Origin of the sequence: Sphaerisporangium flaviroseum, assembly GCF_039537005.1 — a bacterium.
Taxonomy (GTDB): Bacteria; Actinomycetota; Actinomycetes; order Streptosporangiales; family Streptosporangiaceae; genus Sphaerisporangium; species Sphaerisporangium flaviroseum.
On sequence record NZ_BAAAZR010000063.1, the window covers coordinates 1 to 56,157 of the forward strand.

General features: G+C 68.8%; 55 protein-coding genes and 4 pseudogenes (1 of these 59 only partly in view). 25 read left to right on the forward strand and 34 right to left on the reverse strand.

The annotated features are described in order from the left end of the window. Window positions 1–53: 53 nt before the first annotated feature. A complete protein-coding gene (locus tag ABD810_RS39195; RefSeq protein ID WP_344953772.1) occupies window positions 54–959 on the reverse strand; it encodes an MFS transporter in 906 nt (301 codons plus the stop codon). 26 nt (window positions 960–985) lie between these two features. Further along, window positions 986–1,567, reverse strand: a complete 582-nt coding sequence (locus ABD810_RS39200) for an ArsR/SmtB family transcription factor (protein ID WP_344953060.1) — start codon at window positions 1,565–1,567, stop codon at window positions 986–988. Between the two features lie 516 nt (window positions 1,568–2,083). On the opposite strand from ABD810_RS39200, the gene ABD810_RS39205 reads away from it, so the two are divergent. Together ABD810_RS39205 and ABD810_RS41245 are read left to right on the forward strand one after the other, a co-directional pair. Then, a complete protein-coding gene (locus ABD810_RS39205; protein ID WP_344953775.1) occupies window positions 2,084–2,713 on the forward strand; it encodes a nitroreductase in 630 nt (209 codons plus the stop codon). A 346-nt stretch (window positions 2,714–3,059) separates the two neighbouring features. Then, window positions 3,060–3,311: pseudogene (locus ABD810_RS41245) on the forward strand (alpha/beta hydrolase domain-containing protein); the annotation flags it as partial. Window positions 3,312–3,381: 70 nt separating this feature from the next. On the opposite strand, the gene ABD810_RS39210 reads toward ABD810_RS41245, so the two are convergent. Both ABD810_RS39210 and ABD810_RS39215 read right to left on the reverse strand, forming a co-directional pair. Further along, window positions 3,382–5,007, reverse strand: coding sequence for an FAD-dependent monooxygenase (locus ABD810_RS39210; RefSeq protein WP_344953063.1), 1,626 nt, complete (start codon window positions 5,005–5,007; stop codon window positions 3,382–3,384). 421 nt (window positions 5,008–5,428) lie between these two features. Further along, window positions 5,429–6,073: a TetR/AcrR family transcriptional regulator gene (locus ABD810_RS39215; protein ID WP_344953064.1), complete on the reverse strand. Its 645-nt coding sequence runs from the start codon at window positions 6,071–6,073 to the stop codon at window positions 5,429–5,431. A gap of 87 nt (window positions 6,074–6,160) precedes the next feature. Between ABD810_RS39215 and ABD810_RS39220 the strand changes: the two genes are divergently transcribed. From ABD810_RS39220 to rox, 5 genes are all read left to right on the forward strand, one after another. Beyond that, the gene (locus ABD810_RS39220) at window positions 6,161–6,430 is read left to right on the forward strand and encodes a LysR substrate-binding domain-containing protein (RefSeq protein ID WP_344953065.1); all 270 of its coding nucleotides are present in this window, start codon (window positions 6,161–6,163) and stop codon (window positions 6,428–6,430) included. 37 nt (window positions 6,431–6,467) lie between these two features. Beyond that, window positions 6,468–7,673, forward strand: a complete 1,206-nt coding sequence (gene trpB, locus ABD810_RS39225) for a tryptophan synthase subunit beta (RefSeq protein WP_344953067.1) — start codon at window positions 6,468–6,470, stop codon at window positions 7,671–7,673. Further along, the gene (gene trpA / locus ABD810_RS39230) at window positions 7,670–8,485 is read left to right on the forward strand and encodes a tryptophan synthase subunit alpha (RefSeq protein ID WP_344953069.1); all 816 of its coding nucleotides are present in this window, start codon (window positions 7,670–7,672) and stop codon (window positions 8,483–8,485) included. Before trpB ends, trpA begins: the two co-directional genes overlap by 4 nt. Beyond that, complete coding sequence (locus ABD810_RS39235) at window positions 8,482–9,237, forward strand: GntR family transcriptional regulator (protein WP_344953071.1); 756 nt, start codon at window positions 8,482–8,484, stop codon at window positions 9,235–9,237. Before trpA ends, ABD810_RS39235 begins: the two co-directional genes overlap by 4 nt. A 616-nt stretch (window positions 9,238–9,853) precedes the next feature. Further along, entirely contained in the window at window positions 9,854–11,278 is a 1,425-nt protein-coding gene (gene rox / locus ABD810_RS39240; RefSeq protein WP_344953778.1) for a rifampin monooxygenase, read from the forward strand. Window positions 11,279–11,653: 375 nt separating this feature from the next. Here rox and ABD810_RS39245 read toward each other — a convergent pair whose 3' ends face one another. The 4 genes and pseudogenes from ABD810_RS39245 to ABD810_RS39260 form a co-directional block, all read right to left on the reverse strand. Next, the gene (locus ABD810_RS39245; protein WP_344953073.1) at window positions 11,654–12,412 is read right to left on the reverse strand and encodes a hypothetical protein; all 759 of its coding nucleotides are present in this window, start codon (window positions 12,410–12,412) and stop codon (window positions 11,654–11,656) included. 330 nt (window positions 12,413–12,742) lie between these two features. After that, window positions 12,743–13,477 carry an ABC transporter permease gene (locus ABD810_RS39250; RefSeq protein ID WP_344953781.1) on the reverse strand — a complete coding sequence of 245 codons (735 nt, stop codon included), beginning with the start codon at window positions 13,475–13,477 and terminating at the stop codon, window positions 12,743–12,745. A 23-nt stretch (window positions 13,478–13,500) separates the two neighbouring features. Beyond that, a pseudogene (locus ABD810_RS39255) lies at window positions 13,501–14,459 on the reverse strand (ATP-binding cassette domain-containing protein). Between the two features lie 5 nt (window positions 14,460–14,464). Beyond that, the gene (locus tag ABD810_RS39260) at window positions 14,465–15,673 is read right to left on the reverse strand and encodes a cytochrome P450 (protein WP_425567049.1); all 1,209 of its coding nucleotides are present in this window, start codon (window positions 15,671–15,673) and stop codon (window positions 14,465–14,467) included. Between the two features lie 162 nt (window positions 15,674–15,835). Here ABD810_RS39260 and ABD810_RS39265 point away from each other — a divergent pair, with 162 nt between their 5' ends. Next, complete coding sequence (locus tag ABD810_RS39265) at window positions 15,836–16,498, forward strand: GbsR/MarR family transcriptional regulator (RefSeq protein WP_344953075.1); 663 nt, start codon at window positions 15,836–15,838, stop codon at window positions 16,496–16,498. A gap of 383 nt (window positions 16,499–16,881) precedes the next feature. On the opposite strand, the pseudogene ABD810_RS41250 reads toward ABD810_RS39265, so the two are convergent. Continuing rightward, window positions 16,882–17,232 (reverse strand): annotated as a pseudogene (locus tag ABD810_RS41250) (DUF4158 domain-containing protein); the annotation flags it as partial. Window positions 17,233–17,714: 482 nt separating this feature from the next. Between ABD810_RS41250 and ABD810_RS39270 the strand changes: the two are divergent. Continuing rightward, entirely contained in the window at window positions 17,715–18,512 is a 798-nt protein-coding gene (locus ABD810_RS39270; RefSeq protein ID WP_344953077.1) for an Ig domain-containing protein, read from the forward strand. A gap of 577 nt (window positions 18,513–19,089) precedes the next feature. Beyond that, complete coding sequence (locus ABD810_RS39275; RefSeq protein ID WP_344953079.1) at window positions 19,090–19,470, forward strand: hypothetical protein; 381 nt, start codon at window positions 19,090–19,092, stop codon at window positions 19,468–19,470. Between the two features lie 595 nt (window positions 19,471–20,065). On the opposite strand, the gene ABD810_RS39280 is transcribed toward ABD810_RS39275, so the two are convergent. Continuing rightward, window positions 20,066–20,392, reverse strand: coding sequence for a hypothetical protein (locus tag ABD810_RS39280; protein ID WP_344953081.1), 327 nt, complete (start codon window positions 20,390–20,392; stop codon window positions 20,066–20,068). 520 nt (window positions 20,393–20,912) lie between these two features. On the opposite strand from ABD810_RS39280, the gene ABD810_RS39285 reads away from it, so the two are divergent. The 3 genes from ABD810_RS39285 to ABD810_RS39295 all read left to right on the forward strand — a co-directional run bounded on the left by ABD810_RS39285 (window position 20,913) and on the right by ABD810_RS39295 (window position 23,412). Next, complete coding sequence (locus ABD810_RS39285; protein WP_344953083.1) at window positions 20,913–21,503, forward strand: recombinase family protein; 591 nt, start codon at window positions 20,913–20,915, stop codon at window positions 21,501–21,503. A gap of 10 nt (window positions 21,504–21,513) precedes the next feature. Then, the gene (locus ABD810_RS39290; RefSeq protein ID WP_344953085.1) at window positions 21,514–22,032 is read left to right on the forward strand and encodes a hypothetical protein; all 519 of its coding nucleotides are present in this window, start codon (window positions 21,514–21,516) and stop codon (window positions 22,030–22,032) included. Window positions 22,033–22,872: 840 nt separating this feature from the next. After that, window positions 22,873–23,412, forward strand: a complete 540-nt coding sequence (locus tag ABD810_RS39295; RefSeq protein ID WP_344953087.1) for a hypothetical protein — start codon at window positions 22,873–22,875, stop codon at window positions 23,410–23,412. A 326-nt stretch (window positions 23,413–23,738) separates the two neighbouring features. On the opposite strand, the gene ABD810_RS39300 is transcribed toward ABD810_RS39295, so the two are convergent. Next, window positions 23,739–24,326, reverse strand: a complete 588-nt coding sequence (locus ABD810_RS39300) for a recombinase family protein (protein ID WP_344953089.1) — start codon at window positions 24,324–24,326, stop codon at window positions 23,739–23,741. A 313-nt stretch (window positions 24,327–24,639) separates the two neighbouring features. On the opposite strand from ABD810_RS39300, the gene ABD810_RS39305 reads away from it, so the two are divergent. Together ABD810_RS39305 and ABD810_RS39310 are read left to right on the forward strand one after the other, a co-directional pair. Next, entirely contained in the window at window positions 24,640–26,205 is a 1,566-nt protein-coding gene (locus tag ABD810_RS39305) for a serine hydrolase domain-containing protein (RefSeq protein WP_344953091.1), read from the forward strand. Window positions 26,206–26,358: 153 nt separating this feature from the next. After that, window positions 26,359–27,141, forward strand: coding sequence for a MerR family transcriptional regulator (locus ABD810_RS39310; protein WP_103964820.1), 783 nt, complete (start codon window positions 26,359–26,361; stop codon window positions 27,139–27,141). A gap of 164 nt (window positions 27,142–27,305) precedes the next feature. Here the strand turns inward: ABD810_RS39310 and ABD810_RS39315 are convergent, their stop codons facing one another. The 3 genes from ABD810_RS39315 to ABD810_RS39325 are packed head-to-tail and all read right to left on the reverse strand — an operon-like array spanning window position 27,306 to window position 30,378. Then, entirely contained in the window at window positions 27,306–28,649 is a 1,344-nt protein-coding gene (locus tag ABD810_RS39315; protein WP_344953094.1) for a Tn3 family transposase, read from the reverse strand. 5 nt (window positions 28,650–28,654) lie between these two features. Further along, entirely contained in the window at window positions 28,655–29,131 is a 477-nt protein-coding gene (locus ABD810_RS39320) for a hypothetical protein (RefSeq protein ID WP_344953096.1), read from the reverse strand. 14 nt (window positions 29,132–29,145) lie between these two features. Further along, window positions 29,146–30,378: a DUF4158 domain-containing protein gene (locus tag ABD810_RS39325; protein WP_344953787.1), complete on the reverse strand. Its 1,233-nt coding sequence runs from the start codon at window positions 30,376–30,378 to the stop codon at window positions 29,146–29,148. Window positions 30,379–30,683: 305 nt separating this feature from the next. On the opposite strand from ABD810_RS39325, the gene ABD810_RS39330 reads away from it, so the two are divergent. Both ABD810_RS39330 and ABD810_RS39335 read left to right on the forward strand, forming a co-directional pair. Continuing rightward, entirely contained in the window at window positions 30,684–30,887 is a 204-nt protein-coding gene (locus ABD810_RS39330) for a Tn3 family transposase (RefSeq protein WP_344953098.1), read from the forward strand. A gap of 259 nt (window positions 30,888–31,146) precedes the next feature. Beyond that, the gene (locus ABD810_RS39335) at window positions 31,147–32,154 is read left to right on the forward strand and encodes an RNA polymerase subunit sigma-70 (protein WP_344953100.1); all 1,008 of its coding nucleotides are present in this window, start codon (window positions 31,147–31,149) and stop codon (window positions 32,152–32,154) included. A gap of 197 nt (window positions 32,155–32,351) precedes the next feature. On the opposite strand, the gene ABD810_RS39340 is transcribed toward ABD810_RS39335, so the two are convergent. Together ABD810_RS39340 and ABD810_RS39345 are read right to left on the reverse strand one after the other, a co-directional pair. Then, window positions 32,352–32,915: a dihydrofolate reductase family protein gene (locus ABD810_RS39340; RefSeq protein ID WP_344953102.1), complete on the reverse strand. Its 564-nt coding sequence runs from the start codon at window positions 32,913–32,915 to the stop codon at window positions 32,352–32,354. A gap of 543 nt (window positions 32,916–33,458) precedes the next feature. Then, the gene (locus ABD810_RS39345) at window positions 33,459–34,712 is read right to left on the reverse strand and encodes an aspartyl protease family protein (protein ID WP_344953104.1); all 1,254 of its coding nucleotides are present in this window, start codon (window positions 34,710–34,712) and stop codon (window positions 33,459–33,461) included. Between the two features lie 933 nt (window positions 34,713–35,645). On the opposite strand from ABD810_RS39345, the gene ABD810_RS39350 reads away from it, so the two are divergent. Further along, window positions 35,646–36,398: a class I SAM-dependent methyltransferase gene (locus ABD810_RS39350; protein ID WP_344953105.1), complete on the forward strand. Its 753-nt coding sequence runs from the start codon at window positions 35,646–35,648 to the stop codon at window positions 36,396–36,398. A gap of 636 nt (window positions 36,399–37,034) precedes the next feature. Here ABD810_RS39350 and ABD810_RS39355 read toward each other — a convergent pair. Next, on the reverse strand, window positions 37,035–37,532 hold the full coding sequence (locus ABD810_RS39355; protein WP_344953107.1) for a winged helix-turn-helix transcriptional regulator: 498 nt from the start codon (window positions 37,530–37,532) through the stop codon (window positions 37,035–37,037). Window positions 37,533–37,608: 76 nt separating this feature from the next. Between ABD810_RS39355 and ABD810_RS39360 the strand changes: the two genes are divergently transcribed. Further along, window positions 37,609–38,445, forward strand: a complete 837-nt coding sequence (locus ABD810_RS39360; RefSeq protein ID WP_344953109.1) for an MBL fold metallo-hydrolase — start codon at window positions 37,609–37,611, stop codon at window positions 38,443–38,445. Between the two features lie 541 nt (window positions 38,446–38,986). Here the strand turns inward: ABD810_RS39360 and ABD810_RS39365 are convergent. The 3 genes and pseudogenes from ABD810_RS39365 to ABD810_RS39370 all read right to left on the reverse strand — a co-directional run bounded on the left by ABD810_RS39365 (window position 38,987) and on the right by ABD810_RS39370 (window position 40,397). Then, window positions 38,987–39,229 (reverse strand): hypothetical protein, encoded by a 243-nt coding sequence (locus ABD810_RS39365; protein ID WP_344953111.1) that lies wholly within the window; start codon window positions 39,227–39,229, stop codon window positions 38,987–38,989. A 48-nt stretch (window positions 39,230–39,277) separates the two neighbouring features. Continuing rightward, a pseudogene (locus ABD810_RS41255) lies at window positions 39,278–39,841 on the reverse strand (RCC1 domain-containing protein); the annotation flags it as partial. A 178-nt stretch (window positions 39,842–40,019) separates the two neighbouring features. Beyond that, the gene (locus tag ABD810_RS39370; RefSeq protein WP_344953113.1) at window positions 40,020–40,397 is read right to left on the reverse strand and encodes a Tn3 family transposase; all 378 of its coding nucleotides are present in this window, start codon (window positions 40,395–40,397) and stop codon (window positions 40,020–40,022) included. A gap of 23 nt (window positions 40,398–40,420) precedes the next feature. Between ABD810_RS39370 and pafA the strand changes: the two genes are divergently transcribed. Next, complete coding sequence (pafA, locus tag ABD810_RS39375; protein WP_344953115.1) at window positions 40,421–41,779, forward strand: Pup--protein ligase; 1,359 nt, start codon at window positions 40,421–40,423, stop codon at window positions 41,777–41,779. Window positions 41,780–42,110: 331 nt separating this feature from the next. On the opposite strand, the gene ABD810_RS39380 is transcribed toward pafA, so the two are convergent. Next, on the reverse strand, window positions 42,111–43,781 hold the full coding sequence (locus ABD810_RS39380; protein WP_344953117.1) for an FAD-dependent oxidoreductase: 1,671 nt from the start codon (window positions 43,779–43,781) through the stop codon (window positions 42,111–42,113). Beyond that, window positions 43,765–44,208: a thioredoxin gene (gene trxA / locus ABD810_RS39385; protein WP_344953119.1), complete on the reverse strand. Its 444-nt coding sequence runs from the start codon at window positions 44,206–44,208 to the stop codon at window positions 43,765–43,767. Before trxA ends, ABD810_RS39380 begins: the two co-directional genes overlap by 17 nt. A 267-nt stretch (window positions 44,209–44,475) precedes the next feature. Between trxA and ABD810_RS39390 the strand changes: the two genes are divergently transcribed. Beyond that, the gene (locus ABD810_RS39390) at window positions 44,476–44,847 is read left to right on the forward strand and encodes a hypothetical protein (protein ID WP_344953121.1); all 372 of its coding nucleotides are present in this window, start codon (window positions 44,476–44,478) and stop codon (window positions 44,845–44,847) included. A gap of 49 nt (window positions 44,848–44,896) precedes the next feature. On the opposite strand, the gene ABD810_RS39395 is transcribed toward ABD810_RS39390, so the two are convergent. The 7 genes from ABD810_RS39395 to ABD810_RS39425 all read right to left on the reverse strand — a co-directional run bounded on the left by ABD810_RS39395 (window position 44,897) and on the right by ABD810_RS39425 (window position 48,807). Beyond that, window positions 44,897–45,304, reverse strand: a complete 408-nt coding sequence (locus tag ABD810_RS39395) for a hypothetical protein (protein ID WP_344953123.1) — start codon at window positions 45,302–45,304, stop codon at window positions 44,897–44,899. A gap of 2 nt (window positions 45,305–45,306) precedes the next feature. Then, window positions 45,307–45,852, reverse strand: a complete 546-nt coding sequence (locus tag ABD810_RS39400) for a hypothetical protein (RefSeq protein ID WP_344953125.1) — start codon at window positions 45,850–45,852, stop codon at window positions 45,307–45,309. A gap of 139 nt (window positions 45,853–45,991) precedes the next feature. Next, window positions 45,992–46,186, reverse strand: a complete 195-nt coding sequence (locus ABD810_RS39405) for a hypothetical protein (protein ID WP_344953127.1) — start codon at window positions 46,184–46,186, stop codon at window positions 45,992–45,994. 293 nt (window positions 46,187–46,479) lie between these two features. Then, complete coding sequence (locus tag ABD810_RS39410; RefSeq protein WP_344953129.1) at window positions 46,480–46,632, reverse strand: hypothetical protein; 153 nt, start codon at window positions 46,630–46,632, stop codon at window positions 46,480–46,482. Window positions 46,633–46,688: 56 nt separating this feature from the next. Continuing rightward, window positions 46,689–47,195: an HIT family protein gene (locus ABD810_RS39415; RefSeq protein ID WP_344953131.1), complete on the reverse strand. Its 507-nt coding sequence runs from the start codon at window positions 47,193–47,195 to the stop codon at window positions 46,689–46,691. 926 nt (window positions 47,196–48,121) lie between these two features. Then, window positions 48,122–48,649, reverse strand: coding sequence for a DUF4158 domain-containing protein (locus tag ABD810_RS39420; protein ID WP_344953133.1), 528 nt, complete (start codon window positions 48,647–48,649; stop codon window positions 48,122–48,124). Continuing rightward, complete coding sequence (locus ABD810_RS39425; protein WP_344953135.1) at window positions 48,640–48,807, reverse strand: hypothetical protein; 168 nt, start codon at window positions 48,805–48,807, stop codon at window positions 48,640–48,642. Before ABD810_RS39425 ends, ABD810_RS39420 begins: the two co-directional genes overlap by 10 nt. Window positions 48,808–49,063: 256 nt before the next feature. Here ABD810_RS39425 and ABD810_RS39430 point away from each other — a divergent pair, with 256 nt between their 5' ends. Further along, window positions 49,064–49,216 carry a hypothetical protein gene (locus ABD810_RS39430; RefSeq protein WP_344953137.1) on the forward strand — a complete coding sequence of 51 codons (153 nt, stop codon included), beginning with the start codon at window positions 49,064–49,066 and terminating at the stop codon, window positions 49,214–49,216. A gap of 92 nt (window positions 49,217–49,308) precedes the next feature. On the opposite strand, the gene ABD810_RS39435 is transcribed toward ABD810_RS39430, so the two are convergent. The 3 genes from ABD810_RS39435 to ABD810_RS39445 are packed head-to-tail and all read right to left on the reverse strand — an operon-like array spanning window position 49,309 to window position 53,002. Continuing rightward, complete coding sequence (locus ABD810_RS39435) at window positions 49,309–51,807, reverse strand: FtsX-like permease family protein (RefSeq protein WP_344953139.1); 2,499 nt, start codon at window positions 51,805–51,807, stop codon at window positions 49,309–49,311. After that, on the reverse strand, window positions 51,804–52,496 hold the full coding sequence (locus ABD810_RS39440) for an ABC transporter ATP-binding protein (RefSeq protein WP_344953141.1): 693 nt from the start codon (window positions 52,494–52,496) through the stop codon (window positions 51,804–51,806). Before ABD810_RS39440 ends, ABD810_RS39435 begins: the two co-directional genes overlap by 4 nt. After that, complete coding sequence (locus ABD810_RS39445; protein WP_344953143.1) at window positions 52,493–53,002, reverse strand: PadR family transcriptional regulator; 510 nt, start codon at window positions 53,000–53,002, stop codon at window positions 52,493–52,495. Before ABD810_RS39445 ends, ABD810_RS39440 begins: the two co-directional genes overlap by 4 nt. A 368-nt stretch (window positions 53,003–53,370) precedes the next feature. Here ABD810_RS39445 and ABD810_RS41260 point away from each other — a divergent pair, with 368 nt between their 5' ends. Both ABD810_RS41260 and ABD810_RS39450 read left to right on the forward strand, forming a co-directional pair. Next, a complete protein-coding gene (locus ABD810_RS41260) occupies window positions 53,371–53,610 on the forward strand; it encodes a zinc finger domain-containing protein (protein ID WP_425567050.1) in 240 nt (79 codons plus the stop codon). A 25-nt stretch (window positions 53,611–53,635) separates the two neighbouring features. Continuing rightward, window positions 53,636–54,433, forward strand: a complete 798-nt coding sequence (locus ABD810_RS39450; protein ID WP_425567056.1) for a recombinase family protein — start codon at window positions 53,636–53,638, stop codon at window positions 54,431–54,433. A gap of 18 nt (window positions 54,434–54,451) precedes the next feature. Here ABD810_RS39450 and ABD810_RS41265 read toward each other — a convergent pair whose 3' ends face one another. Further along, window positions 54,452–54,769 (reverse strand): hypothetical protein, encoded by a 318-nt coding sequence (locus ABD810_RS41265; RefSeq protein WP_425567051.1) that lies wholly within the window; start codon window positions 54,767–54,769, stop codon window positions 54,452–54,454. Between the two features lie 243 nt (window positions 54,770–55,012). On the opposite strand from ABD810_RS41265, the gene ABD810_RS39460 reads away from it, so the two are divergent. Continuing rightward, window positions 55,013–55,297 carry a tyrosine-type recombinase/integrase gene (locus ABD810_RS39460; RefSeq protein WP_344953147.1) on the forward strand — a complete coding sequence of 95 codons (285 nt, stop codon included), beginning with the start codon at window positions 55,013–55,015 and terminating at the stop codon, window positions 55,295–55,297. A 116-nt stretch (window positions 55,298–55,413) separates the two neighbouring features. Here the strand turns inward: ABD810_RS39460 and ABD810_RS39465 are convergent, their stop codons facing one another. Beyond that, window positions 55,414–56,157: the 3' portion of an alpha/beta fold hydrolase gene (locus ABD810_RS39465; RefSeq protein ID WP_344953149.1), read on the reverse strand. The gene runs 12 nt beyond the window's last position; the window shows 744 of its 756 coding nt (coding positions 13–756); its start codon lies beyond the right edge, outside the window; it ends in the stop codon at window positions 55,414–55,416.

The window sequence follows — 56,157 nt, forward strand, 5'->3', positions numbered from 1 at the left end:
AGTGAGCATGCAGGGTGAGGAGGATTCGGCGCCCTCAACTCAAGAACTGTTGCTTACCCGTCCACCGCCAGGATGAGGAACCGCGACGGCCCCGCGAGCAGGAACGCCACGAAGAACACCAGCCTGCGCCGCATGCGGTGCGCCACGGCGGCCGCGACCAGGCTGCCGACGACGGCCGTCAACCCCATCACGGTGCTGTTCAGACCGACCATGGCGGGGCCGTAGCCGGACTCCTTGGCCCACACAGGCGCGAGCACCTGGCTGAAGGCCGCGTCGAGCAGGTTGGTGACGCCGACCATGACGATCACAGAAAGCAGCAGCGGTTCGCCGCGCAGGAACGCGAAACCCTGGCCGAACCTGCGCCAGTACCCCTCGTGCACCTCCTGCGCCGGCGCGCGGTGCCCCATGCCGCGGGGCAACGCCCACGCCACGACCACCGAGCCGAGCGCGAAGCAGGTGACGCTGATGCCCAGGCTGGCCAGCGGCCCGAGTAGTGCCACCACCGCGCCCCCCGCAGCGGGTCCCACCGTCTGGGCCAGCCGCTCGGTCACGCCCATCAGCCCGGTGGCCCGCTCCAGCGGCACCCGCCCCCGTTCGGCCGCCTCGGGAACCATGATCTCCTTGGCCAGGTCTCCTGGGCCGCGGGCCGCGCCGACCACCGCGACCAGGGCGATCAGCGCGCCCAGCGGCAGCAGGCCCAGCGCGTGCAGGAGGATCACCGCCCCGGCCGCCGCGGCGCTCACCATGTCGCCGACCCAGGAGATCCGGCGCGGCCCGACCCGATCGACCAGCGGCCCGGTCAGCGCCTTGACCAGTACGTACGGGGTCATCTCCGCGAACGCCACCACCCCCATCTGCGCCGTGCTCCCGGTCGTCGTCAGGACGAACCAGGGCAGCGCGATGGCCGACACCCGGGTGCCGGTCAACGACACCGTCATGGCCGCGAGCAGGCCGGCCATCGGACGCAAGGACCGGCGCGCCTCCCTCACGTGCTCTCCGGCATCTCGGGCAGGAGCTGCGTGATCAGCGAGACCCTCGCGGCCCCCTCGGGCGCCGTCTCGCCGGGCAGGTCGCGGCGGTACCGGGAGATGACCTCTTCCAGGTCCTCGCGCAGTCGCTGCCCCTCCTGCGGGGTGAGGCGCAACGCGAAGGAGCTGAGGTCGACCACGCGACGCCACTCTTCTGGCATGGTCTGCAGTTCGTTCAGCGTCCGCTGGGTGCGCAGGCTGTACAGCGCGGCCAAGGACTGCAGGTAGGCCAGCACCGCCTCAGGCTCCCGCTCCACCAGTTCCTCATCGCTGAGATGGGTGATGAGGTGGACCGAGCGCCACCAGCGCTCGCGGGCGTTGCCGCGTTCGGTGTCCTCCTCCACGAATCCGGCGGCGCCGAGCCTGCGCAGGTGGTAGCTGGCCGTGCCCGAATTCACCCCCAGGTGCTCGGCCAGGCGGGTGGCGGTGGATGGGCCGTGTCTGCGCAGCAGGTCGACGAGCTGCACCCGCACCGGGTGGGCCAGTGCCCGCAGGCCTTTGGCGTCAAGGACGACCACGCTCTCACTGGGTTCGGTCATACCTCTAAGGTAAACCGCAAACACTCATTCGCAAACATTCATTCGCGAAGAACTGTTGGCGATTCTCGGATCGATCGATCGTGTCGACGACCCGAGGGGGCTCGTGAATGCACGTGTCGTGCCGCGTATGGCCGACCCAGGAGGAACAGCGGTCACGACCGGTCCCGTTGCTGTTCGCCGAGATGAAAATGCACCTCACGGCCGAACGTGCCGCCCCACGCCCGCGCCGGCGAGGCCAAGGGCCGGCAGATCGGCCGCCCCCTCACGCAGCCGGAAGGCAAGATCGAATACCCTCGGCTGCTCAGAGCGCAGGGCGACTCCCTCGGCGTCATCGCATACCGAAGACTTCGCTGCATCGGCACGCTGGCTGTCGTCGGGGCGGCGAGATGAGCCCGGGCCTGTAGTCCAGCCGTTGGAAGCGGGAGAGGCCGCTCCACCGTGGTGAGCGGTGGCTGCCGTCAGGTGAGAGGACGAGAAAACGTGGACGTGTATGAGGCCGTAGACACTCGCCGGGCGGTGCGGGCGTTCAGCGATAAGCCGGTCCCCACGGAGGTACTCGAACGAGTGCTGGCCGCAGCGACGCGGGCTCCGTCGAGTGGGAACCTCCAGCCCTGGCATGTGTACGTCGTGACCGGCGAGCCTTTGGCCGAACTGAAGAGGCGAGCGACGGCCCGGGCGCTGGCGGGAGACCCGGGTGATGAGCGGGAGTATCCGATGTACCCGGCCGAACTGACCCCGCCGTATCTGGACCGTTTCTCCGCCGCGGCCGCCCAGCGGTACAAGGCGCTGGGGATCGAGCGCGACGACCCGGACAGGCCTAAGAAGATCGCCGCCTTGAACTCGGAGGGGTTCGGGGCGCCTGTCGTGCTGTTCTGCTACCTCGACCAGATGATGGGCCCCGGGCAGTGGGGCGACGCGGGGATGTACCTGCAGACGGTCATGCTGCTGCTGAGGGCGGAAGGGTTGCATAGCTGCCCCCAGGTGATGTGGACGATGTATCGCAAGACTGTCAGCCAGATGGTGGGGGCCGATGATGGGCTCGTGCTGTTCTGCGGTGTATCGGTGGGATTTGAAAAGGAAGGCGTGCCACCGCTGCGCACCGGGCGGGCGGACATGACAGAAACAGTGAGCTTCATCGGAGTGTGACCGCTAAGCGGTCAAGATCCACGGGGCAGCCCTACGAGCTCATCTGAGTTGAGATTCCAACGCTCACTGACGCCGGGGCCGTGGTGCGCGGGGGGCTCCGGGCGTCGCACGTCCAAGGCGTCATCGACCGAGGCGGTCTCCAGATGCCGGACCGTGGCCGGCAACGTGGCCGCCTGCCGGTCATCGCCCAGATCCCGCAGCATGGGCGCCTTGGACGCCACCCCATACCGGGCCAGCGCCGCGAGCTTCACCGCCGGCGTAGAACTGCTTCAGCTCCGCTACCGAGGGCTCCTGCGGGAACGGACCGTACCGGGCGACCTGCTCCTCAGAGAGAAATTCGAAGGGCATGGCCCAGGAACGTAAGCCCCCCAACCAGGCCGAATCCGGCCCGTCTCCGAACCGAAACCAAGATCAAGTTCTTACGCTAATTCCCGCACCCAGCCTTCTCGAAGGCCACTACGTCGCCAACGCCGCCATCCACCACCTCGCCCGCTGGGCACACGACGACGCGCCCCCGCCGCACGCCCCCCGCCTGGACATCCGGCCCGGACCGCCGCCCGCGCTCCGCCGCGACGACCTGGGAAACGCGCTCGGCGGCATCCGCACCCCCCGTGGTGGTGGGGCCGCCTGTCCTGGCGACTGTGGCGGCGCTGATCACCAAGACGGTGTCAGCGGGGGGCGCCGAACCAGCGTGACAGGGCCGCCCGCAGCCCCGCCCGGTCGTGATCTCCAGGGTGAAGGGTTGCGGTGGCCCAGGCCACGTAACAGTCCGGCCGCAGCAGCAACGCGGTGACCGGCGCCGTGTGCCCGGTGCCCCCCGTACCGGCCAGGCGGGCGGCAACGACGTCCACCCGGTCCCGCCAGGCGGACGACTCGGCCGCCGGCCATCCGTCCGCGGTCAGGTCCAGCAGCAGCGGCCGGGCGCCTCTGGTCAGCTCGGCGAGCCGGACGCGGCCGTCGTCGGTGTCCAGCGTCAGGTCGGGGGCCCACCCGCCGATGAGCGCACGGCCGCCACCCGCCGCGTCGCCGGGATCTCCCTCGTCGCCCATCTCGTAGCGAACGTCCGCGCCCATCTCATAGCGAACGTCCGCGCCCGCCATCATGGCCGCGATGTGCCGGACGTTGTCCGGGTGCGCGAGCAACTCGGCGAACAGTTCCCGCAGCGCGGTGACCTCCCCGCCCGGGGCGATCAGCGCCGACTGCACCTTGGTGTGCATGACCACGCGCTCGGCCGCCGGGCGCCGTTCGGCCTCGTAGCCGTCCAGCAACCCGGGCGGCGCCCAGCCCTGGATCTCGGCGGCGAGCTTCCACCCCAGGTTGACCGCGTCCTGCAGGCCCAGGTTCAGGCCTGGCCCGCCGATCGCGCTGTGCACGTGCGCGGCGTCGCCGACCAGCAGCACCCGGCGGTCGCGGAACCGCTCGGCCACGCGCGTGCTCCCACCGGCCAGCCGCCGCAAAAGATGCGGCCCCTCGCCGTCCGGCGGGCCCAGCGGAACGTCCGCGCCGAGCACGCGCCGGACGCTGTCGCGCAGCTCCGCGAGGGTCAGCGCGGGCGCGTCGCCACCGCTGGAATCCGGCTCCCACTCGGTGGTGCTCACCAGCGTCCCGGTGGGGAAGGGCGCGTACACGAACAGGCCGCGCTCGGTGCGGTGGTGCATGAACGGCGGGACGGCGCCGTGGCCGGGCACGTCCAGCCCACCGGTCGCCGGGTCGACCAGTTCGGGCGGCACGCTCACATGGGCGGACCGGGAGACCATGTCGTCACGGGTGACGCCGGGGAAGGCGATACCGGACAGCTTGCGCACCACGCTGCGCCCGCCGTCCGCCCCCACCAGGTAGCAGGCGCGCAGACGATAGAGGCCGGTGGGTCCGGTCACCTCGACGGTGACCCCGTCGCCTTCCTGGGACAGGCCGGTCAGCTCGTGCCCCCGGCGGATCTCCACGCCGAGCTCGGTGGCGCGTTCCTCCAGCACCTGCTCGACACGGCGCTGCGGGACCTGCAGCGCGTACAGCGGATTGTCCGCCTCCTCCAGCAGGCTCAGGTTCAGCAGCAGCGCGCCGAACACGAAGGCCGGCTGCGGCCTGGGCGGCGAGGACCCGCCGCCCAGGCGCTCGAACAGGCCGCGACGATCGAGCATGCGCACCACCTGGCCCACCAGGCCGTTGGCACGGTTCTCGCGGGTGCGACCGGGCAGCCGCTCGATCACCAGCGGCCGCAGGCCGGCCAGGCTCAGCTCGCAGGCCAGCATGAGCCCATTGGGCCCGGCTCCGGCGATGACGACGTCGTTGGACATGGGTCCTCCTTGCGGGACGGGGGGAAGCGTGACGGCACGCCGGGAAATGGCATGACGGAATCGACCGGCGGCCGTGAAGGTCTGGACCGGCCGGCGCACGGTGGCCGGGAACACCGGCCGTTAAGGGTGGTCGGGAAGCCCGGCTCGCCTGATAGGACGGCGAACGGGGCCCCCGGCGGATCAGGGAGACCGGGTGGTCCGAGCGGAGTTGGGGGACCGGACAGGCCCGGGCGGGATCAGGAGAGCGGGCGGACCAGGCGGCGATCGGAGGGCGGACGAGTCACACGGGGACCGGGCGGGGTTCGAGGGGCGGGAAGGCCCGGAGATCGGTGGATAGGGCGTGGAGGGCGGAAGGGGCACACGGGGATCGGGGGCGGGAAGGTCGGAGACCGGTGGACCAGGGGGTTCGGGGGCGGGAAGGTCAGGAGGGCGGGGGAGTGGGGGGCGGGAGGCCTGCGGCGATCTGGCGCAGGGCGTCGCGCAGCAGCGGCATCACCGGGACGGGCGGATCGGCCCGCATCCAGTGGTCGATCACCACCGTGGTGGCGGCCCCGGCCGCGCCCGCCACCAGCCGCGGGTACAGGTCGCGCTCGGGGTCGGTGCCGGTGCGCTCGGCGATCGCCGCCGCCAGCTCGGCCTCGGCCGCCGCCCCGGCCCGCAGGAACTCGCCCTGCACTACGGGCTCGGCGAGCATGAGCCGCAGCCCGGCGACCCACTGCTCGTGGTTCGCGTCGTGCCCGCCGGTCTCCTGGCCGAGGGCGAAGCGGGCCGTCACGGCGTTCGCGATCGCCTCCCACAGCGGCTCGGACGCCGGCCGGGCGCGCAGTTCCGCCGCGATCAGCCGGGCCCGGTCGAGGTGCCGGGAGACGATGGCCTCGGCCTTGCTGGAGAAGTAGTTGTTGAACGTCCGCGGCGAGACCCCGACCTCGGCGGCGATGTCCTCAACCCGCACGTTCTCCAGCCCTCGCTCCACCGAGAGCCTGATCGCCGCCCAGCTCAGCTCGATGCGCGTGCGCTGCTTCTTGCGCTCGCGCAGCCCCGCGCGCTCGTCCTGTCCGTTGTCCACACACCAACCGTAGCGAATATTGCGCGCCCAGAAAAGATGCGCGCTCCGCAAATTTTGGGCGAAAGCTCGATGTACTGCTCCCGGTAGGTGGTCGGCGGCGACGTCACCGACCAGCCCGACGACTGGCTCAGCGCGATCGCCAACGGCTACGGCATCGCCCTGGCCCCCGAGTCCTCCGCCCGTTTCTACGCGCGCCCCGGCGTCACCTACCGGCCCGTCAGCGGCGTCAGCCCCAGTCAGGTCGGCGTCGCCTGGGCACCCGCCGACGACACCAACCCCGTCATCCAGGACTTCGTCCGCTGCTGCCTGGCCGGCAGTGGCGCGTCCACGCCGCCCGTGCCACACTCACTGTTATAGAACTCATTAAAGAGTTATAGAACGATCGGAGCGTGGCATGCGAGACGTGTCGCCCTGGCGTGAGCCGGTCCCGCTGGACGGGGCCATGGGCGAGCCCCGAGCGCGGGGCCGATTCGGCGAGTACGGCGGACGGTACGCGCCGGAGTCCCTGGTGGAGGCGTGCCGCGAGGTGGACGAGGCGTTCCGGGAGGCCTGGGCGGATCCGGGGTTCCGCGGCACGCTGGCGCGGCTGCTCGCCGTGCACGCCGGGCGGCCGACCCCGCTCACACCGGCCCGCCGGCTGTCGGAGGCGCTGGGCGTGCAGCTGTACCTCAAACGCGAGGATCTCACCCACACCGGATCCCACAAGATCAACAACGTGCTGGGCCAGGCCCTGCTGGCCACCCGGATGGGACGGCGCAGGCTGATCGCCGAGACGGGAGCGGGCCAGCACGGGGTGGCCACCGCGACCGCCGCCGCGCTGCTCGGGCTGGAGGCCACGGTGTTCATGGGCGAGCGCGACATCGAGCGGCAGGCACTGAACGTCTTCCGGATGCGCATGCTGGGCGCCGAGGTGATCCCGGTGACCACGGGCAGCCGTACCCTCAAGGACGCGACCAGCGAGGCCATGCGGCACTGGGTGGGCGCGACCGGCGACTCCCACTACTGCATCGGCTCGGTCGTCGGGCCCGATCCGTACCCATGGATGGTCAGGGAGTTCCAGCGGATCATCGGCGACGAGGCCCGCGTGCAGTGCGCCGCCGAGCTGCGGACCGGCGTCCCGGACTACGTGGTCGCCTGCGTCGGCGGCGGCTCCAACGCGGCCGGCACGTTCGCCGGATTCGCCGACACCCCGGCGCGCCTGTTCGGTGTCGAGGCGGAGGGCGGCGCCGGGGTGGCCCGGGGCCGGCTCGGCGTCCTGCACGGCTGCCGCTCGCTGTTCCTGCAGGACGACGACGGGCAGATCACCCAGGCACACTCCATCGCCGCCGGGCTCGACTACCCGGGAGTCGGCCCGGAGCACGCCCACCTGCGCGACCTGGGCCGGGCCCGCTACGTCACGGTGACCGACGCCGAGGCGGTCGCCGCGGCGGTACGGCTGGCGCGTACCGAAGGCATCGTCCCGGCGCTCGAATCGGCGCACGCCCTCGCCTGGGTGATCCGCGCGGCGGGCGGCGGCGAGCTGCCCGCAGGATCGACGGTGATGATGACGTTGTCCGGCCGGGGCGACAAGGACGTCTCAACCCTGAAGGAGCTGCTGTGACCAACTCCACCCTGGCCGCGGGCGCGGTCGAACGCCACCTGCGTGCCCGCCGGGACACCGGCCGCGGCTTGCTCATGCCGTACGTCACCGGGGGGATCACGCCCGGCTGGACCGACTACCTGCGGGCGTTCGCCGCCGCCGGGGCGGACGCGATCGAGGTCGGCCTGCCCTTCTCCGACCCCACCTTGGACGGCGTCACCATCCAGCAGGCCAGCGTCACGGCACTGGCCCTGGGGGCGAGCACCCGCCGGATCCTCGCCGACCTGTCCGGCATGCCGGACCTGGGCGTGCCGCTGGTCGCCAGCACCTACTACAACCTGGTGCTGCACGACGGCCCCGAAGCGTTCTGCGCCGCGCTGCGCCGGGCCGGCGTCGGCGGCCTGATCGTGCCCGACCTGCCGGTGCACGAGGCGGTCGAGCTGACGGACATGGCCGCCGCCGCCGGGATCGAGCTGGTACTGCTGGCGTCGCCGGCGACGCCACAGCCGCGGCTGGCGGAGATCTCGTGCCGCAGCCGCGGATTCGTCTACGCGGTGTCGCTGATGGGCACCACCGGTGAGCGGGCCGCCCTCGCCGTTTCGGCGGCGGAGCTCACCGAGCGGATCAGGCACGTCACCGACCGGCCGGTCTTGCTAGGCTTTGGCATTTCCACCCCGGACCAGGCACGCGAAGCCCGCCGGCACGCCGACGGCGTGGTGGTCGGCGCCGCGGTCATGCGGCGGGTGCTCGACGGGGCCGGGCCGGACGACCTGCGGACCTTCCTCGCGACCCTGCGGCAAGCCCTCGACCAGGAGTGTGACCGACCACGATGACCCCCGACGCCGGGCACGAGGCGAGATACCGCGCCATCGCCGCCGACCTCGCCGCGAAGATCCGGTCAGGACACTACGCCCCCGGTGAGGCCCTGCCGCCGCAACGGGAGCTGAGCGCCTCCTACGGGGTGACCCTCATGACGCTGCGCCAGGCGTTGCGGGAGCTCAGCGACCAGCGGCTGATCGTGCAGCAGCCCGGCAGGGGCACGTTCGTCGCCCCGCCCCACCTGGCCTACCAGCTCGACTCGCTCCGCAGCCTGGTCGACGACCTGCGCAAACAGGGCCACGACGTGCGCACCGCGGTGGCCGGGCGGGCGGTGCGCCGGGCCCCCGCCCGCATCGCCGCGGAGCTGCGGTTGCGTCCCGGCGACACCGCCCTGCGGCTGGAGCGGGTCCGCGAGTTCGCGGGACGTCCCGCCGTACACCAGGTGTCCTGGGTCCGCCGGCCGATGGCCGACCAGATCCGCGACCACGACTTCACCGCCGTCTCCCTCTACACGGCCCTGGCCGACGCGGGAGTGACGGTCGCCCGGGCGTCCGAGGTGGTCCGGCCCGGTTTGCTCGACCCTGCCGTCGCCCGCCACCTCCACGAGCCACAGGGCAGCCCGGTGCTCGTCAGCACCCGCATCACCTACACGCTCGACGCCACGCCGGTGGTGTCCGACCATGCCACCATCCTCGGCAGCATGATGGAGATCCGCACCGAACGCGCCGCCACCGGCCTCTCTCTCACCTGGGGCGCCACCAGCTGAGACCTGTACGGCGGCATGGTCGCAGAGCCACACGCCGTCGACGACCGGTCACCTGCTGGGCTTCATGCGCGTCCGCCACGGCCACGCCGACCCCCAGGATCTGCTGGCGGTCCAAGACCGCTTCGACACCCACTTCGTCGACAGCAACCCTGGCGCCGGACTCGCGCAGCCGCCTGACCGCACCCCACCCTTACCGGCACCTAGCCGCACACACTTCCAGGAGCCGACCATCGACCGTGGCCGGGACCAAGCGGATCGCCATGCCGGATTCGCCCGGCAACCGCTCGGCCCGTTTGGAGTCGTGATCACGCGGCTGGAAAAGGGTTGGACGGTGTGATGCTCGGGCTTGTAGCTTGCAGCTGACTGTGACACCGCCTGAGGAGGTGAGACCCATGAACGCTGTATCGATGTGGGTGCTCCCCCTTACCGTCACGGTCGGGCGATTGACGTAGGTGTCGCCGGGAGCGCCTCGACAACAAGGCACTCCCGAAAGGCAACACCTATGCACTCTCAGCAGGTCACCGCCGAGCCGCCGTCGAACGGGCGTGACTCCACGGTGGGCGACGTCCCCGGAGTTCTCTGGTCGCCGGCCTCCGGCGCCGATCGCGCGCCCCTCATCTTCGATGTGATCATCGCCGGGTGCGGGCCGACCGGTGCGACGCTGGCCGCCGAACTGCGGCTGCACGATGTGCGGGTACTCGTTGTGGAGAAGGAAACCGAGCCCGCGTCGTTCGTCCGCATCGTCGGTCTGCATATTCGCAGTCTGGAGCTGATGGCGATGCGCGGACTGCTGGATCGCATTCTCCAGCATGGAAGACGGCGTCCGGCCGGCGGTTTCTTCGCCGCCATCCCCAAACCCGCGCCCAAGGGCCTGGACTCCGCGTACGCCTATCTGCTGGGCATCCCGCAGCCGGTCATCGAACGTCTGCTCGAGGAACATGCGATCGAACTGGGCGCGCAGGTCCGGCACGGTTGCGCGGTCGCCGGTTTCGAGCAGGACGACGAGGGGGTCACCGTCGAGCTGTCCGACGGGGGACGGCTGCGTGCGCGCTACCTCATCGGCTGTGACGGCGCGCGCAGTACGGTGCGCAAACTGCTCGGCGTCGGCTTCCCCGGCGAGCCCTCACGGACCGACACGCTCATGGGCGAGATGAAAGTGGGCGTACCGCAGGAGGAGATCGCCGCCAAGGTGGCCGAAATCAGCGAGACCCATCAGCGATTCTGGCTCCGGCCCTTCGGCGAAGGGGTCTATAGCGTCCTGGTCCCCGCCGCGGGAGTCAGCGACCGCGCGGAACCGCCCACCCTCGAAGACTTCGAACAGCAGTTGCGCACCATCGCCGGAACCGATTTCGGCGTGCACTCCCCGCGCTGGTTGTCCCGCTTCGGGGATGCCACCCGGCTGGCCGAACGTTATCGCGTCGGGCGGGTGCTCCTGGCCGGCGATGCGGCGCACATCCATCCACCCATCGGCGGTCAGGGCCTCAACCTGGGCGTTCAGGACGCGTTCAACCTCGGCTGGAAACTGGCCGCACAGATCCGCGGCTGGGCGCCGGAAACACTGCTGGACACCTACCAGGCCGAACGTCATCCGGTCGCCGAGGACGTGCTGGACAACACCCGCGCCCAGATGGAACTGACGTCCACCGAACCGGGCCCGCGGGCCGTGCGCAGGCTGCTCACCGAACTGATGGACTTCGAGGAGGTGAACCGCCATCTGATCGAGAAGATCACCGCGATCGGCATCCGCTACGACTTCGGCGAAGGCCCCGACCTGCTCGGCCGCCGCCTGCCCGACATCGACGTGAAACAGGGCCGCCTCTACGGTCTGCTGCATCGCGGCCGCGGTCTGCTGCTGGACCGCACCGAACGCCTGACCGCCGGCGGCTGGTCAGATCGGGTCGATCACCTCGCGGATCCCACGGCGGAGCTGGATGTCCCGTGCGTCCTGCTACGCCCGGATGGCCACGTCGCCTGGATCGGCGACGACCAGCAGGACCTGGACGACCACCTCTCCCGCTGGTTCGGCAAGCCCGCCAACTGATCTCGCCTGAGCAACCGAAAAGGCCCGTGAGGATGATCGGAACGGCCAGTAGCGACCGACCATGGGGGACGGCCGCAAAACGGCGGAAGACACCGCGGGGTGGATCGGCGTAGGCCTCCGGGCGTTCGTCTGACGACCGTTTGACGAACCGTTTGATGAACGCCCGCCAGGTGCGCGTGGGGGATGCCTTCGTGTCCGGTGCGGGGGTTCATCTTCCACGCGCACCACCTTTGATGAACAGAAGGCGGCCCGCTGTTGAGGACCGGACCTCCGCTCTGGTGCTCGCGCAGACCGGCTGAGTGCGGCGCAGGTAGGACCAGGCGACCGCGCCCAGTGCGATGCCGTACGCGGCGAAGGGGCCCAGCCCGAACCAGGTCACCAGCAGGCTTCACCCGAGGTGGGGAAGTCCCCCCGGGAGACGGTCACCACACCTACCGTGCCGAGCGTGGCATAGACCGTTCCGACCACTCCGTAGGGTGCGAGCGTGGCGGCACCGATCAGCGCGGGGGTGAGCGGCAGCCAACGAGGCACCCGCCTGCCGCGCAAGGCGAGCGTCCATCGAGGGAATACCTGCCCCCACGGCCGTACCAGACCGAGGATGAGAAACACTCCGAGCGCGGCCAGCAGCACCGTAGCGTCGATGCCCCAATGTGCCAGGGTGAGCCACACCCCCGAGGCGCCGTTGCGCTCGCTGATCGCCAGCGTCTGTGCTCCGCTGACACCTGCGAAGGTCCCGCCCAGCGCCCACGTCATCTTCATGGCCGCGTACGGCAGGAACGCCACGGCGCCGACATAGGCCAGCACGCGGACGCGCCGTGGAGCAGGTGTGGGCTCCGGCCTGCTCCGTGCGGTGAAGGAGGTGTGCACGGCGCCGCACCGCAGACAGGTGCCGTACACGGACGAACGGTAGGAGCGGGCCGTGGCGATGAGCAGCACCACGCCGACCGCGGCGAGCGCCCGGTTGGCGGTCGCTGTCCAACTGTCGACGGTCTGGTTGAAGACGAGTGTGATCAGGTCCATCAGCAGGCCGAATGCGGCTGCGCCGCTCAATATGCACAGCCCGGCCAACATGACGGGAACGACCGGCCGGGCGATCCACCGGCTCCAAGGCCGTACGGCGGCCAAGGTCGCCATCGCCGCACAGGACGGCCACGGCCACAACGGCCCAGTTGAGGCCGACCGGCAGCGGCTCCGCGGCGCGGTAGAACACCGCGGTTCCGGTCAGTGCGGAGACCAGGCCGAATCCTCCGTACACCGCCGCCCAGCCGAAGGCCGCGTACCCGGTCCACGATGACCGCCGAGGCCACCGGCCACGTGCCGACGCATCCGCCGTACGTGCGATCTCAGTCATGATCCAACCACCGGAACGGTTCTGTGACACGCGATGCGTGCGTCATATTCCGCAATTTATGTGGGGGATCCTGTGGCGAAGCTGAGATGGGCTGAGAGGGCTCACAGGGGCCTTCACCACCGGTTGTAGAGCCTGCGTGCCCACAGATAACCGACCAGGGCGATGCCCGCGCTCCACACGGCCGCCTCCAGGAAGCCGGACCCGGCCGGACGCCCGGCCAGCAGCGCGCGCAGCGTCTCGATGACAGGGGTGGCCGGCTGGTGCTCGGCGAACCAGCGCAAACCGGCCGGCATCGACTCGGTCGGGACGAAGCCGCTGCCGAGGAACGGCAGCAGCATCAGCGGCATCGGCAGGTTGCTGGCCGTGGCCACGCTCTTGGTGACCATGGCCAGCGCGACCGACAGCCAGGTGATGGCGAAGGTGAACATGGCCAGCACACCGACCACGCCGAGCCAGTCCAGCATCGAGGCGGACGGGCGGAACCCGATCAGCAATGCCACCACGGTGACCATGGCAATCGCGAGGAACGTCTGCACCATCGCCCCGAGTACGTGCCCGGTGAGCACCGAGACGCGGGCGATGGCCATGGTCTTGAACCTGGCGATGATGCCCTCGGTCATGTCGGTCGCCACCGAGATCGCGGTCCCCTGCGCGGCCCCGACGATCGTCGTGATCAAGATGCCGGGGGTGAGGTAACCGACGTAGGCGGCGCGGTCGGCGCCGATGCCCGCGCCCATGGTGCCGCCGAAGACGTAGACGAACAGCAGCAGGAACACCACGGGCACGGCCGCGAACGTGAGGATCAGCGTGGGGTAGCGCCAGATGTGTTTGACCTGGCGCCGCAGCATCGTCGCCGAGTCGGTGATCGCTCTCACCGGGAGGGCTCCTTGGCCGAGGGCTCCTGGGTCAGGGTGAGGAAGACGTCGTCCAGGTCGGGGGTGCGCACCGACAGCTCGGCGACGTCGATGGCATGCGTGTCCAGCCACTCCAGGAGCTTTTCAGCGTCCTGACTCCGCCGGAGTCGGGGATCTGGACGGTGAGCGCCGCGTCGTTGCTCAAGGTGGCGCCGACGTGGCCGGCCGCCCTGCGGTACCCGTCGGGGTCGGCGAAACGCACGACGATGTGGCCGCCGGGGACCATTCTCTTCAGCTCCTCAGGGGTGCCCTCGGCCACCAGCCGGCCCTGGCTGAGCAGCGCGATGCGGTCGGCGAGTTCGTCGGCCTCCTCTTCGTCGGCCTCCTCCAGGTATTGGGTGGTCAGGAAGATGGTCACGCCGTCCTGCTGGACGAGGTCCCGGACGATCTGCCACATGGTGCGGCGGCTGCGCGGGTCCAGGCCCGTGGTCGGTTCGTCGAGGAAGATGAGCTTGGGCGTGCCGACCATGGTCATGGCGAGGTCGAGCCGGCGGCGCATGCCGCCCGAGTAGGTGACCGCGGGCTTGCGCGCGGCGTCGGTGAGGTCGAAGCGCTCCAGCAGTTCGCGGACGCGCCTGCGGCCCTTGGTGCGGCCGAGGTGGAACAGGTCGGCCATGAGCCGCAGGTTCTCCTCGCCGGTGAGGAAGCTGTCGACCGCGGAGAACTGGCCGGTGACGCCGATCGCGGCACGCACCTTGCCGGGTTCCTTGGCCAGGTCGTGCCCGGCCACCCAGATCTCGCCCGCGTCGGCTTTGATCAGGGTGGACAGGATCTGCACTGTGGTGGTCTTGCCCGCGCCGTTGGGGCCGAGCAGCGAGAAGACGGTGCCCTGCGGGATGGTGAGGTCGATGCCGTCCAGGACGCGGTGGGCGCCATAGGACTTACGCAGCCCCGTCACCGAGACGAAGGTTCGCATCGCGTTCACCCCCGATCCCAGGTGATGGGCAGGCTGTGCACGCCGTACACCTGCGAGGGGTCGGTGCGCAGCGACAGCTCTTCAGCCGGTACGGCGAGCCGCAGCGTCGGGAAGCGGATGAGCAGCGCGGGAAACGCGACGCGCATCTCGATGCGGGCAAGCTGCTGTCCGAGGCACTGATGGACGCCGTGGCCGAAGGCCAGATGCCCGGCGGCCGAGCGGCGCAGATCGAGCACGTCGGGGTCGGAGAACCTGGCCGGGTCCCTGTTGGCGGCGTTGATCGCGATGACGACCGTGTCGCCCGCCTTGAGCTGCCTGCCGCCGAGTTCCACGTCCTCCAGCACGCCGCGCATACCGGTGGCGGCGACGGACAGGTAACGCAGCAGCTCCTCCACGGCGCCGACGGCCAGGCCGGGGTCGCCGCGCAGGGCAGTGAGCTGGGCCGGGTTGCGCAGCAGGGCGAAGGTGCCGAGCGCGAGCATGTTGGCGGTGGTGTCGAGCCCGGCGCCGAGCAGGAACGCGGCCACGCCGCCGAGCTCCTCGTCGGTCAGGTCGCCGCCGGTGGCCAGGTCGCTGAGCAGGTCGTCGGTCGGCCTGGCCCGCTTGGCGAGCGCGAGCTCCCGCAGGTAGGTGCCGAGCTCGACGAAGGCGGCGTACTGCGCCTCGGCGGTCCCGGCGTCCGGCAGGGCCCGGGTGGAGCTCTGGAACCGGTCGCGGTCCTCGTACGGCACGCCGAGCAGCTCACAGATCATCAGCGCTGGAACCGGCTGCGTGAAGAACTCGACGAGGTCGGCGGGCGGCCCCTGCCGCTCCATCGCGTCGAGCCGCTCACGGGTGATCTCGGTGACCCGCTCGGTGAGCAGGTTCATCCTGCGGACGGTGAACTTGCCCGCCAGCAGCTTGCGGAAGCGGGTGTGCTGGGGTGCGTCCATGCCGGTCAGGTCGCCGACAGGGGCGGGCGGCAGGTGCCCGCCCGCCAGGGGGTGGTAGTGGGTTTCGTAGCGGGAGCTGAACCGCGGGTCGGCGAGGATCTGGCGGACCAGGTCGTATCCGGTGATCATCCAGACGCCGGGGGCGCCCTCGGGCGCGGCCACGCGGGCGATTGGCTGCTCCGCGCACAGGGCGGTGAGTGAAGGGGCGGGATCGAAGGGACAGGCGGGTGCGCGGTCGAGGGACGGAGTGACCGGCTCGTCGCGATAGTACGTGTTTATCACAATTGAAAGCTACGTTGCTTTCAGAAATTGTGTCAACTAATCGATATGTATATACGCAGGTCAAAACCGATAGATTGATGCGTTGAGGCTGAAGCTGAATGCAATGAAACATTGCATTGGTATGGTGCCGAACGCAATAGTGGTGTCATGTCAGAAGGAAGGTTGACCCTGCAGGACCGCCGGCGCATCGCGACCGGCCTCGCCGAAGGCCGCTCCTACGCCGAGATCGCCAGGCGGCTGGGCCGGCCGACCTCGACGATCAGCCGTGAGGTCGGCCGCAACGGCGGCCCCAGCGACTACCGCCCCGAGCGGGCGCACCAGGCGACAGCGCGGCGGGCGCGGCGCGGCACCCCGGCACGTTCGGCCGAACCCCAGGACCGCAAGGTCTTCGAGGTGGAAGAGGGAGCCGTCGAGATGGCGATCGGGATGGGCCTGCCGAAAATGATGGCGCGCGTGCTCATCGGCCTGTGGCTGAGCGAGGACGGCAGGCTCACTGCGGCCGAGCTGTCGCGCGGGCTGAAGGTCAGTCCCGCCTCGATCTCCATGGCGGTGGGCTACCTGACCCAGCAGGGGCTGATCAGGCGCGAACGTGATCCGCAGCTGCGGCGCGACATCTACGTGGTCGACGACGACGCCTGGTACCACTCGACGGTGATCAGCTCGCGGCAGACGCTCGCGGCGGCGGAGATGGCGAAGGCCGCGGGGCAGACGCTCGGGCTCGACACGCCCGTGGGACGCCGCCTGGCCAGGGGCGGTGCGTTCCTGGAGCGGCTCAGCCTGGACGCTCTGGCGTCGGCGGAAAGCTGGCACGACCTCCCGCCATGATTCAGACCGCAGGGATAGTGCCCCGGATTCCAAGTGCTGTCGTCCAATCGCCCCCTCAACGCCCACGAGACCCTGGCCTGCCAGTAGGAGTGGAACGGCGAACCGGGTTTAGTGTCACATCTGTTGACGCTGTGCGGGATGATGATCGGCGACGGCCCCCGTCGTGATCTCTGACGGGAGTCACTGACCCGCGCCAGCGATGACGTCGGAGCGGCGTGCGAAGGCGTTGGCGAAGGCAGCCGAGGTGCGTACGGCACGTCGTGCGCTGTTGGCGGAGGTGGCCTCCGGCGCGGTGAGTGTGTCGGAGGTGTTCGAGTGCAACGGGCAGGATCGGGTCGGCAGGACACGGGTGGTTCAGGTTCTGCGGGACGTCGCTCGGCGTTCGCGACATTATCGGCAAGCCATCCTGTCACCTTCGCGGCGTCCGCGGTCGTACAGATGCGGAAGCCGAGGTGCGTGCGGATCTGATTGCGGTGGTACTCGATCGTGGAGCCGGACCATTCGTAGAAGCCGAGCTCCGAGGCAGGCACCTGGACCTGCTTGGCGACGTGCTCGACGACCTGGTCGGGCAGCTCCGAGCGGCCGGGGAAACGTCCGTACTGCGTGTAGAACTTCAGCAAGATCGCGAAAGCGAGGCGGGTAGCGCCGCGCTTGCCCGCGACGAGATCGCGCTCGTCGTCCAGGATCGTCCAGTGCTCGACCAGCTCGTCGATGTGCATCGGGGGGTGCGCCATGTCCGCCCAGCATTGACCAGGCACGTCACAACAAGATCAACGCCGTTTGGGGCTCATGACGCGATTCTTACCGGCACCCCTACTTCGTCACACGCTGGGGACAAAGCTGCGCCACGAGGGCGTGGACATCGTCGTCATCGCCGAGTTGCTCGGCCACAGCGTCGAGGTGGCCCGGCGATACGCCCTGCCGACCGAGGAGGAACGGCGGGCGGCGATCGAAAGGCTCACCACCGACGAATAGGGAGTGTCATCCATGGCCGACCTCTTTGACCCCAACGCCCTGGCCCGTTTAGTCGCGATCGATGACGAGAACCCCAGTAAAAGTTCTTCGACCGAGTGATCACCATCGCGGACATGCACGCGGCGGAGGGAGTCCGCAACTACCGTGCCGGCCAGCCGTTGCCGACTCCGACGTCTCCATGCGAGCATAGATCATGTATGTCAAACTCTTGCGTCGCAGCAGATCCCGATTACTGATGACCGTGGCAGCGGTTGCCATGGTCATCGCGTCCCTGGGCCTCGCCACACCGGCGTCCGCCGCGGTTCCCGACGGCCACAACTCCCTGGGCCTCGCCAAACCGGCGTCCGCCGCGGTTCCCGACGGCCACAACTGTTGGTGGATCCGGCCGGACAACCCACCGTACAAGCTTGACGCCAAGACCGTCCACTACGGCGTAAGTGTCCAGTGCGACGGTCCAGTGCGTAGCGTCGACTTCACCGTGGAGTTGCTCTACCACGGGCTGGTCGGCGGCCCCGGCCAAACAGTGAACGGCCGTACAGAGGTTTTCCGGGACATGCCCGCAAACATAATCCTGTTCGGTCTTGGCGTCACCAACCCGGGCACGCTCTGCGAGTCGGGCTACTACTCGGGTCGCGCGACCGCCACAGTCCACTACCTTTCGGGGACTCCGGAGTACATCACCAGAGAGACAGGGTCTCAGCCGGTATCGCTGAGCTGCCCGCCACCGGATATTCCTATTCCTATTCCCACACCCTCGCCGAGTGCGTCGGTGACGGTCACCAACCCGGGCGCCCAGAGCAACCTCAAGCTGGACGCCGTGGCGCTGCAGATGCAGGCCACCGGCGGGAGCGGGTCGTACACCTGGTCGGCGACCGGCTTGCCTCCTGGACTGGCCATCGACCCCTCGAGCGGCTGGATCACCGGCACACTCAGCAACATAGGAAGCTACACCGTCACGGTCACGGCCGTCGGAGGCGGACAGGGAAGTACCACCTTCACTTGGAGCGTCAGAAAAGAATCGTCCTGCCAGCGCTGCTGATCAACTGCCCTACGGGAAGCTCTGGTAGAAAGGAGACGGCGCGCATCGTCTGCGGTCCCGGGCCAGTCCTCTTCTCCAACCCCGCTCGCTGAGGGTTGGAGAGGAGCAACCCCGCAGCCGAGGACGGCCGCACGGCCCAGTTCGTCGCGCTCGGCAACCACATCCGCTTGGTCGCCACGCCTATTCCACGGGCCCAGGATCGCGGCACTGCCGGCCGGACATGGGATGCCCTTGATCTGTCCTATGAGGTCGTAGCAGAGCGGGAGCAGTGGCTCACGACCAAGAAGCTGCTCCCGTAACCTGCGGACATAGCGAACGCCCCCGCCCCTCACCCTGCCGAAGCGGAGGAGGGAGCGGGGGCGTTTGCCTCGCTGGGAGTACCCGGGAGCTACATCCGGCGGCCCAGGGACAGCGGCCGGTCGGCCGTCATCGCCATGCCTGCGCCCGGCTCGACGTTGCCGCGCACGAACGCGGCGGTGAGCACGGCCAGGAAGCTCATGATGGCGGTGGAGCCCTTGGGTCGATGTTCAGGCCGAAGGTGAGGCCGACGGTGAGCAGGGCTCGGGCGAAGCCGAGGATGGCTGCGCCGGGTCGATGGCGGGGGTGGTGGGCCGGGCCTGGCGCCACGTCCCGGATCATCGAGGCCGCCACGGGCGCCCTGCCGATGGAGTCGGTGGCCTACACCCCCGACGGCAGCGCGCTGATCTACGCGACCGGGCACACCATCGAACGCATCCCTCTGGCGGGCGGCCCGGCGCAGGTCCTGGCCCGGCCGGAGCTGCCGCCCGACGCCTCACTGAGCCTGCGCTTCAGCGTGGACGGGAGGGGCGGGCACCTCCTGTACGTGCACCGGTGGCGCGCCTACCATGCCGACCTGGCCGACGGCACGGTCACCTCGGTGCCGATCACGGTCGACGAGCGTCCGGGTGAGGGCAACTCGCCGCGCGCAACCTGGTGACCACCGGCTAAGCGGTCGCCCGGCTCCGCGAGCTCCGGTGTACGCCGAAGTCGTCGAGCACAGCGTCTACATCCACCCCGGCTGCCAGGCTCACGGGATCGACCGGGCCCTGCCGGCGGCGTTCATCACCGCCACCCAGGACGCTGGGACCTGGACGATTCAAGCCAGGATCTTCCCGCAGACCGCCGCCAGCCTCTCCCTGCACCCAGGCGCTCGGCTTTCGCGTGGTCGGCACCCGCGAGCGCCTCGGCCGCCACCACGGCACCTGGCGCGATATGATCATGATGGAGCAGCGCAGCACGGTCGCCGAGCGATGACCTCACGGGCCGGCAGAACAAGGGGCAAGGTGCGGGGACATCCGGCGACCGGCGGTGGTTGTACACCTCGTGGCCGGTGTGCCCAGTGTCCCCGGGCCTCACCTATCGCCTTCGCGGAATACCGTTCGGCTGGAGCCGCGTTGCGCATCTCGCCGAGAGGCGACCTGCACACCGGTACGCACACGTTGAACCGAAGGCCCCGCCCTGAGTCAGGGCGGGGCCTTCGGTGTGTCCAAGTGCTATTGACGAGGGCCACCGGCTTCGAGGCGCGGGGAGGTTCATCCTCCTGCGGGGGTGTGGCGGGCCAGCTTGATCGCCGAGATCAGCAGGATGGCGAGGCGGGGAAATGGCGAGGCGGGGAAGAGGATCAGGTCGGGGATGGCGCCGAGCAGCAGGCCGCCCAGGAGCGCGCCGGTGACCGAGCCAGCGAGCATGACCGCGATGAAGCGCAGGTTGGCGCCCAGGACGGCGAAGCTGCCGTCGCGGCTGTAGCGGGTGAAGGCGACCAGCAGGCGGCGCGTAGGCGAGGCACCATATGAGGCCCCCCACTCGGGTCCATGCGACCGGCCCCAAAGCAGCTCTCTGTAATGGCTCAGGATCGTCACGTAGCGGTCACAGATGAGCGGTACCGGACCGTAGCGACATCCGTGCGGAGCAGGGTGCTCGCGCATCTTCAGTGCGATCGGGGGAAAGGGTCCCTGCCGATGCGCAGAGAGTGGGAGCTGGAAGACCTCATCGAGTGCTGGACATTGGATGAGGCCGAGGTCGAGTTACTGGCGAACAAGAGCGGTGCCACCCGTCTCGGGTTCGCGCTGATACTGAAATTCTTACGTCGCGCTGGACACCAGCGATGACGAGTCCGGCCAGGTGGCAGGTCGGGCCGCGCTGGACGCCGCCCGACAGATCCGGGCGCGGTGGATCCCAAACGCAGACGACCTTCCGTAGCCGTGTCCGGCGCGTTCATCTAACGAACGTTTGACGAACGCAACCAAGACACCCGGCCGAACGGGGACCTCCGTGCGCCGTGTCCGGTTCGGATGTTCATTTTGACGTTCATCTTCGATCGTCCTCCGCTACCGATCAGGTACCTCGCGCGTGACGTTTGATGAACGGAGGTGCTTCGCCGTGGCGCTCATCGGACTGGTCCGGGTCAGCACCGACAAGCAGAAGACTCAGCGGCAGCATGACGCCCTCGATCCGATCTGCCCGAAGGTCATCGAGGAGAAGGCCAGCGGCAAGCTCGCCACCAGTGACCGGCCCGACCTCCTCATTGCGCTGTCCTACATCCGCGAAGGCGACCTTCTGACCGTCCAGGAAGTCGACCGGCTTGGCCGCAACCTACTGGAAGGACTGATCGTCCTCAACGACCTGTTCCAGCAAGGCGTCGGCGTCAAGGTGCTGGAGGGCATCGCCGCCGGCGAGCACACCGAACGCTCCTTCATCCTCGACCTGGCCCTCGCCCTGGCCGAGGACCGCCGCCGCGACATCGTCCGCAAGACCAAGAACGGCCTGGAGACCGCCCGAAAGCAAGGCAAGGTCGGCGGCCGCCGCCCCGTGGTCGACGACGACAAACGCGCCGCGATCTTTGACCGTCGCCGGCGCGGGGAATCCATCCGCACCATCGCCGCCGGGGTGAAGGTCTCCGTCGGCGTCGTCCACAAAACCCTCGCAGCCGCTGCCGAGGGCAACCCCACTGACCAGCCCCCGACTCCCTGAGGAGCACGCCGTGCCACTGCCGCAGATCCCGCTCGACGACCCGCGCGTGCTGGCCCTGGCCAAGGCCCGCCAGCAGTTCGCCCACGACTGCACCTACCTCCCCACGTGGGAGGAGCTGACCGACAAGGAACGCGGGGGCTCCCTGCCCGACGCCCGCAACTACCTGGAATCGGCGATCAATGCCGGACTCGTCCCGGCCGTGGAGCTCATCGACAGCGGATGGCGCGCGAGCCTGACCAATATCAACGACGAGATCGAGCGGCAGGCCACCGCCATGGCCACCGCGGCCGCCGACCTCCCGCTGCTGCTCTACCGGTTCCGCACCACCCCCACCGGCGGAATGAGCGTCGGGACCGTGCTGAACAAGCTGGCCGAGACCGCCGAGCACGTCGGCGAGTTCGCCCGCGAGTTCGGCGAACAGAACTGGGTCGACATGGACGAAGACGAGACCGCGGACTGGCGCAAGGTCCTCGCGGACCTGGAAGCCGCCGCCGCGACCTTCCGCCGCACCATAAACCTCATCAGCTGAGCCGAAGCCCCGTAGGCCCCCACGCACGCCATGGGGCGGCTCGTGCTCGTCAAGAAGGCCGTTTGAACGTGCCCTGCTACGTTGCCGCAGCTGAGCTCCCGTAGGGATCTGACGCCGCACCCAAAACACGCGTTCTCGCGCAGAAACAGGCCTTGGCTGCCGCCGGGATGACCTCCAAGCGATGACGCCCCCTGCCCCTGCGGCGATGGACTCCGGGCTTCGAGGCGGTCGGCGATATCTTCGGCCTGCTGCGCGTTGCGCCGTCGACGCTGTTCGTCGGCTCCCCCGGCGCCGAGCCCGCGGTCGGGGCCCATCGTCGGCAGGTGAGGGCGCTGTTCTACGTCCCGGTGGCCAGTCAGGTGGTCCAGGCGCGCTCGTTGGCACGCCGCGGCACACCGTCGCGAGGGCTTTCCGGCGCCTGCCTGGTCCTATCGCGGGGGTGGTGCCGGGCGCAAGGCCAAGCCGCTTCGCGGTCGCCTTCGGCGAGCCCTGCGCCCGGCACCACCCCCGCGATCCCAAGCGACTCAGGCACCGGAACAAAACACCCTGCACCAGTGACGATCCCCGAACCCGAAGGAGTAGCAGCCGTGGAGCCTTGCCTTCCGTATGTCGTACCCGACAAGGCTTACCCGGGAAGTCCCTGCATGATCGAGGAGGAGACGGACGAGAAGTTGCGCCAGAAGTGGACCGAGATTTGCCTGACCTGCGGGCGAACCGATCGAAGCCAGCCGCTCCCCGGTCGATGGTGGGAGAGGTACTGGCGGTACCCGCTGGCCATCGTGTCGTCCCGAAGCGACGAAAGCTGATTGGGGAGTCAAGCGTGACGGGGAGGCAGCTCCAGTGCCGACGAGAAGCCCCGTCACCGGGTTGTCGGTCCAGCGGTCGCCCTCCTCCAGGAACCCAGCAGCGCGCGGAGCCGTCGGCCCATCCGCCGTGGCGGCCGATGCGCTCCAGCCTCTTGCCGTCGCGGCGGGCGGCGGTGGCGAATCCGCGGCGCAGCGAGTGGCCGGTCCAGCGGCCCTCGAGTTCGGCGGCCGCCACGATGCGGGCCACGCCGTCGGCGACGGCCTCGGCGGTCATCCGGCCGTCCGGGTCACCGATCGGGCGCCCGCCCCGAGTGAGCGGCGGGGCCATACGGCCGTGCCTGTCGATGCGCACCAGCAGCGGCCCGGCGCTGCGACCGGCCTGCTCCATGGCGGCCCGCAGGTCGCGCACCGCGCGCACCGGGCAGGTGGCCGGGACGCGGCCGTAGGGGACGGCGACCTCGGTGAACTTCTTGATCTTCCGCCGGTACACGGTGACCAGCAGACCGTCCGGGGGTCGGCGACGTGGCCGATGTCGAGCGCGGCCAGCTCGCTCACCCGGGCGGCGCAGGCGTAGCCCAGCAGCAGCACGACGGCGTCGCGCTTGCCAGCCAGCGTGGTGCGGTCGACGGCGGCGAGCATGACGCGCAGCGTGTCGGGGACGGCCGGGTCGGCCTTGCGAGGCCGGACGGGTCCTTGGCCAGGGCCAGTCGCGGCCCTTGAGCAGCAACCAATCGGCCAGTGGCGTTAGCGAGCCCGTGGGGGCTCGGGCTATCGCCACTGGTCGTTTGGATGCGACCGCTCATGGGCGCGGGTCACAGGCCCCATTCGGATGATCCTGCCCAGGGAGGCCTGGAGTTCCTATGGCTACGGCGTGTAGCGAGGTGGGCGTAGATCCGCTTTCTAACTGGGGGTTTCTGGAGCTCCGTGGATGATGCGGTGGATGGTGGACCGGCCGACGCTGTATTCAGCGGCCAGGTCGGCCAGGGAGACCTCGCCTTCGGCGTAGCGGCGGCGGATGGAACGCCGTACCGGTTCGGGCAGCTTGGGCTGCTTGCCCTTGAGCTTGCCCCTTCTCTTGGCCAACGCCATGCCCTCGCGGGTGCGCTGGTGCCCGATGTTTGCTTCGAACTCGGCGACCATGGCGAGGGTCTGCAGGAACAGGCGCCCGAACGGGTCGTTCCAGTCGTAGACGGAGGCGCTCAACCCGAACAGCACCCCGCGGTCGGACAGGTCGGTGAGGATGTCGTTGGCTTCGGCCATGTTGCGGGCAAAGCGGTCGAATTTTGTGACGGTGAACACGGTGCCGTCCCAGACGGCTGCGAGGGCCTGGTCGAGGCCGTTCCGGTTGCGACGGGTGGTGCCGGAGAAGCCGCGATCGATGTAGATGCGGTCCTCGGGGACGCCGAGCGCGAGAAGCTGCTCGGTCTGGATGATGACGTCTTGTTCGTCGGTGCTGCAGCGGGCGTAGCCGACACGTGCTCCGTTCACGCTCTGAAGTGTTCCGGATAGGGAGCCTTCACCGGAACAGTTCGCGGAACACCTATACGGGACACCCCGACCTGGGGTGCTGTCTCGGCCAGCGGGTGTTCCGGTGGGGGATCGGCTTTCGGAACACCGCCGGACCGCCGGGCGAGATACGACTGTCACCTGACGGGGACGGCGTCCTGCTCCCGAAGCTGTCTCAACCCCCATAGCAGCTGTGAGCTAGATCACGGTTGAGGTTGACCTAGGGGCAGGGTGGAAGCTCGGCGCAGCGGCGCGACGCCGACCGGACATAACAGATTCAAAGGATCAAACAACCGTGACGATCACCCTTTCCGACCAGGACAAGAGCACCCTGCGGATCGCCGCGTACGGCGCCGTGACGCTGATGACCGCCGCCGGTGCCGCCGGCAAGCCCCGTGAGATCGCCACCCACGGCAGTATCGCGCTGGGCTCGGCCACCGGCCTGATCGGGCACGTGCTCGCCGACTACCCCAAGGTCAAGGACCTGGTGGGCAAGTCCGTGGCCGAGATCGCCGGCCGCGTGCTGCCGGCCCTGACTGCGGCCATGAACCTGCTGAAGCAGCAGGATCCGGCCGAGGCCGGCAACTTCCGCAGCGCCGTTCTCATCGCTGTCGAGACCGCCCAGATGCAGCAGGGCCGGCCGAGCCCCGCCACGGCCGAGATGGTCCGCAAGATCACCGAAGCCCTCGACGCCGCTGGGGCAGCCGCTGCGGACAGCGGGGCCGTGCCGGAGACGGCGGCCGGGCAGGATCGGCCGGAGCTGCAGAAGGCGATCGAGGAGATCGTCGATTCCGGTTTTGTCGGGGTGTCGCTGCGCGTGCACGATGAGCGGGGAGAGTGGGTCCGCAGCGCCGGGGTGGCCGAGCTGAGCGGGACCGCGAAGCCGCCGGTCAACGGGCATGCCCGGATCGGCAGCAACACCAAGACCTTCACCGCGACCCTGGTGCTGCAGCTGGTGGCCGAGGGCAAGATCGGGCTGGACACCCCGGCGGCGCACTACCTGCCCGAGTTCGGGCTGGACGAGCGGATCACGGTGCGGATGCTGCTGCAGCACACCAGCGGAGTGTTCAACTTCACCGGGGAGGTCAACGCCGACGGGACGATCGCGCCAGGGATCCCCATCCCCTACAGCACCACGGGCAAAGAGTGGGTGGACAATCGGTTCAAGACCTACCGGCCGCAGGAACTGGTGGAGCTGGCGTTGTCCAAGCCGGCGCGGTTCGAGCCGGGGACGGGCTGGAGCTATTCCAACACCAACTACGTGCTGGCCCGGCTGCTGATCGAGAGGGTGACCGGCCGTTCGGTTGCCGAGGAGATGCAGCGGCTGATCCTGGGGCCGCTCGGCCTGTCGGGCACTGTGGTGCCGGACGCCTCGCCGGAGATCCCCGAGCCGTACGCCCACGCCTACTACCGCTACGAGGACGCCGGCGAGCAGAAGACAGTCGACATCACCCGCCAGAACCCCTCCTGGGTCTCCAGCGGCGGCGACATGATCTCCACCACCCAGGACCTGCACACGTTCATCTCTGCGCTGCTGGGCGGCAAGCTCATGCCGGCCGGGCTGCTGGCCGAGATGTGCACGCCGCACCCGACGGGCATCCCGAACATGGACTACGGCCTGGGAGTGTTCGTGCTGACCACGGACGACGGCGGCACCGTCATCTCCCACAACGGCGCCGCCGTGGGCCACGCGGCGCTGATGTACGCCACCCCTGACGGCAGCAAGACCCTGACCGCCGCGCTGAACTGCGTGGACGACGCCGACCTGTCCATCGCAACAGCATTCCAGACCGCCCAGCGAAGGCTCCTCAACGAGGTGTTTGGCGGTGGGCAGGTCGATCCGGCTCAGCCGACGGGCTGAGAGCGCCTGTGACCCGTACGCCTCAAGGGGCCGCCCTTCCGGTCGTACACCAGGAAGAACCCGAACGGGCCACGCCGAACTCGGCGTGGCCCGTCCACATGCTCGGCTGGTCCGCTTGGTCGCCGAGCTCGAGCACAGGGCAGGATTTTGCAGATGAACGGAGTCACGATCGGGCAGGCGGCGGCATTCGTCGGCGTCACGGTGAAGACGGTGCGGCACTACCACAAGCTCGGCCTGGTCAAGGAGCCGGAACGCGACAGCTCCGGCTACCGGCGGTACGGATCGGCCGAGCTGCTGCGGCTGGTGCAGGCCCGGACGCTGGCCGCCGCCGGGGTGCCCCTGGCCGAGATCGGGTCCCTGCTCGACGCCGACCCCGCGCTGTTCGCCGCCGCGCTCGCCGACGTCGAGCGGCAGTTCACCGAACGCATCGAGGAGTTGATCGCGCGACGTGACACGCTGCACCGGCTCGCCGACGGCGACCGGGCTCTACTGCCTGACCGTGCCGTGGCGCTGCTGGAGCGGATGTCCGGCCTCGGCTTCCCCGCAGAGGAGGTGGCGGCCGCCAGGGAGGGCTGGGTCCTGGCCAGGGCACTGGTCCCCGAGAGCTTCGACGACTACCTCACCCATATCGAGCACGCCCTCGAAGACACCCGGTTCGTCGCCCTGATCAAGCGCGCAACCGAAGCCGCGACCTGGGAACCGGACGACCCGCGCATCGCCGAGCTCGCCACCGCCATGGCCGACCACCTCCTCGCCAACCCCGCACACCTGAAAATCGTGACCGGCCTGCAAGCCCGTACCGACGCTGCGACCCGCTACAAGCTGATCGCCCTCCACGGCGAAGAGCAGGGATCGGCCGCGGCCCGAGGAGTCGCGCTCGTCGAGACCAAACTCCGCGCCGCCGGCATCCACATCCCCAGACCAGACACCCACTGACCAAGCCGGTCCCCGCCGCAGGACCCGGGGACCGCGGGATCTGCTGGCAGACACCGCTGGAGCGGCTCGTCTCACGCTGGATACATCGCCTCAGCCATCCACGAACACGACATGTGAGGAGGGGCCCGGCCGGGTACTCGAAGCCCGCCCGCCGAGGTGAGGGGTCAGATCTCTTCGTCGTCGGCGTCGAGTGCGTGGGGGTCGCGCAGAGCGCGTATCGCCCCTGGCGCCAAGTCGGGAAGTATGAAGGTGTAGGCGCCGTGCACGCCCAATTGGGTGTTGACGAAGGGCGAGAGCCGGGCCATGTCCTCATCTCGGACGGGGTTGCCCTGCGCCTTCAGCTGCCGGACTGCCGCGTCCAGGTAGACAGTCGTCCACAAAACGACGCAATTGAGAACAAGCCCGAGGACGCCGAGCTGATTCTCCAGCCCGCGTTCGTAGCGGTGGTAGAGCTCGCCCTTCTTGCCGTGGCAGATCTTCCGGGCCAGGGCGTGACGGCCCTCCTGCAGGTTGCGGATGTGCTTGATGTCGCGCCGGTAGGTCTCGTCCACGTCGATGTAGGCGAGGATGTGCAGGGACTTGAAGATCCGGCCGTAGGTGGCGATCGCCTCGCCCAGCGCGGTGGGGTGACCCTCGCGCTGCAGCATGGTCACTACGTCGTAGGCGCGGACGGTGCCGGTGTAGATGGAGGCGATCACGCGCAGGATGTCCGGCCACATCCGCTGCACCTTGCGCAGGTCGATCCTGCCGCGGGCGAAGGTGTTCAGCGGCCCGTAGTCGGCGCCGGGGTCGATGCGCCAGCCCTTCTGGTCGGGCAGATCCGCCAGCGCGGGCCGGTAGGAGATGTTCAGCAGTTCCAGCAGGCCGAAGGTCAGGTCGCTGTAGGAGCCGGTGTCGGAAACGACGATCTCCGGCAACTCCCCGCCGTCCAGCCCGAAGATGACGTCGACCATGTGCAGGGAGTCGCGGACCGTGCCGGACACGATCTTCGCGCCTCGCCCGATTCCTTGATCATTTATTGCGTTGAGCCAGGTCATACCGCGCTTGGAGCCGAAGAATTTGCGGTTGGGGCGAGCGAAGGCCGCCGGGACCGGGACCACGAACCGCATGCCGTCGACCGCGGCGACCATGCCGCCTCCCCACGCCTGGGCGAGCGGCAGCCCGGCCTGCCAGGCGACCAGCGGCGCGTTGGCCAGGCTGAGCGTCTCAGGCCGGAAGTAGTTCTGGAACACGTGCGAGAGCCGCGAGCGCTCCAGCGCGGGAACGCCGGTCTTGGCGATCGGCCGGTAGCCGACGTTCATGGAGTGCGCGGCCAGGCACGCCGCGATCGAGGTCGGCAGGTCCTCCAGCCGGGAGCGGCCGCCGGAGGCTGCGGTGAAGGCCTCCACCAGCTGCGGCTCCCAGCTCATCACCTCCAAGATGACCTCGGGCAGATCCACGCGCGGCAGCATCGCCGTGGTGTGCTTGCGCAGGTCGACCAGCGAGGGCGGCTCTTCGATGGCCTTCACGCCGGTCAGGTGGATCTTCCCGGCCGAACTTCGGTGTTGGTGTCCAGCCGGCTGCCCACGTCTTGGTATGCCGCATCCAGCGCGCGGGTGTGGTCGGCCAGCAGGGCGTCCGGGTTCTCCGGCAGGCCCAGCGCGGTGAGCACGTCCGGCCGGACCGCCTCCCACGCCTGGCCTTCCAGGAGTCTGGCCTGCGGGTTGCGCCACTTGGTGGAGGCGTCGGCGTAGATTTCGCGGCGTTTGAGATGCCGGTGGAACTGCTCCAGGAGACAGAAGGTGTAGGCGTGCCTGTTCACCGCGCCGTCCTCGTGGACGGGCTGGCCGAACACCAGGCCCTTCCATGGGCCGTTCACCACGGCCGCCTCGATTAGTCGGGCCGGAATCAGTGGTGCGGGCAGCCTGCTGCGGTGGGCCAGCACCTCCGGCAACTGCCGCATTGCCGCCAGCACCGGGGCGCCCTCGGCGTTCGCGCCGAAACAGATCACCGTGGGCAGCACCTTCAAAATCCCGACACCGTGCTGTAGCGGCCGACAAGCTCGCTGCGCCAGTCGTCGGGCTCGTCCGCATCCGCCGGCAGCACGTTCTCATTCACCAAGACCAGCGCCGCCCGCAGTTCCGCCCGCGATACCACCGCCTCGATCGCCTCCCACACCTCCGACACCCGGGGCTCTTCGTCCTCGCCACCCCAGGCGTCGGAGTCGAACAGCGCCTCCACCGCCACCGCCAGGCGGGCCGAGGCCTTGGCCAGCTTCGGATGCTTGCGGATCTTCTCCTTGTCCGCGGCGGTCTGCGCCTTGTTCAGCAGCTCGGTGGTCATCAGCAGGTCCAGCAGTTCCAGGGTGTCATCGACCGACTTTGCCTCCAGGAACGCCACCGTGGCCAGCAGCGTCGCCAGACGACGGCCATCGCGATGACGGCGGATCTGCGAGGCGTCCGCGCTCATCCCGTACTTGGCCAGCTCCGCCAGCCGGCGCGGCGGCACCAAGCGGTCGGCCCCCAGCTCCGTCATGCCCAATCCCGCGACCTCGGCGACCTGCTTCAGTGCTTTGATCAGCGTCGGCCCGGACCCGCGCGGGACCGGGCCCTTGCGCCAGCGCTCCAGGTCCGAGACCCGTGACCCTGGCGGAACCTCCAGCAGCTGGTCCAGCACATAACGCTGACCCACGGTCAACAGCCCTTCCAGGACACCCCACAGTCGCCGGGTCGTCTCATCGCGGACGTTGGTGACCAGCCGGGCCAGCGTCGTCACCCCGGGCAGAAGCACATCCCGCTCCCGCAGCCAGCGCACCGCGTCGAGAAAGATCGCCTTCGGTCCATCCCCCGTGGTCCAAGACCTGGCCTCCACCCACGCTCGCAGATCCCCTTCGACGGTCCCGAACTCCTTCAGGCCGTACACCCGCCGAATCTCCCACTGGTGATCGAATCGCGTCTTGGTCCGCTCGGTGTACTTCTTCACGCACGACGGGTCGGCGATGCCCAACTGCTCGGCCACGAAGTCGAGGACTGCGGTCGGCACCTCCAGCGGGTCCTCCAGGAACGTCCCAACCCATCGAACGGTGACGAGTTGAAGGCTGAAGCCGAACTTCATGTGGTCGCCACGACGACGCTCAACCAGCTCTCGGTCCTCGTCATCAAGGAAGAACACCTGCTCCAGGTCCGCGCGCGACGGCACTTCCCCGTATCGGCCGTACGTGGCCGCTTCGTCATCGGTTAAGAACTCCACCACCGGCATACGCCGCAAAGTAGGGCCAGCCCGCCCGTAACAAACCGAAAGTAGCCGAACAGTTACTCAATCCGCCGCCATGTCGCTGCCCACCCGCATCGGACCGCTGGATGGCGGTAGGTCAACTGACGTCAGCCCGCTACCGCCACTGACCGATTGGTTGCTGCTCAAGGGCCGGCTCCTGGCCGCGATCTCGGCCTGCCGGGCGGCCAGTGCCTGCTGCTCGTTCCGGCTGATGAGCACGTACCCGGTCGTGGCGACGACGAGCGCGAGCGCCGCGATCAGCGCCTGGACACGTCGAGCTCAACTGCATCGTGCTGTGGAACACCGTCTACATGGACCGCGCCTTGGCCGAGCTGTGCGCCCAGGGCTATCCGGTGCTCGTCGAGGACGTGCCGCGGTTGTCGCCGTTCGTGCGCCACCACATCAGCATCGACGGGCACTACAGCTTTCACCTACCCGACCTCGGCGGCAGCCACCGTCCGTTGCGTGACCCGGACGCCGAAGACGACGCATAGGGCTTGCCGCCGGCCGGCCGGGATCGGCCGCTACACTGGGCGATCAGCCAGACCAGCCGTATCCGCCCGATCTTTCCCCAGTACTACGGGGACCCCACCTCGACATCGAGGGTGTGCGCGACCCGAACACGTCCCCTGGATCGACCCGACCCATCTGGCTTGACGAACGGCCCGGTGTCAGCGGCTTCACCGCTCAGAAATCCTCCGCCACGTCGTCAGTTCTGGTAGCCCCTCGCCACCTGCGGAAGGATTGACGACCATGACCGGCGCCAGACTGCTAGGCGACGACGAGGCCGCGTTCATCGCCGCGGCCCGCTCAAATGACGCAGTACAGTTCGCGCTCCTCACCGAGCGCCACCGGCGTGAGCTGCAGGTGCACTGCTACCGGATGCTCGCGAACTACGAGGACGCCCAGGACATGACGCAGGAGACGTTCCTGCGGGCGTGGAACAAGCGGGAGTCGTTCAAGGGCCACGCTGCGCTGCGGACCTGGCTGTACCGGATCGCGACGAACGCCTGCCTCGACTTCCTGGAGAAGCGCGACGACCGCACACCCGTGCCTGCCGAGCTGCCGGACGCGGGCTCGGAAGTACGCTACCTGCAGCCCTACCCGGACCGGATGCTCCCGGAGGACCCGCAGGAATCGGTGGTGGCGCGGGAGACGATCGAGCTGGCGTTCATCGTCGCCGTCCAGCACCTGCCGCCGCGGCAGCGGGCGGTGTTCATCTTGCGCGACGTCCTCGGCTGGCCGGCGTCGAAGGCCGCCAACGCCCTCGAGCTGACCGTCGCATCGGTGACCAGCGCACTGCAGCGGGCGCGCGTGACGATGCGCGAGCAGCTGCCCGACCGCCGCCTCGACTGGCGGAGCCCCGCCACCCACGAGCTGTCGGATGACGAGCGCGGCGTGGTGAAGTCGTATATGGACGCCCATGAGCGCAACGACCTCAACGGGCTGATGGCCCTGCTGCGCGACGACCTGCGCTTCGCGATGCTGCCCGACCCGGGCACCTTGATCGTCACGGCCAAGGACGCGGTGGACGGCTGGGTCTCCGGTGGGCTCTTCCAGCGCGGCTACGACGACTGGCGCTGCATCGCCACGACGGTCAACCGCATGCCTGCCGCCGCGCTGTACCTCCGCACCCCCGACGACCCGGAATACCGCTTGTTCAACATCGCGGTCCTGCACATCGTCGACGGGAAGATCGCCGAGCTCACCGGATTCGACGCCACCGACAAACCATGGCTGAGCCTGCCCGCGACGCTGTGATCAGACAAGTCCCCATCGTCGACCAGTCCAGCGCACGGGCCGGCGTCACCGTCGTCCTCATCTTCAGCGAGTCGGTCAACAGCTCACTCGGAACGCAAGGAAGGGCCGGGAAAAGGTTCCCTCATCGCCGAGGGTCACGGTGAGCACGCCAGGAAGGATTTCGACCTGGCCTTACGAGCCGAGCATTCGGCCCGTGCTCATCGCCTCGTCTCGTATCGGGTCAGCACCACGCCGCCGGGAAATGTCCGCCTCTCGACCACGTTCAGGTTCACCCAGCTGTCCAGCGCGGTGAAGAACGGCGTGCCGCCGCCCACCAGGACCGGCGCGGTGACCAGCACGTACTCGTCGATCAGCCCGGCCCGCATGGCCGCCGCGGCGAGCGTGGCGCCGCTGATGTCCATGGGGCCGCCGTCGTCGGCCTTGAGCCTGGTGATCTCGGTGACCGCGTCGCCGGTGACCAGGCGGGTGTTCCAGTCGACCTTGTCGATCGTCGATGAGAACACCACCTTCGGCATGTCCCGCCAGCGGTCGGCGAACTCGATCTCCGCCGGTGTGGCACCCGGCTGCTTGCCGGCGGTCGGCCAGTGGGAGCTCATCGTCTCCCACAGCTTGCGCCCGTACAGCGCCAGGCCCGTCGCGTCCACCCGGTCGGACCACCACTGGAACAGCTCGTCGCTCGGCACGCCCCAGCCGAGGTCGTCGCCGGGCGCGGCGATGTAGCCGTCCAGGCTCATGTTCATGGCGAAGGTCAGTTTCCGCATCGTGCCAGCCTCTCGTGAGTCGATCTCACACATACAGACGGGCGCGGCGCGGAAACCTAATCGGTGCGCGATCCGCGTCCGCAGGTAGTCTTCGCGTTCCGGACTCAGCACGGCGTACTCGGCGGCTCGGGCACCACCGACCGGATCTCGATTTCACCCTCGCAAACGCCTGGTCACACAGCTACAGCGCCGGGCCCTCTCACCGCGCTGGAGAGGCCAGTGGGGTCCAGCGTGGGGCCGCTACTGGGCCACCGCGTAGTCCGGCCCGGTCATCGCCGGCCTTCGGCTCTGCGCCCGGCGGGGTCGCGTTGCCAGCAGCCCGGCCAGCAGCCGGCGGGGCCGGCGGCCCTGCTCGATCGGCGACTCGCCGGGCTCCGACCGGGCGTGGCTGCTGCGGCGGACGGGACACTCCCCGGTGCGACCCCGGGCGACGGGGGGAGCGCGCCTGGTTCGCCCTTACCCCCGCGACCATATGAGCCACGCCGGGGAGCCGGATCCCGATGGCGCCGGTAGCTCTCATGACGACCGTGCGGTTCGCGGTGATCAGGTGGCCTTGCCGCGGGCGATGTAGAGGTTCATGTCGGTGAAGTCGAGGGTGATGTTGTAGGGCTTGTAGAAGCAGTGGAAGAAGGCGGTCGGCACGTCGAACCCCAAGGGGGCGAGCTCGGCCCCTGGGTGGTTCTCGCAGTAGATCTCCTTGGCGGCGGCGTCGCCGAGGCGGATCTCCTTCGGGTAGCAGGGGTAGGTGACGGCTGGGTGGCTGTGCGCGAAAGTCCCGATCGGGCGGTCGTGGTCGCTGCGGATCCCCAACTGCTTGGCCGTGTCGCCGAACACGACCGCGGCCATCTCGCCCCTTCCGCCGAAGTTCACGCCCACCACCCCTGTGCGAGAGCCGGCGACGCCGGCGATGCTGCCCCTGCTGTGCAGATATTGCTCACGGGCCAGCCACAGCGGCAGGGGCTCCGCGCCCGCCCTTATCGCGGCGGCGCGTGCCTTCCTGGCCGTTTCGGGGGTTCTGCGGCGCAGGATCAGCGACCGGCCCGCGTAGTCGAAGGTGGTCAGCAAGTGGTAGAAGACCCACGTGCCGATCAGGCCGTCGCTGTCGGTGTCGGTGTCCTCGCCCGACTCCGTCGACGACCAGCCCACGGGTACGTTGCGCAGTTCGATGCCGCCCAGCTTGAAGGAGTCCAGCACCCCGTAGTACGCCCATATGGTGCCGCCCTCGTAATCGATCTTCTGGCTGGCGACCGGGCTCAGCCCGGCCTCCTTGGCCACCGACGCGCGCATGCTCAGATTCGGGGCACCGGTGTAGAACATGAAGCGCTTCGGCGGCCCGCCGTTGACCGAGGCCTCCACCAGCGGAATCGGGTCCGTCTGCTGCCATGGCAGCCGCGCGATGTCGCCGCGGATCTGATACGGCTCGCCGCGGACTGCCGCGAACCACTTGGCGTAGGCTTTCTCGCCGGCCGCTTGCCAGTGTGGTGCGGACAGGGAGAGTTTGTCCTGTCGGATGTAGCAGTCGCCCAGGAAGTAGTTGGCGTCCTTGTCGTCGGGCGCCAACTTGACGGCTATCTTGAGGTATTTCTCGGCGTCGGGAAACTTGTTGGCCAGGAGCCCGACATAGCCGCGCCGGCGGGCCGCGTGCAGGTTCGTGGGGTCTGTTTTCAGGATCTTCTCGTACGCGCGGCCGGCCTGCTCGAACTTCCCGGCCTTGAACAGCGCGTCCGCGTCACCGCTGCCGGCCAGCGCCGTGGCCGCCCCGCCCAACAGCGGCGCCGTCGCGGCCGCACCGGCCATCACCGCGGCGCCTCGCAACACTGAACGCCGGTCCCATTCTCCGTCACTTACCAACGCCTTCTGCCTTTCGTGATCATCTTGGCTAGAACTTTCAGCCGACCGAGGCCGTCACCGTGCCGCAGCCCACCTCCGGCTTGTCCGGACACGGCTCCCCGTCCGCAGTGGACGGTTCGGGCCAAATCGGCTCAAGGCACTCCCGCACGGCCGGTCACCACTAATGGACAACACCCACGACACGCCGCCCCGGGTTTCGCCGCACGCTCCGTAACTCACCCGCGGTTCGCCCGCCGACCCGTCCACTGTCGGCCAGCCGTGTCCCCGCCTCGTCCGCGCCGCGTCATGGTCGTGTCACGGCCGCAACCGACGGTGGCAGCCGTCGAGAAACCGCGGCATACGGCAGACAACGCGCGCACATTCGGCACCGATCGTCGTCGGTGATGAAAGAGCCACGCGCCCTTCCACCCGGCCCTGAGACCGGCCGTACGCCGCGGTCACACTGGTACTGGCCATGCTCCTGCTGGTCCCGGTCGAGCGGATCACGCCGCGCCAGGCGTACATGCTCGCGTCGGTGCCCCAGTTGACGGTGACCAGATCCAGAGCCCCGAGGCCCGTCCAGATCAGGCACACCGTCGGCGAAGTCGGCGATCAGCCCGCCATCCAGCAACTCGGCGCCTGGCGGACCGCTCCACCTGCTCACTCCCCACCCGGCGCCCGCCTACAAGGGGTGGGACCGGAGTACGCCAGACAGCCCCGCCCGTAGCTTCCAGCAAAACCAACGACTGGCTTTTGATCTTGGTGTGGCGGGTCATCACCGCGGCGAAGCGGAGGTTGGCGCGGATGACGGTAAAGCTGTTGTCGCGGCTGTGGCGCACACGCTTGAATCGGCAGGCCACCACGGCCAACTGCGGATGAGTCGGAAGGAGGAGGCGCTTCATGAGTGAAGCGTTCTACTCGCACGCCAGGCTGTACGACCTCATGTTCCCGGGCGGCGGGCCCGCAGTCGACTTCTACCGGGCCGACGCCAATCGGCAAGGCGGGCGCGTATTGGAACTCGGGTGCGGCACCGGGCAGAAGCTGATCCCCATCGCGTCCGACGGGCATCCGTGCGTCGGCATGGACCTCTCGTCAGACATGCTGGCTGAGGCTCAGCGTAAGGCGAACGAGCGCGGTGTGGCGGTGGAATGGATGCAGGGCGACATGCGGGCCTTCGAGCTGGGCCGCACATTCGACTTCGTGTTCATCACAGCCAATTCCCTACTGCATCTGCATGATGCTGAGGATCTGGTGAGCTGCTTCCGGTCGGTTCGACGACACCTGGCGCCTGGAGCACGGTTCGTCTTCGATGTGTTCAACCCGAGCGTGCGCCTCCTTGCCGAAGCCGATGGCGTGCGGCGCACCCGGGAGTCGTTGTCGTTCATGGATCCTGACCGTGGCAACGTTAGCGTCGATGTCGCTGAGATCTACGATGCGCCGGCGCAGGTCACACGCGGGACGTGGCACCTCTCGACTGACTCCGAGCCCGACTTCGTCGTCGCACCGCTCGAAATCAGGAGCATCTTCCCGCAGGAGCTGCCGCTGCTCGTCTCGCTCGGCGGCCTTCGGCTCGTCGAGCGCTTCGGCGACTGGTCCGGTCGGCCATTTGGCGTGGATACGCCGCTTCAACTCTGTGTCTGCGAGTCCGCGTGACTGAAGGCGAGAGCACAGTCTCGGTCAAGCAAAACTCGTCCTGGCGAACGACACGCATCCCGCACCGTCGACAGGCACTTCTACAGCCCGCGTCCTACCGGGGGGTGCTTGTAACGATGCCGTGGCCGAGTAGCTGTGTGTAGTCGTCTCCGCCGCCGCCGGAGCAGCCCGCACATCATCCTCCGCCGAGAACACATCCCGAGTCGCCACAAACAGACCGCTCCACATCGGACGCCGACAAGCCGACGGCACCCTACGTGATATCTCCAGCCGGACAAACACCCAGCTCAACCCAAGATTAAAAGCCAATCGTTGGTTTTGCTGGAAGCTACGGGCGGGCCAGACACCTGCCGATAGGGCCGGTAGCCGCTGGAACGGCACTGACACCGTCTCCGGTGATCGTCACCGACGCGGCGAACCGCGCGCCTTGTTCCCCCGGCGGACCCTCCGCCTGTCGGGCCGAGTGGCCACTTTCAAGACCAAGGTTCTGTGACATCCGTGCATACGAGTTAGGGCATCGACACTGATCTTGCGCATTTGGGCGGCCGTGCGGAGTGTCCGGTATGCCGTTCCTATGGTGACGTCATCTCGGTCGAGGTCGGTTGGTGCCTTGGGGTATGGCCGGCGGCCTGGCGGCTACGAGGGGTTGGTGGCGGCGAGGTAGGCGGCGTTCAGGCGCTGGCGAACGCTTGGTGATCGCGCTGGGAGTCTGGAGCCAAGGTGCTCGTGGCGAAGCTCGTCCATGAACTCTTGCCAGAGCGCGGGGCCGCCTTGTTCAAGCAGTTCGGCGCGAGCGTTGAGCGCGCTGCTTGTGGGTCGGTGGCGAAGTCCCCAGCTGCCCAGCTGTGCGAACAGGGGGATGAGTTGGATCGCGGGTTCGGTCAGGCTGTAGCGTGCCCGCTGGCCGGCTCGGGTGTCCTCACGGGTGAGCAGTCCCGACGTGACCAGTCGCTTGAGTCGGTCGGCGAGAATATTCGAGGCGATGCCCTCGATCGAGCCGGCCTGCAGCTCTCGGAAGTAGCGGCGGTCTGCGAAGACGATGTCGCGCAGGACGATCAGGCTCCAGCGATCGCCGAACACCTCGATGGCGGCGTTGATCGGGCACTCCGACCGCGGCTCCTTCGCTTCGCCCATAGTGCTTGCAATCTACCACCGCCAGGTACTACCGTCTCGACGAGCGATTGCAGATCACAAGCGGAAAGGGGCCACCGTGCTGAGGCAGGTCGCGGAGGGCGTGCTGGTCCACGAGAGCGAGTTCGTGCAGAGCAACGCCGTTGTCGTGCACGGCCGCGCCGGCGTGTTGCTCATCGACCCCGGGGTGCAGGACCACGAGATGACCTGCCTCGCAAGCGACCTGTCCGATTCGGGCCAGACCGTTGTGGCGGGCTTCTCGACGCATCCGCATTGGGATCACCTGCTCTGGCACGCCCAGCTCGGCGCGGCCCCTCGTTACGGCACGGCGCGCTGCGCGGCCACTGTCCGGGATGAGCTGTCCGACCCGGGTGCGAAGGCCGAGATAACCGCCCACCTGGAACCGACGGGCATCGCCGAGCAGGTCCCGCTGGACCTGTACGGCCTCATCACAGCCCTGCCCACTGGGACGGCGCGGATTCCGTGGGATGGCCCTCAAGTCCGGATCATCGAGCATCAAGCGCATGCACCGGGCCATGCGGCGCTGTTCATCGAAGAACGCGGAGTTCTCGTCGCCGGCGACATGCTCTCTGATGTCTTGATTCCGATGCTCGACTTGAACGGCACCGCTGACCCGATCGAGGACTACCTCGCCGCGCTGCGACTGCTGGAGAATGTGGCAGACGATGTCGATGTCGTCGTCCCTGGCCACGGGTCAGTCGGCGGAGCTGATCAGGTACACGCACGGATCGAGCGGGATCGGGCGTACGTGCTCGCCTTGCGTAAGGGCCATGTACCCAGTGACCCGCGGGTCGGCCCATCGGCTAAGCCCGGCTGGGAGTGGGTAAGCGATGTGCACAACGGGCAAGCCCAGCGCCTCGCCCGGCGAAGCGAGCGCGACGGGACGCCCGGCTAGCTCGCGGTGGTGCCGGCCCAGCGATTCCACCGCTTCGTCGAGAAACGGCGACCGGTCCAGCCACACGGCCCGCTCCACGATCACCGGCCGCACCGCAGAGGCGAGATGTTGCGCGGACGGGCGAGTTCCGGCGCCGCGGGCGCCCGTGTCACATGCGCCGGCTCGTTCCGTGACCGAAACACCACGGATTCCGAAGTACGGGTGCGGCAAGGGCGGGAAGATGCGCTTCAGGGGATCGAGTTATTGCGTTGAACAGCTTCGACGCTTCCCATGTCGAAGACGGTTCCCTCCGGGTCGCCCCGTAAGCACTTGGCGGCAGTGTCGATATTTGCGTCGGCTGGTGGGTGGATTGGACGGGGTCTTGGGTGCAAGCGGCACTGGTAAGTAGCGCTGTCATAAGTAAAACGCCGCACTCGGCAACGCGCCCCGCTGACCTGTCCCGCCGGCGCGGCGACCTTCGTGACCGCAGCGGAAAGCGCGCGGATCGCGGGATGAGGATGTCGGCCTGGGACCGGCAGCGGAGCAGACCTCCGGGCAGTATCTAGTTAGGCGACCGGATCGCGTCCCAGCCGGTGATGTCGCACTGACCGTGCTCGTTGTTTCCGGCGGCGACGACTGTTCCGTCTGCGCGTAGTCCGAGAGTGTGGGTGGATCCGGCCGCCACCGCGACGATCTCGCGCCAGTCGGCTACGTCGCGCTGGCCGGAATCGTTGCTGCCCACGGCCACGACTCGGCCGGCCGCGGTGACTCCGACGGTGTGGTAGCTCCCAGCCGCCACTGCCACAACGTCCCTCCAAGCACCGACATCACAGGCGCCCGTCGATTGATCCCCGACCGCAAGAACGCGTCCGTTGTTGGTGAGACCGACCGTGTGAAGGTAGCCGGCGGCGACGGCGGCAACGTCACGCCATGTGTCGACCGCGCACTGCCCACGGCGATCGTTCCCCACGGCAACGGTGCTCCCATCGGCTCTGAGGCCCACCGAATGCCAGTCGCCGCAAGCCAACGCGACAACCTCACGCCATTGGCCCACGTTGCATGCTCCCTCGCGGAGCCGTCCCGCGGCCAGCACGGTGCCGTCACCAACCAGCCCCAAGGTGCGGCGCCAGCCCGCGGCGACAAGGGTCACGTCGCGCCATGACGCGACGTCACACTGCCCGTCACCGTTCCAGCCCGTCGCCATCACCGTGCCGTCCGCGCGGAGGCCGACGCTGTGGGACCGTCCAGTGTTCGACGCCGTATGCACGTTGCCCGCCGCTACGGCGACCACATGGACCCAATCGTCGACTCGACACTCACCAGATGACCCCGTGCCGGTCGCAACCACGGTGCCGTCGGCGCACAGCCCCAACGAGTGTCGTCGTCCAGCGGCGATGACAGGACTACTCACGTGCACAGATTACAGATACAGGACCCTGGGCAGATCTTGCCCGCTCCATACCTCCAGGCTGATGAGCGTCGCGCGCGAAGTCGTCGAGATTCCGGCGCTTCAGCCTCATCGGCTGGATCCGGGTACGCGATCAAGGGCGGACCGTATCGGCGCGCTACGCGTGCGGCGCCTCGTCGGGGTTGCGCTACGGACGGCGCCCGCCGGCGAGGTGCGGCCCGATGGCGTCGTGGGCAGAGATCTCCCGGATGTGGATGGTGGTGATCACCCGCACGATGTCCGGCCAGTGCCGGGCGATCTTGCCCAGGTCGCTGCGGCCCCGGGCGGTGCGATCGAGATAGCCGTAGTCGGCGGGTGGCGTCGATGCGCCACAGCTTGGTGTCGGGCAGGTCGGGCAGGTCGGCCAGCACCGGCCGGCAGTCAAGCCGAGCAGTGTCACGATGCCGAAGATCAAGTCCGAGTAGGACCCCTGGTCGCTGATCAGGACTTCGGGTCGGGGGCCGCCGTGCGGATCGCAGATCAGCTCGACGAAGTGCAGGGTGTCGCGCGGGGTACCCGACAGCACCGAGGGGGGAGTAGCGTGAGGCAATGGATCGTCGTATCTTCGGCCTGGAGAACGAGTACGGCGTCACGTGCACGTTCAGGGGCCAGCGCAGGCTGTCCCCCGACGAGGTGGCCCGGTACCTGTTCCGGCGGGTCGTGTCCTGGGGCCGATCGAGCAACGTCTTCCTGCGCAACGGCGCCCGTCTGTACCTGGACGTCGGCAGCCATCCCGAGTACGCCACGCCCGAGTGCGACAGCGTGATCGAACTGGTCACGCATGACAAGGCGGGGGAGCGCATCCTGGAGGGCCTGCTCGTCGACGCCGAGAAGCGGCTGCGCGAGGAGGGCATCGCCGGCGACATCTACCTGTTCAAGAACAACACCGACTCGGCCGGCAACTCCTACGGCTGCCACGAGAACTACTGTGTGGGCCGACACGGCGAGTTCGGGCGGCTGGCCGACGTGCTGATCCCGTTCCTGGTGACCCGGCAGATCATCTGCGGGGCGGGCAAGGTGCTGCAGACTCCGCGCGGCGCGGTCTACTGCGTCTCGCAGCGTGCCGAGCACATCTGGGAGGGCGTGTCGTCGGCCACCACCCGGTCGCGCCCGATCATCAACACCCGTGACGAGCCGCACGGTGACGCCGAGCGCTTCCGGCGGCTCCACGTCATCGTGGGCGACTCCAACATGAGCGAGTCCACCATGCTGCTCAAGGTCGGGGCCACCGACCTGGTGCTGCGCATGGTGGAGGCCGGCACGGTCATGCGCGACCTCAGCCTGGAGAACCCTATAAGGGCGATCCGGGAGGTGTCCCACGACATGACCGGCCGCAGGCGCGTGCGCCTGGCCAACGGGCGCGAGGCCTCCAGCCTCGAGATCCAGCGGGAATACCTGTCGAAGGTGAAGGACTTCGTCGAGCGCCGCGGCGGCGATGCGATCGCGCACCGGGTGCTGGAGCTGTGGGAGCGCACGCTGCACGCGGTCGACACCGGCAACCTCGACCTGGTGGCGCGCGAGATCGACTGGGTGACGAAATACCAGCTCATCGAGCGCTACCGCAACAAGTACGACCTGCCGCTGTCCTCGCCGAGGGTGGCGCAGCTCGACCTCGCCTACCACGACGTGCACCGCAAGAGGGGCCTGTTCTACCTGCTACAGCGCCGCGGCGCGGTGGAGCGGGTGGCCTCCGACATCAAGATCTTCGAGGCGAAGTCGGTGCCGCCGCAGACCACGCGTGCCCGGCTGCGCGGGGAGTTCATCCGAAAGGCGCAGGAGAAGCGGCGCGACTTCACCGTCGACTGGGTGCATCTGAAGCTGAACGACCAGGCCCAGCGCACGGTCCTGTGCAAGGACCCCTTCCGCAGCGTCGACGAGAGGGTCGACAAGCTCATCGCCGGCATGTGACCCAGCGGCCGGCCGGCACCGCGTCAATGGTGGCGGGCGAGCGCGCGGACCGGGTAAAATGATCTTCGGCGAGTCACAAGGCTTTGACCCTGAGCCAGTTGCCACCCCCTTCAGGGCCGGGCCGTCCCTGAATCCACCGCAGGAACGCATACCCCTGCCGGGGCAGGTGGCCGCTCACCGCTCCTCGATCCGGCGGGGAGCGGACGGCAGGCCACGGCGGCCGAGGAGGTCGTCCTTGTCGACATCGACACCTGCGGCGCTGCGGAAGAAGCGTTTCGAATCTCGACACCGCCATGACAGCGATGAAGGTCTCCTTCCTTCCGGCCCGGAGTCACTCTCCAGCCTGGAGGTAGTCGTGGACCAGCCGTACGGCCATGGAGCCTTCACCGACCGCCGCAGCCACCCTCTTGATCGACCCGCTCCGCACGTCCCCGGCCGCGAACACGCCCGCCCTGCTCGTCTCCAGCGGAAACGGCCGGCCGACGGAGTCGGGCACGCCTTCCTTGCCGGACCGGGTGGCGTCCGCGCCCGTCAGGATGTAGCCCCGCGGGTCGAGCGCGATCTCGTCGGCCAGCCAGGCGGTGTACGGCTCCGCGCCGATGAAGATGAACATCGCGCGGGCCTCGATCGTGGAACGCTCGCCGGTGACGTTGTTCTCGACGATGACCGCGGCGAGACTGTCTTCCCCCATCAGCTCCCGGACCTCGGTGTTCAGCATGATCTGGATCCGGGGGTGCCGTTCGATCTCGACGGCCAGGTAGCGGGACATGTTCCTGGACAGCGCGTCCTCGCGCACGAGCAGCCGGACGCGGGCGGCGTGCCGGGCCAGGAAGAGGGCGGCCTGGCCGGCCGAGTTGCCTCCGCCCACGACGATGATCGGGTCCCGCTCGCACATCTGGGCTTCGAACATGGTCGCCGCGTAGTAGACGCTCGTGGGCTCGAACCGTTCCAGGTTCCTGACGTCGAGCCTCCGGTAGCGGACGCCGGTCGCGACGATCAGGGTGCGCGCGTGGATCGTGCCGCCCTCCTCTACGGTGACGATGTGATCGCCCGCGTTCAGGTGCAGTCCGCATGCCTGTGCGGGGACGAAGAAACGCGCGCCGAACTTGCCGGCCTGGATCGCCGCCCGCTCCGCCAGCTCGCCGCCGGAGATCCCGGACGGGAAGCCGAGGTAGTTCTCGATCCGCGAGGAGGTGCCCGCCTGGCCGCCCGTCGCGACATCGTCCAGGACCATCGTCGCAAGGCCCTCCGACGCCCCGTAGACCGCCGCCGCCAGCCCCGCCGGCCCGGCACCGATGACGAGCAGGTCGCACCGGGTCTCCTGCACCCGTGGTGCGGACAGCCCGACCGCCCGGGCCAGCTCCGCGTTGCTCGGGTTGCGAAGCACCCTCTCACCACGCCAGATCACGACCGGGGTCTCCTGCGGGGTGACGCCCATGCTCAGCAGGAACCTCTCTGCCTCCTGGTCCTGCTCCAGGTCGATCCACCGGTGCGGCAGCCGGTTGCGTGCCGCGAACTCCCGCAGCCGCCGGGAGTCGGCCGAGAATCGGGAGCCGATGATGCGAAAGCCCGCCCCCAGTCCGATGAGCATCGTGCGGCGGATGAGGTAGGCCCGCAAGATGAGGTCGCCGAGTGCCGGATCCTCGGCGACCAGGCGGCGGAGCGCGTCCGCCGGCACGGCGAGGACCTCGCCGTCCTCGGCCACCACGCCGGTGACGAAGCCCACCTGGCCGGTGAGCACGTTGAGCTCTCCCATGAACCGGCCTGCCCCATGGACGCCGATCACCTGGTCGTCGGCTCCGAATCCCTCGACGGTCGCCACCTTGCCGGCCAGGACCGCGAAGAACTCGATGCACGGAAGGCCCTCCGCGTACAGGACCTCATCCTGGCGGACCCGGCGCCGCTCGCCGTGCGGGGCCAGCGCCTGCAGCTGCGCCTCACTCAGCCGCGGGTAGGCCCCCTGCGGGTCCGGCGTCTCGCGGACCTCAGGCGGCCAGCGCATCGTCCACCCATTCGCGTAGGACGGGAGCCGGCGCCGCGCCCGATCGCCGGGCGAGGACCCGGCCCTGATCGAACACGACAAGCGTCGGGATGGCCTGTACGGTGAAGCGCTCCGCGAGCCGGGGGGCTTGGTCCACGTTCACCTTCACCAGCTTCACGCGGCCGGCCAGATCGGCCGCGACCTGCTCCAGCGCCGGGGTGACCATGCGGCACGGCCCGCACCAGGGTGCCCAGAAGTCGACGACCACCGGGATCTGGGCCGCCTCGACGACCTCGCTGAAGTCGTCGTCCCCCGCCTCGGTGACCCAGGGAAGCGGCTGGTGGCAGTAGCCGCACTGCGGGATTCCTGAGGCGGCCCTGGGCAGCCGGTTCTTCCGTCCGCATTTCGAGCATTGGACGACGCTCGCGTCCTTGGCCTGTGACCGCATGGTCAGACCTCCGGATTCCCCTACGTACCGAGAGTGTGCCGCCGGTCAGTGCGACATTATGACCGCCCCGTCGAGGGCGTCGCCGGCGACCGGTTCGCCGGTCTCGGCGGCCGCTCGGTGACGAGCCGCTGCTCAGCCTCCTCCACATCCCCAAGCTATCTCCGCCGCCAAAGGCGCTTTGCAGCACCCCCCAACGCTGACCAGCGACTATCCCCGCGTGTGATCCCTTTCTGCCGTGATCAACCGGAGTGATCCGGGAGGAGTCGCGTGAACGAGTTGAAAGCACCGGGCAAGTCATTTGAGATTTCGAAACGTGCTGTCCAGACGGCGGGGGAGAACGTCAAGGCGAACAAGGGTGCATCCGGGGTGGACGGGATGTCCATCGAGGAATTCGAGAAAGACCTGAGGGGTAACCTCTGCAAGATCTGGAATCGGATGTCTTCGGGGACTTACTTTCGGCCTCCGGTTCAGGCTGTGGAGATCCCCAAGGCGCCGCTCGACGAGGCGGAACGCGGCTTCGAGCTCGGTCACGTCCAAGCAGGACAACTGCGAGAAGGTCGTCCTCAAACCCTGACGGCACCCGCATCGCGCCGCCGCGCGAGCGCGGTGGCCGGATGCGGGTCTATCCGGCGGCGCTGATCTGCGGTGCCCGCCGGCAGCGCGGACGAGCCCTGCCCCGGGGCGGGAACTACGCGTCCTTCTCGTCCCGCCAGCCGCCGGGTTCGGGATGGTAGCCGTAAGCGGCGGCCCGCACCGTGTCCTCGTCCTCCAGCCCGGAGCCGATCGCGCCGCCGACGGTGGCCGGCGAGCTGATGATCCAAGCCAGTATCGGGTAGTCGGGGAAATCGACCGGCCGCCGCAGGGTCTGGGCCAGCACGGATGTGTCGATCAGCAGCGCCGCGGCGAGTATCGTTCCGGCGAACAGCACCAGATAGGACACCGCGGTGGCCAGGGTGAGGGTGAGGACCGTGCCCAGGTCGAACAGCCGGGCCAGCTCAGCCGGTGTCTCCCGGTCCGGTTTCTCCCATAGGTCATGCGCAACCACGTCATGCGCAACGATCAGCCAGGCCACCAGCGCGGTCAGCCCGAGAAGCATGATCACGGTGAGGCGAAGTCCGCCAAGCGCATCGCCATCTGCCAGACGGTGTCGGTGGTGAGCGCGAACGCGGCCGTGCCAAAGGCGCCGACCAGCAGTTTGGACAGGCTCAGCAGAGCGCGCCCCGGGCGGTTGGCCCGGACCATTCCGATCACCAGCCGCACCCGGCCGATCAGCCGCGAGGCGACGTAGCCCAGTTCCCCGGCATCAGCCTCGCCGACCACCCGGTGAATGGCGGCAACCTGGCCGGCCAGCTCGGCCGGTGCCCAGCCGGCCAGCAGCACCCGCTCCTCGGAAGCGTCAGTGAGTAGCCGGCCCACGAGACCCGGAACGGCTGCCCGGACCGCTCGCAGCTGGCGCAACCCCAGCGCAGGCAAGGAGACTATCGCGACTCGGCGCCGGGTGGACGTCTGCGCGACCAGCGGCACCCGCTCGATGTACAGCGGCAGGTCGGTCAGGCAGATCGCGACGTCCCACCGGGCGTCGGCGCGCCGGCGGGCAAGATCGTCGAGCAGCGCCTCAACGCCGCCGACGCGGCGCGGAGCCACTTCACCTCCCCACCGCGCCCCGCCATCGAACACAGAACGAATCTCCTCGTGTATATCGGGGTTGAGGAACCGGTCAACAGCCGTTGGCGCAGGATCTTGGGCGCAGAGAGCTGAGACTGTTCTTGGTTGCGAAGCTTCCTTAGCTCGTTGCCTGGTCCCGGCGTTGGCGTGCGGCGCGGATCTCGGCGTCGGCGACCTTGTCGTCGAGCAGCGCGTACAGCTGGGTGGTTTCGGTGGAGGCGTGGCCGAGGCGGCGGCGGACGGCCTCGATGGAGACCCCCGGCGTTGAGGCTTTGCCGCCCGACGTCCTGGCCGCGATCGTGCGCGACGCCATCTGGGCGCATCGCGACCCTGAGATCCATCGGCACGCCCTCGCCCGAGAGGAGGCCGAGCGCCGCGCGATCCGCGTCGCCGTTGGCCGCTGGCACGATGCCGGCCGGTGAAGCAGCCGAGGTCGTCTGGTCAGGTTTCCGGCAGGTTTCCGGAGGGTGGCCGTCGCACCGGTCGAGCAGGCGGTGCGGGCCGTCTACGCGCGCACGCCCGTAAGGCACTGCAAAACTGCGAAAATTCCGTCCGTAGCCCCGTGCGCGTGCGCGGAGGACTGTCCGGAAAGTCTGGGAAAGTCGGCTACGACTCCTGTGCGGGGAAGTGCCGCTCCAGGATCTGTGCCCATTCGGGCAGCACCACGAAGCCCCCGCCGGCGGCCCGCCGCGTGGCCTGGAGCTCGGCCAGTTCGGCGACGAACGGGGTGGCGCGCTGGCCGGCGGGCAGAGCCTCCAACGCCTGCTGCAAACGGGCGTAGGCGGCGGGGAAGGCCTCCCGCGCCCAACGCTCGCTTAATGCTGGGCGTGCAGGGCTTGCCTGATCTTCGCGGCCAGGGCGGCAGCTTCCTCAGGCGTATGCTCGACGACGCCGTTCTCGGCCATAAGCGCGTGGTATTGCTGCTGTTCGTATGGGACACCGGGAGGCAAAGCGGCGATGTGCCAGTGCAGGTGGGCGTTTCCCTGCCGGCTGCCCAAGGACAGTAGATAGGTCCGCTCACACGGCACGCTTGCTTCCAGGGCGACAGCGACTCGACGCACTACATGCATCACGTCGATGAACTGCTCCACATCAAGATCTCGGACAACGTGCTCGATGTGGCGCTTGGGAGCTACAAGAACATACCCGGGCAGTGCGGCGAAGCGCGCGAGAAACCCGATGTGCCTGCCATCGTCGTAGACGATTTCCTCCGGCTGGCTGGGATCACGATTGACAATTCCGCAGATGAAGCATGGTCCTGTCTGGGAACGCCGGCTGTAGCCTTCTAGGTCGAACGGTATGCGCCGGATCGAGCCGGTCATGATCACCTCTGGTGAAACGCTTGATCCCGAAGTAGCTGATCATCCTAGAGTCCTGCGTCATTGTCGGTGTAGCCCAAGATCCATCAGGAGGCCGACGCTTTCTCACCGATGTGACATATATGCCAGACCGATGTCAAGATCCTTGAGACCCTACAGGCTCGCCTGTAGGGTCTCAGCGCCCTGACATATTGATCTTGTGTGACCTGCGGTTTCTCGATTGTCTCACGGTGATGTCATCTGAGATCGGTCTCAGTTCCGTGGCATTTCTCGGTGGTTCGGTGGACTCTGGCGTGTTTGCGGTGGAGTCGCCGTTGCCGACTCGGTCGAGCATGGCCAGGACTAGAGTCGCGTCTTGTGCGAATTTCTCCCCGGCGTAGGTGACCTGACTTGGTGAGAAAGAGACGGCATACTCAGCGGCGGATCTGCGGAACAACACTCTCGGTAGGAATATCGGCCTAGCGCTCAAGGCCAAGTGTCGGAGCCGTACCTACGCCCAGATCGCGACGACGGTGCGAGGGTATCGGCTCAGCTACTGGTGCACGAATGGCAAGCGAACCTACCAATGCTAGGCGAGTATTGAGAACAGGGCCCGGGACGCGTGTCCCGGGTCCTGTTGTTCTGTCAACCTTCACCGACAGAGAGAAAGGCCCGTGGCGCGGAGGGCGAAATGGCAGGTCATGGGCCTGGCGGTGGTGTTGGCCGCGCTCGGGGTTCCTTTGAGCGCGTGCCTGTCGGCGGGGCCTGGGGTGTTCGAAGCCACGCGTCCGCCGGGGGCGCCGGGCAGGGTGTGGACGCTCGTGATCGATCCGAGCACCGACTACGACGACGGTTATGTCGTCGACAAGGACGGCGACGCGGTGGACCTCCCGTCCTGCGGTGAGAACCCGAGTTCGGGGAAGGGCGGGCTGCTCAGCCGTTCCGGGAGATCACTCGCGGTGTCCGGATGTTACGACACCAGGGCTCAGGAGTACATCGTCAAATTGTTCACGCCGGGAGACGCGCCGGCCTTCCTCGACCTTGACCAGGTTCTCCAGCACGAGGGCCTGGTTCGGGCTGGGGGCGGCGGCCAGCAGCGCGTACTGGCGGGCGGCGACGCGCTCGCGCAGCGCGGCGATCAGCCGCTCCAGGGTGGTGACACCGGGCAGCAGGACCTTGGCCTCCACCAGACGGTGGGTGGCCAGATCGAACAGCACGATCGGGCGCTCGCCCGTGGTCCAGGCCCGCTTGTAGAGCCAGCAGGCCAGCGCGAACCACTGCTCGCCCTCAAAGGCGGTGTAGCCGTAGCCGGTGCGGATCTGCTCCTGATGATCCCGACGGGCCTCCTTCTCGCCGTACCCCTTTAGGTCGGCCGCCTGCAGGCTGAGCTGCTCGGCGACGTAGTCGACCACCACGGCAGGAACGTCCTCGGGATCGTCCAGGAAGCAGTTCAAGAACCGCGCTGTGCCTAATTGCACGGACCAGCCGAGCTGGTTGCGCGCGCCGTCGCGGCCATCGCCCGGCGCCGGTCATCGGCATCCAGGTGGAAGAAGGCGCCCAACTGGGCGATGTCGGGCACGGCGTTGAAGACGCCGTATCGGCTGCGTTGCTCGGCGGACAGGAAACTGACCGGCATAGGGGGACTCCAGGCATGCCAGGGCGCCCCCACCTCGCACGCCGCGGTGGGGGCGCCCTCGGATATCAGCAGCGGTCAGGCCAGATGATCAACGTGACCGATTACGTGGTGAATTGTGTCAGTCTCGCGCCAGTCATGATCACCGTCGTCCAGCTCATGACGGTCGGGTTGCACACGTGTCCGAAGTCCGCGCCTGTGCTCTGGGCTCCGTGCAGAGCCACCCGGGCCCTGCACGTGCCTGTCCTGCGGGGAGCCGGTGGGAAGCAAGGGCCCGTTCGGGTGCGAATGCCGTGACGGGTTCATCACCGTCGACATCGAATCCGAGTTCGCCAAGCTCATCGAGGGGTGGAGACCCTTGCGCCCGACCAGGGTCCACGACGCGGGCCTGCACTTCCTGCTCAACCCGTGACCCCGCTACCCGATCGGCGGCGCCCTTCGGGGTGACGCGCTGAACCGTCGCCCCGAATCCCGCGGTAGTCGAGATCAGACCAGGATCCGGTGTCACAGGAGCCGGGGGGCAAGGGGCAGTCTGGTCCGGGTGATCAGCGCCGCCACAGTCGCCAGAACGGGCAGCCCCACCACCACGGCGATCATGAACGGCCACGGTATGGCGATCGTGGCGGGATCTCCGGCGCCGTGGGTCGTCAATGGCCGGCTCAGCGCCACGCCGGTCACCGTTCCCGCGGCCAGCCCTACCAGCGCGCCGAGCCCGGAGATGTAGAGGGACTGGCCGGCCACGACCAGCCGCAACGTCCCTGGCGGTGCGCCGATGGCCATCATCGTCGCCCGCTCAGGCCGCATATCGGCGGCTGCCAGGCGAGTGGCGGCCAGCGTGCCACCGACGACCAGGACCAGAGCGCCCACGAGCCAGGCCCACAAGCCGGGGTCGGGCACGTTGCGGTAGCCCTCCTCGGAGGCGACCGTCACGCGGGGGGTCACCTTGGCCAGATCGCGCTCCAGCATCGAGTCGGTCGGCAGCCGGTACATGGCATAGAGCGCACGCTCCGCCGTCGTGAAGCCGGCCTGCTCGACCAGGGTGCGCGGCAGCAGGGCCCCGCCCTGGTGCTCGTCGGCGGGTGTGGCCAGCACCGCCGGTACGTCGAGTTTGCGCGCGGGGCCAGACGTGGAGCCGGCCCGCAGCGTCAGCTTGCCATCGCGCACCGCGGCCGCGTCGAACACCACGGCCTTACCGCTGGCCAGCGCCGCGGCCGCCTGCGGATCGTGGCGCCCTTGCAGGAGCCTGAGCAGAGCCTGGTCGCCGATGGCCGCCGTGCGAGGCGTGCGTATCCCGTTCCATCGCACCGTATACCGCAACGCGTAGCGGTGCCCCTGGGCGTCCTTCGCCTGGTAGCCGACCGCCAGCGGCACTCCCGGCAACCGCCGGACCGTCTCTGCGCGAAGTTTGCTCCAGGTCCCATCGGTCATGGTGCCGCCCCAGATCGCCAGCATGCCGGTCGGGCGCGCCGAGGTGTAGGCGTTACGCCGGTCCATGTATTCGCTCTGAGTGCCGATGCCTACAGCGACGACTGTGGCCGTGACCGCCATGACGGCCGCCACGGCGCTCACCGTCCGGGATCGGTGGCGGACCGCGTCGCGGACGGCCACCCGCAGCGGCAGGCGTAACCGCGTGGCCGGCCCTCCGGTGCAGCGGACCAGCCATGGCGTCAACACCACCAGCCCGAACAGGATCAGCACCGCGGAGGCGAGCACCCACGCCGAGCCGCCCTGGCGGCGCGCCACCATGGTCGCCGCCAGTCCGGCCAGCACCAGCGCGGCCCCCGCCAGGGGCCATCCCGGCCGATCGGCCACTGTCGGCGCCCGGCCGGCCAGCACGGCCGCGGTGTTCTGCCGAGCCGCCTGCACGGCAGGCACCAGCGCTGCTACGAGCCCGGTGATCAGGCCCAGCGCGGCGACGCCCAGCACCGGCGCCCACGGTACCCCCGGCGGGCCGACCTGCCCTCCCCAGCGCGCCACCAGCGGGGCGCCCAGCGCTCCGGCCCCGATGCCCAGCACCGTCGCCACGAGGGTGGCCGCACCGCCCAGGACCACTCCGTCGGCCAGCACGATCGTCCGCAGGTGCCCGGCCGAGCCTCCCTGCGCGGCGATCTCGGCCAGTTCCCGGCGCCGTCTGCGGAGCCCGACCGCGAAAGCGGGCCCGGCCAGCAGCACGGTCTCCAGCACCACCATGATCACCATGGCGCCGAGCCCGACCGTTTGCTGCTGGTTCACCACGGAGAAAGCAACCAGGCCGCGCGGCGAGTCCAGGATCGTGGCGCGGGAGGTGACGTACAGGCCGGCCGTGTTCAGCGCGGGCACCTCGGCCCAGGACACGGGCTTTGCGGTGTCGGCGAGCCAGCCCGGGCCGTACTCGCTTGGAGACCAGAACAGAGGCGTCAGCGGCAGATCGGGACCCACGGCCTTTCGAAGCGAGGGCCGGTGCGGGTGCTCGACCACGCCCACCACCCTCAGCGGCGCCGCGCCGGACGGCCGCAGCAGGTCGCCGGGGCGCAGGCCGAGCGCGGGTGTCACCGCGACCTCGCCGGCGGCGGGCAACCTGCCCTCGCTCAATGTCAGCATCCCCCTGGTGAGGGGATCGCGCAGATCGGTCTCCAGCGCGTCGACCTGCCCGGTGCCCAGCCGCAGCGTGCCGGTGCTGAACGGGAGCAACCGGGTGCCCGGTCCGAGCAGCGCCGCCACCTTGGCGGCGTCGAGCTCGGGAGCGGCCGCTTCGTCATCGCCGCCGTTCATGCTCCAGCTCGCCCCGTTCGGCTGCTGCTGGAGCACCGTACCCTTGGGTGCCTGCACCAGGCGGGCGTCGGCCGCGCCGAGCTGGGCCACCAGCCCCTCCTGCGGAGTCAGGCTCATGGTCTCGAGGAGGGTGAGGATCGCCGTGAGCACCAAGACGGGCAAGCCGATCATCACCATGATCAGCGCACTTCGTCCCCGGGAACGCCAGGCGTTGCGGCGGGCCAGGCGCAGCGCGGCCACAACGGCGCTCATCGGGCGCTCACCAGCGACCCGTTCGTGGAATCGGTGATCATCCCATCGCGGAGGAACACCACACGATCGGCCCAGGCGGCGTAGCGCGGCTCGTGGGTGACGAGCAGGACCGCCGCGCCCGCGTCACAGCGAGCCCGTAATATCTGCAGGATCTCGTCGCCGGTGCGCGTGTCGAGCGCGCCGGTCGGTTCGTCGGCCAGCAGCAGGCGCCGCTCACCGACCAAAGCGCGGGCGATAGCGACCCGCTGACGCTGGCCACCGGACAACTCCTCGGGGAAGCGGTCGGCCAGCTCTTCCACCTCGATCTCCGCCAGCACGGCCATGGCCTCCTCCCGAGCCCGGCTCGAGCGCAGGCCGTCAAGCTCGCGCGGCAGCATCACGTTCTCCACCGCCGTCAGCGACGGGATCAGATTGAGGTCCTGGAAGACGTAGCCGACACTGCGGCGCCGCAGCGCCGCCAGATCGCGCACGGTGGCCAGGTCCTGCTCGCCGACGTGCACCGTCCCCGATGTGGGCCGGTCGAGCCCGCCCGCGAGGTTGAGCAGGGTCGACTTGCCGGACCCGGACGGGCCCATGACCGCGACCAGTTCCCCCACGCCGACCTCAAGGCTCACACCCTTCAGAGCGTGTACGGCTGTCACCCCTTCGCCGTGAACTCTGGCCACCTCAGCTAGCCGTACGAACGTCATCTTTCCTCCATCAGAACGGCCTCGCAGTGGTCCAGCCACCGTTGCTCGGCCTCGGCCTTGAAGATCATGGAATCGAGCACGAGCCGCTGGGCTGCGCCTTCAGCGGCGGCTCGCTTGGCTCTGGTCAGCTGCTGAAGGGCTCGCATGGTCGCCGTGCGTTGCTTGTGGATGACCTCGGCGACGTTCACCTTCTTGGCCGCGATGGCCATGGCCAGCTTGATGACCAGTTCGTCGCGTGGCCGGTCGGAGTGGATGACCGGGGTGTTGAACCATCGCTCCATTTCCTTCCGGCCGTTCGTGGTGATCGTGTAGACGACCCGGCCCTGTTCGTCGGTCTCGCCCGGCTCGACCAGGCCGTCGCGTTCCAGGCGGGACAACGTTGTGTAGACCTGGCCGATGTTGAGCGGCCAGGTCACCCCGGTCGTCGCCTCGAACTCGACCCGCAGTTGGTAGCCATGTCGAGGTCCCTTGCTGAGTAGGGCGAGAAGCCCGTGTCTGACCGGCATGAGTACTAAGTATGCATACGCAGTATGCGCCACTCAAGGAGGGGTCCGCAGCGCGCGGACGCGGCGTTCCGCGTACCCGACCACCGTCGCGCCCTCACGTCTCGATCAAGCGCACGACATGTGATCTTCTCTGCCAGGTGGGGTAAAACTGCGGATCGTGAAATGGGGATCGAGCGATGCCCTCTCACCAGCGCCGACTCCCATAGCGGCAAGGCTCGCACAAACGCTCGATTGCCAGAGAAGATTGCCAGACGGCCCCAGGGCGCTGGTTCTGACCGCCGGAGGGGCCGATTTCTTCTCAGAACTCGTTCTCATGCAAGTTGGCGGATCCACGGATTCTGGGAAATGTTTGTGAGAGCATCTGGGGAATGGCCGAGGCCCCAGAACCCGGCGAACACACCGATTTCACCTCTTCGTCTGCCATTAGCACAGAACGCACCCGTGACGCTGATGAGGTCGAGCGTCACCCGTGCCCACGATGCGCTGTAGCGCCCGGTTCGCCGTGCCGGTCGCGTTCGGGCGCGGTGGCCGGCACCTACCACACCGGCCGACCGGAACCCGGGCCAGCCGTGGCGGCCGGGCACACCGCCGCCCGCGCCGCTCAGTGACGATGGGCCGTCGGCGGACATCCGGATCGGCTACGCCCGCTGCTCCGCCCTCACCCAGGAACTGCAGTCCCAACTGGACGCGCTGGCCGCGCACGGCATTGGCCGCGAGAAGATCTTCGCCGAGAAGATCTCGACCCGGGTCAAGGTACGCCCGCAATTCGAGGCCGCGCTCGCGCTGGCCCGGCAGATCAAAGCGCACGCCCCACACTGCCGGGTCATCCTCACGGTGTATGAGATGAAGCGGCTGGGCCGCGACGCCGCCGAACTCACCGCGCTGGCCGACCACCTCACCGCGCACGGCCTGGTGCTGGAGATGCTCGCCGGGCCGCTGGCCGGCATCTACGATCCGTCCGGGCCGGGCCGGATGCTGTTCGCGTTCTTCGCCGCGATGGCCGAGACCGAACGCGAGGCCATCCGCGAGGCCACCCTGGAAGGCCTGGACGCCGCCGCCCGCAAGGGCAAGCACGGCGGCCGCCCCCCTGTGATCATCGACGACATGCTGCACACCGTGCTGCGCCGCAAGGCCGCCGGGGAACGCGTCGAAGATATCCGCAAAGACCTCATCATCCCCACCGGCAAACGCAAAGGCGAGAACCCATCCCTGGCCAGCATCTACCGGGCCCTCGCCGAGCATGAGAAGAAGCAGGCCTACCCCGAAGCCGTCGAGGCGGCCCACACCGACTTCGCCCTCCTGCAGGGCGAAGACATCCCTCGACCTCGCCTGGCCCGCATCCGACACCCGGGCCAGGCGCTGACGGCGGAGGAGGCCGAACTTCGCCATCGCCTGCAGAGTCAACCTCACCCGAACGCAGAGCTCCGATAGCGCACACGAACAGTCCTGTCAGCTGATCAAAGCCCGCAGAAGTCGCTCGCGCTGCTGCTCGTTCAGCGCGCCAACACGCTGTTTCTCCTCCACCCCGCAGATGGCCATCAACGCCGCGACCCGGGCCGGCCCATACCCGGGAACGGCCCGCAGAACCTGAACCACCCGTGTCCTGCCGACCCGATCCTGCCCGTTGCGCTCGAACACCTCCGACACACTCACCGCGCCGGAGGCCACCTCCGCCAACAGCGCACGACGTGCCGTAGCACCTCGGCTGCCTTCGCCAACGCCTTCGCACGCCGCTCCGACGTCATCGCTGGCAGGGCCATCAGGCACCTCTCCTGTAGAGATATCGGCGGGTCAGTGACTCCCGTCCGAGATCACGACGGGGGGCGTCGCCGATCATCATCCCGCACAGCGTCAACAGATGTGACACTAAACCCGGTTCGCCGTTCCACTCCTACTGGCAGGCCCTCTTGATCCAGCGTCCCCATCTAGCACTGCGAGAGAACTGCATGGCTATGGTCTTGCCCGATGGCAAGACACCATCCGGACGGCGATTGGCCTGAGCCCACTGCCATGCCATCCGATGCAGGTTCTGTACCCGACCTCCTACTCCCTCCTCATCTCCGTTCGACTCGTCGGGCGGCCGAGCTGTTCGAGGCCGCCACCGGCGGCTGGACACTGCACCAACTCCGGCACTCGGCGCTGACCCACGCGGCCGAGGGCGGCGCCAACACCTCCACCCTGCTGGCCTACTCCGGGCACACCTCGGTCGTCTCACTGGCCCGCTACGCCCGGGTCTCCGGAGAAGCACTCGCGCGCTGGCAGGCCGGACGCGATCCCGCCGCCCGCAGGCGCTGAGGGAACGCGCGCTCTCAGCTGTCGATTCGCCGGATGGGAAGGGTGGCCCTGAGCGTGAGCGAATGGCTGGGTGCGGAGGGCTTCCCAGAGCGCCGGCGCGCGGCGCTGCTTCGGCGCTACGCTTGGCTGGCCAGCGAAGATCTTGTGGTGACTGCTCTGGTGGCAGGCCGCGCGGTGGAGCCGTCCCGATCCTCGCCATCAGCGGGGTCCACGACCTGGAGCAGAATCTTCAACAGGTCCTGCGGCGCGTCGCGCATGAGGTTGTGGCCGCTGTCCAGAGCGTACGTCCGCCACGAGGGGTTTTCACGCAACCGATGGTAGACGGGGGTGAACGGGGATTGGCCGTCCCAGCCCGCGGCGTACACGTAGTCCCTGCGGCGGATGTGCGCGAGGTCGCTAGTGAGCTGGAGTGGCTGGAGCAGGGAGGCCAGCGGGTGGGGCGTGGCCCGTGGGTCGAAGAAGGGCAGCGGCCGTACCGCGTAGCCGGTCTCCACCACGTCCATGTACCATCGGCGCTCCTGGTCGGAGACGAGAGTCCAGGTGGAGTCGCCGGGCTCCGGCACCATGGCGTCCAGGTACACCAGGGCGTTCACCCGTTCGGGTGCGCGGTCGGCGGCACCGGTGATCACCATGCCCCCGTAGCTGTGGCCGACCAGCACCGCATCCTGGATGTTTTCAGCGGCTAGCACGCTGGTGACGTCCTGGATGTGCGTGTCGAGGTTCACTCCGCCGTGCAGCAGATGGCTGCGCTCGCTGAGCCCGGTCAGCGTCAGCGGGTAGACGGCATGCCCCTGCGCGCGAAGTTCGCCGGTGAGCTCCGCGAAGCACCAGCCGCCGTGGCACATCCCTGGGATGAGCAC

Coding starts and splice junctions, on each gene's coding strand:
- ABD810_RS39250 (WP_344953781.1), bottom strand. CDS start 13,477: ATGCTGCGGCGCCAGGTCAAACACATCTGGCGCTACCCCACGCTGATC.
- ABD810_RS39425 (WP_344953135.1), bottom strand. CDS start 48,807: ATGCCGGTCAGTTTCCTGTCCGCCGAGCAACGCAGCCGATACGGCGTC.
- ABD810_RS39325 (WP_344953787.1), bottom strand. CDS start 30,378: ATGCCGGTGGTGGAGTTCTTAACCGATGACGAAGCGGCCACGTACGGC.
- trpB (WP_344953067.1), top strand. CDS start 6,468: ATGCGAGACGTGTCGCCCTGGCGTGAGCCGGTCCCGCTGGACGGGGCC.
- ABD810_RS39210 (WP_344953063.1), bottom strand. CDS start 5,007: ATGTCCAACGACGTCGTCATCGCCGGAGCCGGGCCCAATGGGCTCATG.
- ABD810_RS39440 (WP_344953141.1), bottom strand. CDS start 52,496: ATGACGTTCGTACGGCTAGCTGAGGTGGCCAGAGTTCACGGCGAAGGG.
- ABD810_RS39195 (WP_344953772.1), bottom strand. CDS start 959: ATGGCCGGCCTGCTCGCGGCCATGACGGTGTCGTTGACCGGCACCCGG.
- ABD810_RS39395 (WP_344953123.1), bottom strand. CDS start 45,304: ATGCTTCTCGGGCTGACCGCGCTGGTGGCCTGGCTGATCGTTGCGCAT.
- ABD810_RS39310 (WP_103964820.1), top strand. CDS start 26,359: ATGAACGGAGTCACGATCGGGCAGGCGGCGGCATTCGTCGGCGTCACG.
- ABD810_RS39335 (WP_344953100.1), top strand. CDS start 31,147: ATGACCGGCGCCAGACTGCTAGGCGACGACGAGGCCGCGTTCATCGCC.
- pafA (WP_344953115.1), top strand. CDS start 40,421: ATGGATCGTCGTATCTTCGGCCTGGAGAACGAGTACGGCGTCACGTGC.
- ABD810_RS39460 (WP_344953147.1), top strand. CDS start 55,013: ATGCCATCCGATGCAGGTTCTGTACCCGACCTCCTACTCCCTCCTCAT.
- ABD810_RS39200 (WP_344953060.1), bottom strand. CDS start 1,567: ATGACCGAACCCAGTGAGAGCGTGGTCGTCCTTGACGCCAAAGGCCTG.
- ABD810_RS39245 (WP_344953073.1), bottom strand. CDS start 12,412: ATGGCGACCTTGGCCGCCGTACGGCCTTGGAGCCGGTGGATCGCCCGG.
- ABD810_RS39435 (WP_344953139.1), bottom strand. CDS start 51,807: ATGAGCGCCGTTGTGGCCGCGCTGCGCCTGGCCCGCCGCAACGCCTGG.
- ABD810_RS39380 (WP_344953117.1), bottom strand. CDS start 43,781: ATGCGCTGGCCGCCTGAGGTCCGCGAGACGCCGGACCCGCAGGGGGCC.
- ABD810_RS41260 (WP_425567050.1), top strand. CDS start 53,371: ATGGCCGAGGCCCCAGAACCCGGCGAACACACCGATTTCACCTCTTCG.
- ABD810_RS39345 (WP_344953104.1), bottom strand. CDS start 34,712: ATGGCCGGTGCGGCCGCGACGGCGCCGCTGTTGGGCGGGGCGGCCACG.
- ABD810_RS39355 (WP_344953107.1), bottom strand. CDS start 37,532: ATGGGCGAAGCGAAGGAGCCGCGGTCGGAGTGCCCGATCAACGCCGCC.
- trxA (WP_344953119.1), bottom strand. CDS start 44,208: ATGCGGTCACAGGCCAAGGACGCGAGCGTCGTCCAATGCTCGAAATGC.
- ABD810_RS39350 (WP_344953105.1), top strand. CDS start 35,646: ATGAGTGAAGCGTTCTACTCGCACGCCAGGCTGTACGACCTCATGTTC.
- ABD810_RS39275 (WP_344953079.1), top strand. CDS start 19,090: ATGGCTGCGCCGGGTCGATGGCGGGGGTGGTGGGCCGGGCCTGGCGCC.
- ABD810_RS39235 (WP_344953071.1), top strand. CDS start 8,482: ATGACCCCCGACGCCGGGCACGAGGCGAGATACCGCGCCATCGCCGCC.
- ABD810_RS39415 (WP_344953131.1), bottom strand. CDS start 47,195: ATGACCGGCTCGATCCGGCGCATACCGTTCGACCTAGAAGGCTACAGC.
- ABD810_RS39340 (WP_344953102.1), bottom strand. CDS start 32,915: ATGCGGAAACTGACCTTCGCCATGAACATGAGCCTGGACGGCTACATC.
- ABD810_RS39445 (WP_344953143.1), bottom strand. CDS start 53,002: ATGCCGGTCAGACACGGGCTTCTCGCCCTACTCAGCAAGGGACCTCGA.
- ABD810_RS39405 (WP_344953127.1), bottom strand. CDS start 46,186: ATGGCGTCGCGCACGATCGCGGCCAGGACGTCGGGCGGCAAAGCCTCA.